The 56,466-nt window shown below is 59.4% G+C and carries 56 protein-coding genes and 3 tRNA genes (2 of these 59 running past the window's edge); 23 read left to right on the forward strand and 36 right to left on the reverse strand.

Going from position 1 to position 56,466, the window contains the following annotated elements; all coding sequences use genetic code 11:
• The 4 genes from ACE1BR_RS00235 to ACE1BR_RS00250 form a co-directional block, all read left to right on the forward strand.
• On the forward strand, positions 1–621 hold the final stretch of the coding sequence (locus ACE1BR_RS00235) for an OmcA/MtrC family decaheme c-type cytochrome (RefSeq protein ID WP_374866530.1). It extends 1,557 nt beyond the left edge of the window; only the last 621 of its 2,178 coding nucleotides appear in the window; its start codon lies beyond the left edge, outside the window; it ends in the stop codon at positions 619–621.
• Between the two features lie 54 nt (positions 622–675).
• The gene (locus ACE1BR_RS00240) at positions 676–1,650 is read left to right on the forward strand and encodes a DmsE family decaheme c-type cytochrome (RefSeq protein ID WP_374866532.1); all 975 of its coding nucleotides are present in this window, start codon (positions 676–678) and stop codon (positions 1,648–1,650) included.
• Between the two features lie 11 nt (positions 1,651–1,661).
• Positions 1,662–3,647 carry an MtrB/PioB family decaheme-associated outer membrane protein gene (locus ACE1BR_RS00245; RefSeq protein WP_374866534.1) on the forward strand — a complete coding sequence of 662 codons (1,986 nt, stop codon included), beginning with the start codon at positions 1,662–1,664 and terminating at the stop codon, positions 3,645–3,647.
• Between the two features lie 402 nt (positions 3,648–4,049).
• Positions 4,050–4,226, forward strand: coding sequence for a DUF3606 domain-containing protein (locus ACE1BR_RS00250; protein WP_021229425.1), 177 nt, complete (start codon positions 4,050–4,052; stop codon positions 4,224–4,226).
• A gap of 157 nt (positions 4,227–4,383) precedes the next feature.
• On the opposite strand, the gene ACE1BR_RS00255 is transcribed toward ACE1BR_RS00250, so the two are convergent.
• Positions 4,384–5,736 carry a sensor histidine kinase gene (locus tag ACE1BR_RS00255; protein ID WP_374866537.1) on the reverse strand — a complete coding sequence of 451 codons (1,353 nt, stop codon included), beginning with the start codon at positions 5,734–5,736 and terminating at the stop codon, positions 4,384–4,386.
• Positions 5,737–5,779: 43 nt separating this feature from the next.
• Entirely contained in the window at positions 5,780–6,454 is a 675-nt protein-coding gene (gene tctD / locus ACE1BR_RS00260; RefSeq protein ID WP_374866539.1) for a transcriptional regulator TctD, read from the reverse strand.
• A gap of 222 nt (positions 6,455–6,676) precedes the next feature.
• Here tctD and ACE1BR_RS00265 point away from each other — a divergent pair, with 222 nt between their 5' ends.
• Genes ACE1BR_RS00265 through ACE1BR_RS00275 form a run of 3 tightly spaced genes read left to right on the forward strand, consistent with a single transcriptional unit; the run spans position 6,677 to position 9,648 of the window.
• Positions 6,677–7,663, forward strand: coding sequence for a Bug family tripartite tricarboxylate transporter substrate binding protein (locus tag ACE1BR_RS00265; RefSeq protein ID WP_374866541.1), 987 nt, complete (start codon positions 6,677–6,679; stop codon positions 7,661–7,663).
• Positions 7,664–7,674: 11 nt separating this feature from the next.
• A complete protein-coding gene (locus ACE1BR_RS00270) occupies positions 7,675–8,106 on the forward strand; it encodes a tripartite tricarboxylate transporter TctB family protein (protein WP_309508213.1) in 432 nt (143 codons plus the stop codon).
• 9 nt (positions 8,107–8,115) lie between these two features.
• Positions 8,116–9,648 (forward strand): tripartite tricarboxylate transporter permease, encoded by a 1,533-nt coding sequence (locus tag ACE1BR_RS00275; protein ID WP_374866543.1) that lies wholly within the window; start codon positions 8,116–8,118, stop codon positions 9,646–9,648.
• A 271-nt stretch (positions 9,649–9,919) separates the two neighbouring features.
• Here the strand turns inward: ACE1BR_RS00275 and ACE1BR_RS00280 are convergent.
• From ACE1BR_RS00280 to ACE1BR_RS00330, 11 genes are all read right to left on the reverse strand, one after another.
• Positions 9,920–10,006: transfer RNA gene (locus ACE1BR_RS00280), tRNA-Leu, on the reverse strand.
• Positions 10,007–10,047: 41 nt separating this feature from the next.
• Positions 10,048–10,121: transfer RNA gene (locus ACE1BR_RS00285), tRNA-Cys, on the reverse strand.
• A 35-nt stretch (positions 10,122–10,156) separates the two neighbouring features.
• Positions 10,157–10,232: transfer RNA gene (locus ACE1BR_RS00290), tRNA-Gly, on the reverse strand.
• Between the two features lie 181 nt (positions 10,233–10,413).
• Positions 10,414–10,968, reverse strand: coding sequence for a CDP-diacylglycerol--glycerol-3-phosphate 3-phosphatidyltransferase (pgsA, locus tag ACE1BR_RS00295; protein ID WP_041234310.1), 555 nt, complete (start codon positions 10,966–10,968; stop codon positions 10,414–10,416).
• 209 nt (positions 10,969–11,177) lie between these two features.
• On the reverse strand, positions 11,178–13,031 hold the full coding sequence (uvrC, locus tag ACE1BR_RS00300; protein ID WP_374866545.1) for an excinuclease ABC subunit UvrC: 1,854 nt from the start codon (positions 13,029–13,031) through the stop codon (positions 11,178–11,180).
• Between the two features lie 130 nt (positions 13,032–13,161).
• Positions 13,162–13,806 carry a UvrY/SirA/GacA family response regulator transcription factor gene (uvrY, locus tag ACE1BR_RS00305; protein ID WP_374866547.1) on the reverse strand — a complete coding sequence of 215 codons (645 nt, stop codon included), beginning with the start codon at positions 13,804–13,806 and terminating at the stop codon, positions 13,162–13,164.
• Between the two features lie 213 nt (positions 13,807–14,019).
• Positions 14,020–14,769: a 3-deoxy-manno-octulosonate cytidylyltransferase gene (gene kdsB, locus ACE1BR_RS00310; protein WP_374866549.1), complete on the reverse strand. Its 750-nt coding sequence runs from the start codon at positions 14,767–14,769 to the stop codon at positions 14,020–14,022.
• A complete protein-coding gene (locus ACE1BR_RS00315) occupies positions 14,766–14,954 on the reverse strand; it encodes a Trm112 family protein (RefSeq protein ID WP_362802241.1) in 189 nt (62 codons plus the stop codon). Before ACE1BR_RS00315 ends, kdsB begins: the two co-directional genes overlap by 4 nt.
• A gap of 121 nt (positions 14,955–15,075) precedes the next feature.
• Complete coding sequence (lpxK, locus tag ACE1BR_RS00320) at positions 15,076–16,071, reverse strand: tetraacyldisaccharide 4'-kinase (protein ID WP_374866551.1); 996 nt, start codon at positions 16,069–16,071, stop codon at positions 15,076–15,078.
• Positions 16,071–17,840, reverse strand: a complete 1,770-nt coding sequence (gene msbA, locus ACE1BR_RS00325; protein ID WP_374866553.1) for a lipid A ABC transporter ATP-binding protein/permease MsbA — start codon at positions 17,838–17,840, stop codon at positions 16,071–16,073. Before msbA ends, lpxK begins: the two co-directional genes overlap by 1 nt.
• Before the next feature lie 437 nt (positions 17,841–18,277).
• A complete protein-coding gene (locus ACE1BR_RS00330) occupies positions 18,278–20,494 on the reverse strand; it encodes a DNA internalization-related competence protein ComEC/Rec2 (RefSeq protein WP_374866555.1) in 2,217 nt (738 codons plus the stop codon).
• 27 nt (positions 20,495–20,521) lie between these two features.
• Here ACE1BR_RS00330 and ACE1BR_RS00335 point away from each other — a divergent pair, with 27 nt between their 5' ends.
• Together ACE1BR_RS00335 and ACE1BR_RS00340 are read left to right on the forward strand one after the other, a co-directional pair.
• Positions 20,522–21,040 carry a DUF2062 domain-containing protein gene (locus ACE1BR_RS00335; RefSeq protein ID WP_374866557.1) on the forward strand — a complete coding sequence of 173 codons (519 nt, stop codon included), beginning with the start codon at positions 20,522–20,524 and terminating at the stop codon, positions 21,038–21,040.
• Positions 21,034–21,531, forward strand: a complete 498-nt coding sequence (locus ACE1BR_RS00340; protein WP_374866559.1) for a DUF2062 domain-containing protein — start codon at positions 21,034–21,036, stop codon at positions 21,529–21,531. Before ACE1BR_RS00335 ends, ACE1BR_RS00340 begins: the two co-directional genes overlap by 7 nt.
• A gap of 78 nt (positions 21,532–21,609) precedes the next feature.
• Here the strand turns inward: ACE1BR_RS00340 and ACE1BR_RS00345 are convergent, their stop codons facing one another.
• From ACE1BR_RS00345 to glpT, 10 genes are all read right to left on the reverse strand, one after another.
• The gene (locus tag ACE1BR_RS00345; RefSeq protein ID WP_374866561.1) at positions 21,610–22,800 is read right to left on the reverse strand and encodes an amino acid aminotransferase; all 1,191 of its coding nucleotides are present in this window, start codon (positions 22,798–22,800) and stop codon (positions 21,610–21,612) included.
• Positions 22,801–22,945: 145 nt separating this feature from the next.
• Positions 22,946–23,887, reverse strand: coding sequence for a hypothetical protein (locus tag ACE1BR_RS00350; RefSeq protein ID WP_374866563.1), 942 nt, complete (start codon positions 23,885–23,887; stop codon positions 22,946–22,948).
• 172 nt (positions 23,888–24,059) lie between these two features.
• Positions 24,060–24,932 carry an HTH-type transcriptional regulator HdfR gene (gene hdfR, locus ACE1BR_RS00355; protein WP_374866565.1) on the reverse strand — a complete coding sequence of 291 codons (873 nt, stop codon included), beginning with the start codon at positions 24,930–24,932 and terminating at the stop codon, positions 24,060–24,062.
• A complete protein-coding gene (gene maoP, locus ACE1BR_RS00360; protein WP_374866567.1) occupies positions 24,932–25,303 on the reverse strand; it encodes a DUF413 domain-containing protein in 372 nt (123 codons plus the stop codon). Before maoP ends, hdfR begins: the two co-directional genes overlap by 1 nt.
• A 296-nt stretch (positions 25,304–25,599) precedes the next feature.
• Entirely contained in the window at positions 25,600–26,082 is a 483-nt protein-coding gene (gene eco, locus ACE1BR_RS00365) for a serine protease inhibitor ecotin (protein WP_374866569.1), read from the reverse strand.
• Positions 26,083–26,300: 218 nt separating this feature from the next.
• Positions 26,301–27,389 (reverse strand): glycerophosphodiester phosphodiesterase, encoded by a 1,089-nt coding sequence (gene glpQ / locus ACE1BR_RS00370; protein WP_374866571.1) that lies wholly within the window; start codon positions 27,387–27,389, stop codon positions 26,301–26,303.
• A 95-nt stretch (positions 27,390–27,484) separates the two neighbouring features.
• Entirely contained in the window at positions 27,485–28,972 is a 1,488-nt protein-coding gene (gene glpD, locus ACE1BR_RS00375; RefSeq protein WP_374866573.1) for a glycerol-3-phosphate dehydrogenase, read from the reverse strand.
• A gap of 589 nt (positions 28,973–29,561) precedes the next feature.
• Entirely contained in the window at positions 29,562–30,725 is a 1,164-nt protein-coding gene (locus ACE1BR_RS00380; protein ID WP_374866575.1) for a glycerophosphodiester phosphodiesterase family protein, read from the reverse strand.
• A 717-nt stretch (positions 30,726–31,442) separates the two neighbouring features.
• Positions 31,443–32,201: a DeoR/GlpR family transcriptional regulator gene (locus ACE1BR_RS00385; RefSeq protein ID WP_374866577.1), complete on the reverse strand. Its 759-nt coding sequence runs from the start codon at positions 32,199–32,201 to the stop codon at positions 31,443–31,445.
• Positions 32,202–32,301: 100 nt separating this feature from the next.
• A complete protein-coding gene (gene glpT / locus ACE1BR_RS00390) occupies positions 32,302–33,660 on the reverse strand; it encodes a glycerol-3-phosphate transporter (RefSeq protein ID WP_374866579.1) in 1,359 nt (452 codons plus the stop codon).
• A 492-nt stretch (positions 33,661–34,152) separates the two neighbouring features.
• Between glpT and ACE1BR_RS00395 the strand changes: the two genes are divergently transcribed.
• The 4 genes from ACE1BR_RS00395 (at position 34,153) to ACE1BR_RS00410 (ending at position 39,154) form a co-directional block, all read left to right on the forward strand.
• Positions 34,153–35,001: an MIP/aquaporin family protein gene (locus ACE1BR_RS00395; protein WP_374866581.1), complete on the forward strand. Its 849-nt coding sequence runs from the start codon at positions 34,153–34,155 to the stop codon at positions 34,999–35,001.
• A 53-nt stretch (positions 35,002–35,054) separates the two neighbouring features.
• Positions 35,055–36,557 (forward strand): glycerol kinase GlpK, encoded by a 1,503-nt coding sequence (glpK, locus tag ACE1BR_RS00400; RefSeq protein WP_374866583.1) that lies wholly within the window; start codon positions 35,055–35,057, stop codon positions 36,555–36,557.
• Positions 36,558–36,750: 193 nt separating this feature from the next.
• A complete protein-coding gene (locus ACE1BR_RS00405; protein ID WP_374866585.1) occupies positions 36,751–38,727 on the forward strand; it encodes a methyl-accepting chemotaxis protein in 1,977 nt (658 codons plus the stop codon).
• 193 nt (positions 38,728–38,920) lie between these two features.
• Positions 38,921–39,154 (forward strand): hypothetical protein, encoded by a 234-nt coding sequence (locus ACE1BR_RS00410; protein ID WP_374866586.1) that lies wholly within the window; start codon positions 38,921–38,923, stop codon positions 39,152–39,154.
• Positions 39,155–39,322: 168 nt separating this feature from the next.
• Here ACE1BR_RS00410 and ACE1BR_RS00415 read toward each other — a convergent pair whose 3' ends face one another.
• Positions 39,323–40,225, reverse strand: coding sequence for a LysR substrate-binding domain-containing protein (locus ACE1BR_RS00415; protein WP_374866588.1), 903 nt, complete (start codon positions 40,223–40,225; stop codon positions 39,323–39,325).
• Positions 40,226–40,415: 190 nt separating this feature from the next.
• On the opposite strand from ACE1BR_RS00415, the gene ACE1BR_RS00420 reads away from it, so the two are divergent.
• From ACE1BR_RS00420 to ACE1BR_RS00435, 4 genes are all read left to right on the forward strand, one after another.
• A complete protein-coding gene (locus tag ACE1BR_RS00420) occupies positions 40,416–40,808 on the forward strand; it encodes a DUF6404 family protein (RefSeq protein ID WP_374866590.1) in 393 nt (130 codons plus the stop codon).
• A gap of 71 nt (positions 40,809–40,879) precedes the next feature.
• Positions 40,880–41,080: a hypothetical protein gene (locus ACE1BR_RS00425; protein ID WP_275056455.1), complete on the forward strand. Its 201-nt coding sequence runs from the start codon at positions 40,880–40,882 to the stop codon at positions 41,078–41,080.
• Positions 41,081–41,173: 93 nt separating this feature from the next.
• Positions 41,174–41,527: a VOC family protein gene (locus tag ACE1BR_RS00430; protein WP_374866592.1), complete on the forward strand. Its 354-nt coding sequence runs from the start codon at positions 41,174–41,176 to the stop codon at positions 41,525–41,527.
• A 64-nt stretch (positions 41,528–41,591) separates the two neighbouring features.
• Entirely contained in the window at positions 41,592–41,795 is a 204-nt protein-coding gene (locus ACE1BR_RS00435; RefSeq protein WP_374866594.1) for a DUF1737 domain-containing protein, read from the forward strand.
• A 201-nt stretch (positions 41,796–41,996) separates the two neighbouring features.
• Here the strand turns inward: ACE1BR_RS00435 and ACE1BR_RS00440 are convergent, their stop codons facing one another.
• Positions 41,997–43,004 carry an HAD family hydrolase gene (locus tag ACE1BR_RS00440; protein ID WP_374866596.1) on the reverse strand — a complete coding sequence of 336 codons (1,008 nt, stop codon included), beginning with the start codon at positions 43,002–43,004 and terminating at the stop codon, positions 41,997–41,999.
• 332 nt (positions 43,005–43,336) lie between these two features.
• On the opposite strand from ACE1BR_RS00440, the gene ACE1BR_RS00445 reads away from it, so the two are divergent.
• Entirely contained in the window at positions 43,337–44,515 is a 1,179-nt protein-coding gene (locus ACE1BR_RS00445; protein WP_374866598.1) for an MFS transporter, read from the forward strand.
• A gap of 98 nt (positions 44,516–44,613) precedes the next feature.
• On the opposite strand, the gene ACE1BR_RS00450 is transcribed toward ACE1BR_RS00445, so the two are convergent.
• The 8 genes from ACE1BR_RS00450 to ACE1BR_RS00485 all read right to left on the reverse strand — a co-directional run bounded on the left by ACE1BR_RS00450 (position 44,614) and on the right by ACE1BR_RS00485 (position 51,117).
• Positions 44,614–45,222, reverse strand: a complete 609-nt coding sequence (locus ACE1BR_RS00450; RefSeq protein ID WP_374866600.1) for a DoxX family protein — start codon at positions 45,220–45,222, stop codon at positions 44,614–44,616.
• A 38-nt stretch (positions 45,223–45,260) separates the two neighbouring features.
• The gene (locus tag ACE1BR_RS00455) at positions 45,261–46,025 is read right to left on the reverse strand and encodes a putative DNA-binding domain-containing protein (RefSeq protein ID WP_374866602.1); all 765 of its coding nucleotides are present in this window, start codon (positions 46,023–46,025) and stop codon (positions 45,261–45,263) included.
• Positions 46,018–46,875 carry a DUF692 domain-containing protein gene (locus ACE1BR_RS00460; protein ID WP_374866604.1) on the reverse strand — a complete coding sequence of 286 codons (858 nt, stop codon included), beginning with the start codon at positions 46,873–46,875 and terminating at the stop codon, positions 46,018–46,020. Before ACE1BR_RS00460 ends, ACE1BR_RS00455 begins: the two co-directional genes overlap by 8 nt.
• Positions 46,863–47,198 carry a hypothetical protein gene (locus tag ACE1BR_RS00465; RefSeq protein WP_069526692.1) on the reverse strand — a complete coding sequence of 112 codons (336 nt, stop codon included), beginning with the start codon at positions 47,196–47,198 and terminating at the stop codon, positions 46,863–46,865. The genes ACE1BR_RS00460 and ACE1BR_RS00465 overlap by 13 nt, the downstream gene beginning before the upstream one ends.
• On the reverse strand, positions 47,191–48,150 hold the full coding sequence (locus tag ACE1BR_RS00470) for an MBL fold metallo-hydrolase (protein WP_374866606.1): 960 nt from the start codon (positions 48,148–48,150) through the stop codon (positions 47,191–47,193). Before ACE1BR_RS00470 ends, ACE1BR_RS00465 begins: the two co-directional genes overlap by 8 nt.
• A 129-nt stretch (positions 48,151–48,279) precedes the next feature.
• Positions 48,280–48,390, reverse strand: coding sequence for a cytochrome bd-I oxidase subunit CydX (gene cydX, locus ACE1BR_RS00475; protein WP_139409446.1), 111 nt, complete (start codon positions 48,388–48,390; stop codon positions 48,280–48,282).
• A 16-nt stretch (positions 48,391–48,406) separates the two neighbouring features.
• On the reverse strand, positions 48,407–49,546 hold the full coding sequence (gene cydB, locus ACE1BR_RS00480; RefSeq protein ID WP_374866609.1) for a cytochrome d ubiquinol oxidase subunit II: 1,140 nt from the start codon (positions 49,544–49,546) through the stop codon (positions 48,407–48,409).
• The gene (locus tag ACE1BR_RS00485; RefSeq protein WP_374866611.1) at positions 49,546–51,117 is read right to left on the reverse strand and encodes a cytochrome ubiquinol oxidase subunit I; all 1,572 of its coding nucleotides are present in this window, start codon (positions 51,115–51,117) and stop codon (positions 49,546–49,548) included. Before ACE1BR_RS00485 ends, cydB begins: the two co-directional genes overlap by 1 nt.
• A 122-nt stretch (positions 51,118–51,239) precedes the next feature.
• On the opposite strand from ACE1BR_RS00485, the gene ACE1BR_RS00490 reads away from it, so the two are divergent.
• Positions 51,240–52,655: a PLP-dependent aminotransferase family protein gene (locus ACE1BR_RS00490; RefSeq protein WP_374866613.1), complete on the forward strand. Its 1,416-nt coding sequence runs from the start codon at positions 51,240–51,242 to the stop codon at positions 52,653–52,655.
• Between the two features lie 107 nt (positions 52,656–52,762).
• On the opposite strand, the gene ACE1BR_RS00495 is transcribed toward ACE1BR_RS00490, so the two are convergent.
• Positions 52,763–53,221 carry a GNAT family N-acetyltransferase gene (locus tag ACE1BR_RS00495; protein ID WP_374866615.1) on the reverse strand — a complete coding sequence of 153 codons (459 nt, stop codon included), beginning with the start codon at positions 53,219–53,221 and terminating at the stop codon, positions 52,763–52,765.
• Positions 53,222–53,374: 153 nt separating this feature from the next.
• Positions 53,375–54,013 carry a tellurite resistance TerB family protein gene (locus ACE1BR_RS00500; protein ID WP_374866617.1) on the reverse strand — a complete coding sequence of 213 codons (639 nt, stop codon included), beginning with the start codon at positions 54,011–54,013 and terminating at the stop codon, positions 53,375–53,377.
• A 148-nt stretch (positions 54,014–54,161) separates the two neighbouring features.
• Here ACE1BR_RS00500 and ACE1BR_RS00505 point away from each other — a divergent pair, with 148 nt between their 5' ends.
• On the forward strand, positions 54,162–54,629 hold the full coding sequence (locus ACE1BR_RS00505; protein WP_374866619.1) for an acyl-CoA thioesterase: 468 nt from the start codon (positions 54,162–54,164) through the stop codon (positions 54,627–54,629).
• Between the two features lie 92 nt (positions 54,630–54,721).
• Positions 54,722–54,877 carry a pleiotropic regulatory protein RsmS gene (rsmS, locus tag ACE1BR_RS00510; protein WP_080768580.1) on the forward strand — a complete coding sequence of 52 codons (156 nt, stop codon included), beginning with the start codon at positions 54,722–54,724 and terminating at the stop codon, positions 54,875–54,877.
• Positions 54,878–54,953: 76 nt separating this feature from the next.
• Here the strand turns inward: rsmS and ACE1BR_RS00515 are convergent, their stop codons facing one another.
• Positions 54,954–55,796, reverse strand: a complete 843-nt coding sequence (locus ACE1BR_RS00515; RefSeq protein ID WP_374866621.1) for a LysR family transcriptional regulator — start codon at positions 55,794–55,796, stop codon at positions 54,954–54,956.
• 109 nt (positions 55,797–55,905) lie between these two features.
• Here ACE1BR_RS00515 and ACE1BR_RS00520 point away from each other — a divergent pair, with 109 nt between their 5' ends.
• Both ACE1BR_RS00520 and ACE1BR_RS00525 read left to right on the forward strand, forming a co-directional pair.
• On the forward strand, positions 55,906–56,436 hold the full coding sequence (locus tag ACE1BR_RS00520) for a nucleoside deaminase (RefSeq protein ID WP_374866623.1): 531 nt from the start codon (positions 55,906–55,908) through the stop codon (positions 56,434–56,436).
• Positions 56,429–56,466 carry the 5' portion of a cyanate transporter gene (locus ACE1BR_RS00525; protein WP_374866625.1) on the forward strand. The gene runs 1,237 nt beyond the window's last position, so only the first 38 of its 1,275 coding nucleotides appear in the window; the start codon lies at positions 56,429–56,431; its stop codon lies off the right edge, out of view. The genes ACE1BR_RS00520 and ACE1BR_RS00525 overlap by 8 nt, the downstream gene beginning before the upstream one ends.

A 56,466-nucleotide genomic window follows, 5' to 3' on the forward strand; every position in this document is an offset into this window, starting at 1 on the left:
CGTGCCGAAGGGGGCATCGACAGCAACTATGTGCTCAAATCCGGTTCCGATATGGCTGCCTGCAATAGCTGCCACAAGGACCTGACGGCTCACCTTACTGTGCATCCAACCAAGGATATGAGTCAGTGCACCAGTTGCCATAATGCAACTCGCACAGCGTTCAACCCAGGAGTGCCGGGGGACCTGAAGTACCATGTGCACTCTTACCATCAGGTCGGCTCCGAGCATGGTGGCACACCCAGTAAGCCCTTCATTAGCCACTTCCCAGGCAAAGGCAACAACTGTGAATCCTGCCATACCAAGGCGCAATACAATCTGCCCAACCAGCAGAATGCCCGCCCCTCGCTGGCCGCGACGACCACAGACAACAAGCTACCCAAGTACTTCAGCCCGACCCTGGTGGTCTGCTCCAGCTGCCACCTCAAATCGCCATTGGGCCTGGTCAAGCCGGATAGTCCGGTTGCAGGTGATGAGTGGGCCACCCATATGAAGAATAACGGCGCTGTCTTTGGTGCAGAGACGAGTGAAGCCGCCACCGGTGTTGAACAGTGCGCATCCTGCCATGCCGTGGGCATGGATCAGGGTGTCGACAAGGTTCACAAGGTCTACGACTTCCGTTGATGAAACCACATGGCCAGGGGATCCCCCTGGCCCTTTGCCGTTGAAGGGAAAAAAATGAAAAAAACCATTCCACAGTGGTTGTTGGCAGGCGCACTGGCTCTGAGCTGCCTGCCAGTCTGGGCCAAGAGCGACACCTCGCAACCCGCTGGCGACACAGACCCGCGTCTGCAAGTCGAGACCGCCCTCGACAAGAAATTCGAGCAGGGGAAATACTCCCCGAAAGGAGCCGATACCTGCCTCAAGTGCCACGATGCCGAGTCGCGCAAACCCGCGACCGGCATTTTCCACAATGTGCACGGCAATCTGGGTAATCAGAACGGGCCGATGACCGATCGGCAGTGCGAAGCCTGCCATGGCCCCGCCGGCAACCACCCGCGCAATCCGCGTAAAGGCCAACCGCGGGAACCGATGATCACCTTCGGCCCCGACTCGCCGGTACCGGTCGAGAAGCAGAACAGTGTCTGCCTCTCCTGCCACACCGATAGCAAAATGATGGGCTGGCATGCCAGCGTCCACGCGTCAGAAGATCTCTCCTGCACCAGTTGCCATACCTTGCATCAGGCCAAGGATCCGGTGATGGACAGCAAGAAACAGGTCGAGACCTGTACCAGCTGTCACCCTGCCGAGAAGTCTGATCTGCACAAGCGCACCAGCCATCCCATCCTGAATGGCGAAATGCCCTGCTCCAGCTGCCATAACCCGCACCAGTCACAAAATGAGGCCAGCCTCAAGCGGCCGACTGTCAACGAGAGCTGCTATGAATGCCATGCCGAGAAGCGGGGCCCCTTCCTGTGGGAGCACGAGCCGGTGACCGAGGATTGCTCCTTGTGCCACACCCCTCACGGCTCCATCAACCAGGCGCTGCTCAACAAACGGGTGCCGCAACTGTGTCAGGAGTGCCATAGCACCCCCCATGCCAACGTGGCGATCCCCGAGGGAGACCTCAAAGTGCGTGGCGGTAGCTGCCTGAACTGTCACAACCAGATCCACGGGACCAACCATCCAAATGGACAATCCCTGAGACGTTAAGGAGAAAAGTCATGAAATATTCAACACTGTGGCTCTCCTTGCTGGCAATCTGCTCGGCCCATGCGGCCGAGGAGTCGCTGGCGGTCGGGGATTATGCCCTGCAATCGGCCAAGGAGGCCAAAACCGGACGCTGGCAGTGCAAGTCATGTGAAAGCGAACTCGGCTGGTTTGGTGATGTGAGTCTGGGAGCGGGCTACATCAATGATGATGGCGCCACCCGTTTTCGTAACTGGGTGCCCGCTGGCAACGATACCGGCATGCTGGGGATCTTTAACGCCGACCTGCAATATCGGGGAGAAGGCTCCCGTTATGGCTCTCTGGAGGCCAAAGATCTCGGGATGCGCCGCTTCAGCCTGGCGCTGGAGCAGGGCTACTACGATGGCGCACGCGCCAAAATTGGCTACTCTGAATCCCCCTTCTACTGGAACAGCCACGGCAAGAGCGTCTATCGCCCTGACGACCAGCCGATGACGGCAGGCACTCTGGCCGAGTTTGACAAGGAGGTGATACGCAAGAAGCTGACCGCAGGACTGGCCTATACCCCCAAGAGCCCATGGCGCCCCTATGCCGATTTCTCTTATGAAAAAAAAGAGGCAACCCTGGCTAGTTACCTCTCCACCATACCGGGAATTGGCAGCGTACCGGGCTTTCTGCCCAAGCCGGTCGATGGCACCACCACCACTTTGGTCAAGAGTGGCGTCAGCTACCTTGGCGAAGGGTGGCTGGTTGATCTCGCCTATAACGGTTCACTCTATCGCAACGACGATACCGCGCTCTATTTCGGCTCGGCCAGCGACCCTTATGCCAATGAGCGAGCCTACGAACCTGACAACAGCTTCCATCAGGTCAGCTTGTCCGGTCAGTACAACTGGGACAGACAGAGCCTGACAGGACGCGTGCTCAGCAGCCACGCAACGTCAGATGGCAACCTGACCGCATTCAGACAGGCGCCCATCACCCAGAACGAATTCCACGGCGAGATCGACACCTTCCAGACTGATGCCAAGTGGGTAGGCCGCTTTGGCCGGGATCTCACCCTGCGCGCCGGTGGTGAATATCGGGATCGGCAGGACAACTCCGATAAGCTGGTGGTCATTGGCAAACAGCGTCAACCGGGTGACCGCTCCCACCGCAAGGGCAATCTGGAAGCGGATTACCGCCTGAGCCGTTCGGTCAAAGTCACCGGTGGCTACCAGTACCGCGCCGATGAACGGGAGTATGCAGACCGTCGCAAGACCGATGAACAGACCCTGTTCCTCAAGAGCCGCTACCGCCCGGTGGGCGATCTGCAACTCGGAGGCAAAGTCTCGTGGAGTACCCGCAATGGTTCGGAGTGGCAAAATAACAACACCAATGTCAGCCCGACCCTGCGCCAGTTCTATCTGGCCGATCGGGACCGGCTCGAACTGCGCGGCGATCTGCAATATGCCTTCAGCGAGCAGTTAAGCTCTTCGCTGGAAGGGTGGTGGGCCAAGGCTGACTATCAGGAACCCAACATTGGGCTCAGTGAAGGGGAAGATTATGGTATCGACCTGACCCTCAACCAGCAGTTTGATGAGAACCTGAGTGGCCATCTCTTTGGCAACCGGCAGTGGCTCAGTTCAAACCAGAACCATGCCTATACCGGAGCGCCGGACTGGGATCCCTACTCAACCCAAGTGCGCGACGAGATCACTACCCTGGGCCTGGGTCTGACCCAGAATAAGGCGTTTGATCTGGCACTGGAGCTGGGGCTGGATTACAGCTTCTCTTATGGCCGTGGCCAGACCGAAGCCAGCAAGGGCTATGACTACCCGGATCTGACCAGCAAGCAGCACCGCCTGGAAGGGTACGCCCTCTATCAGCTCGACGAGAAGCAGTCGCTGCGCTGGGATATGCGCTACGAGTTCTATCATGATGTGGACTACCTCTTCACCGGCGAGGAGTACAACATGGGCCATGTGAACCAGAACTATAACGGTTACTTCACCGCTATCTCCTGGCTCTACAAGTTCTAATCCCGCAAACATCACAAGGGGAGCCTGGCTCCCCTTTTTCATGCCCGGCGATTTTTCTCTCTTCCCTACCCAGCCGCGTTAGCAGCGATCGTGCTCCGCCCCATCAGGCTACACAGTCAGGTCAATCAACCATCGGTTGGGAGCGACACCATACTACCGTGGATTTCTGACACCATAGCACCCCATATGAACCCAGTGACTGCTAGCGATCAGAGACGGCATCAACATACTCCTCATGAAGAGCACGGCTGTTGGCGGTCAGATAAGTTGCTGCAACACGTTATTTCGAGCAGGGCAGAGGTTGTGTGAACCCCATCACCCCATGTCTGACCGATTAAGAGGATGATGTCGCTCAGGCAGAAACGTCTTTCTCGCCAATTATTTCAATAAGTTGAGGTTTATATGCCTGACAGCAATGCGGTTGCTCACCCGTTCGATGCCAAGAAGATCAATGTCAACGATCCCTATGAGATGAAGCAGTGGGTCAAAATGTTCGAGTGCACCGAAGTCCAACTGAAGCGGGCGGTGAAAGCAGTCGGTACCTCAGGCAAGGCGATCAGAAAACACCTCAAGAAGTGAGGACACCCTCCCGCCACTGATCAGGCCCCGCTCGCGGGGCTGTTGCCATGTTGGCCGGTCTCACTCCCCAACGCGGCCGCCACCATTTCCCCTGAAAACCAGTGACCATGTAGGCATAGGCACCGCGAGGGGCCCTCTGCTGTTGGTATCAACGTCTCTATTTTGCCAACGGAAAGATCAGCCTGACCAGCAAGCCCCCCAATTGCGGGGCAGGCAGCAGCACCACCTCGCCGTGGTGGTAGTGGGCGATGTCGCGCACCAGCGCCAGACCCAGCCCTGCCCCCGGCTGCTCACTGCCCTGCTCGAGGCGTTGAAACGGCTGCCAGACCCGCTCCGCCAACTCGGGGGCGATGCCGGGGCCGCTATCCTCTACCTCCAGCCAGATCTGCCCGTTGCTTCGCACCACCCGCGCCGTCACGGTGCCGTGGGGCGGGGTGTATTTGATGGCGTTGTCGAGCAGGTTGGCACAGAGCTCCCCGAGCAGCAGCGGCTCCCCCGCCACCATGATGGCGGACTCCTCCCCCTCGTAACCGAGATCGATCACCTTGCTGCGGGCCTGCGCCAACCGTGACAGACAGGCCTGCTGCACCAGCGCCGTCAACTCGATGGGCTCCCGCTGGCGGAGCCCCGAGCACTCGTCCGATTTGAGCCGGGCCAGCAGCAGGAGCCGCTCGGTCAGGGCGATGGTGTGATCGAGCCGCGCAGCCATGGCATCGAGGCTCTCGCTCATCAGGGCGGGATCGCCGCTGCCGCGCGCCACCTCAACCTGGGTTTTCAGGATGGTGAGCGGGGTGCGCAGCTGATGAGCGGCATCGGCGCTGAAGCGCTCCTGCCGGGCCACCAGCTGGCGCAAGCGGGCCAGCTGGCGGTTAAACGCCTGCACCAGCGGCCGAGTCTCCTGCCAGGGGAGCAAATCCGGCAAAGGGGCAAGATTGGCGGCATCGCGGCGCAGGATCTCTCGCGACAGGCGGCGCATCGGGGTCAGCAGCCGCTTGAGCAACAGATAAGCGAGCAGCAGGGTGAGCACTACCAGCGCGCCTTGAGTCAGCACGGCCGACCAGAGCAGCTGCTGCGCCAGTTGCTGGCGACCAAGCAGGGTCTCCGCCACCGTGATGCGGGCCATGCCGTTGACGCCCCCCTCACCCACCGGCTGCAGCAGCATCACAGCGCGGATCGGCGCCTCCTGATAAATCTCGTCGTAGAAGTAGGCGAGCGCCGGATAGCGGTCGGTGAGCGGCGTACCGTCCGGCATGGGGGGCAAGTCGTCAAAGCCGGAGATGACCCGATCGTCGATGCCGCGCACCTGATAGAAGAGGCGATCGCGCATGTTGCGCTCGAAGCTGTCGAGCACCACATAGGGCACATCCACCTTGAGAACTCCATCGCTTGCCGTCAGCCGCTCGGCGACGGTGCGGGCCGAGGCGAGCAGGGTGCGATCATAAGCCGAGGTGGCCGCCGCCAACGCGCCGTAGTAGCTGTACCAGGCCGAGGCGGCCCAGAGGATCAGCAAAGGGCCCCCCAGAAACAGCAGCAGTTGATGGAGCAGGGAGCGACTAATGGGAGGCCTCCGGCGCCGCTTCCAGCAGATAGCCGAGACCGCGCAGAGTGGTGATCACCACCCCGCTGCCCACCAGCTTTTTGCGCAGCCGGTGGATATAGAGATCGATGCTGTCGAGCCCTACCTCGTCATCGAGGTTGAACACCTGCTCGAACAGTTGCCCTTTGGCGACGGGGCGTCCGTGGCGGTACATCAGCGCGGTCAGCAGCGCCTGCTCCCGCGGAGTCAGGGCCAAGCGGGTATCCGCCAACAGAAAATAGCCGTCGGAGTGCAGGGTCAAGCGTCCCAGCCGCAGCTCGGCACCACTGCTTTCGCTGCGCCGCAGCAGGGCCCGCAGCCGCGCATCCAGCTCCCCCAGATCGAACGGCTTGGCCAGATAGTCATCGGCTCCGGCATTGAGGCCGCAGATCCGCTCCTCCACCGCACCGCGGGCGGTGAGCAGCAGCACCGGCACCCCCTGCCCCCGGCTGCGCAACTGGCCGAGTACCGCCAGCCCGTCGAGTTTGGGCATCTCGATATCGAGTACCGCCAGCGCGTACTGTTCGTGGCGCAACAGGTGGTCAGCCTGGGCGCCGTCAGCCACCCAATCCACCGCGAAACCGGCGCTGGTGAGTGCCCGCGACAGCCAGTGGGCCAGTTCGTGATTATCTTCTGCCAACAGCAAGCGCATCCCTTTCCCCTTGTTCTTAACCACAGCATTCAACCGCAGTGCTTCAACTGCATCCCTTCGTCACAGCAAGTGCGGGACAAGGTGCGATCACGGTCACACTCCTGCCAATTGGTCGGCGATTGAAAGGTGAATGAAAGGTTGATGTTTTAACAATTTCGCATCACCCCGTCCAGCGACGGGGTCACACCTGGAAAAAACAACGACAAGATGGAGCACACAACCATGAAGCAACGCACACGTCATGCCCTCGCCCTGCTGACCCTGCTCGGCGCCCTGCCGCTGCAGGCAGCCGAGAGTGTCACCGCCCCGAGCCGTACCGAATGTATCGCACCGGCCAAACCGGGCGGTGGTTTCGATCTCACCTGCAAACTGCTGCAGGTGAGCCTGCAGGAGACCGGCACCATCGAAAAGCCGATGCGGGTCACCTATATGCCGGGGGGGGTCGGTGCCGTGGCCTACAACGCCATCGTGGCGCAACGTCCCGCCGAGGCGGGGACCGTGGTCGCCTTCTCCGGCGGCTCCCTGCTCAACCTCTCCCAGGGAAAATTTGGCCGTTACGGAGTGGACGATGTGCGCTGGCTGGCGGCGGTGGGCACCGATTACGGCATGATCGCGGTGCGCCACGATGCCCCCTATCAGAACCTCAAGGAGCTGGTGAGCGCCATGAAGCGCGACCCCAACAGCGTGGTCATTGGGGCGGGGGCCTCCATCGGCAGTCAGGACTGGATGAAGACGGCACTGCTGGCCAAACAGGCTGGCGTTGACCCCCACAAGATGCGCTACGTCGCCTTTGAAGGGGGTGGCGAGCCGGTCACCGCGCTGCTGGGCAACCATGTGCAGGCGGTTTCAGGCGATTTGAGCGAGATGGTGCCCTATATCGGCGGCGACAAGCTGCGGGTGCTGGCGGTGTTCGCCAAAGAGCGGCTGCCCGGCAAACTGGCCACCATTCCCACCGCCAGGGAGCAGGGTTATGACCTGGAGTGGCCAGTGATCCGCGGCTTCTATGTCGGCCCCAAGGTGAGCGACAGCGAATACCAGTGGTGGAAGCAGACCTTCGATCAGCTGGTGAAGACCGACACCTTCAAGGCGCAGCGGGATCTGCGCGGCCTGTTCGAGTTTGACCTGACCGGCGAGGCGCTCGACAGCTACGTCAAGGAGCAGGTGGCGCAATATCGCGAACAGGCCAAAGCCTTCGGTCTGGCCAAATAGGAGCCGCAACCATGAGCGATCGCATCTTCGCCGCCATCTGGCTGCTGCTCTGTCTGGCGGGGGCCTCCCTCGCCTGGCAGTACCAGAGCGAATACAGCTATGAGCCGCTGGGGCCGCGCCCCTTCCCGCTCGGCATCATCGGCCTGATGGCGCTGTGCGCCCTGTTGCTGCTGCGCCGCCAGCCGGACACCGTCAGCTGGCCGCCGCTGCGTACCCTGCGCCACCTCGCCATCATGGTGGTGGCGCTGGCCGGTTACGGCGCCAGCTTCGAGTGGCTGGGCTTTCCGCTGGCGACCGCCCTGCTCACCTTTGTGCTGGGGCGCCTGTTTGGCGCCTCGGCCAAAGCCGCCCTGCTCTCCGGCATCGTCGGCGGGCTGGTGCTCTATTTCGCCTTTGACCGGCTGCTGGATGTCACCCTGCCCCTCGGCGTCTGGTTCTCTTAAGGAGTTAATATGGATACCTGGATGTACCTCTCCCAGGGCTTTGCGGTGGCACTCACCCCGGAGAATCTGGTGATTGCCCTGATCGGCTGCTTTGTCGGCACCGTGGTCGGCCTGCTGCCGGGCCTTGGCCCCATCAACGGGGTCGCCATCCTGTTGCCGCTGGCCTTTGCCCTCAAGCTGCCCCCCGAATCGGCGCTCATTCTGCTCGCCACCGTCTACATAGGTTGCGAATATGGCGGGCGGATCTCCTCGATCCTGCTCAACGTGCCGGGCGATGCCGCCGCCATCATGACCGCGCTGGATGGCTACCCCATGGCCCAGCAGGGCAAGGCGGGAGTGGCCCTCTCCATCTCGGCGGTCAGCTCCTTTGTCGGCTCCATGCTCGCCATCGGGGGGATCATTCTGTTCGCCCCGGCGCTGGCGCGCTGGTCACTGGCCTTCGGCCCGGCGGAGTATTTCGCCCTGATGGTGTTCGCCATCGCCTGCCTTGGCAGCATGATGAGCCAGAACCCGCTCAAGTCCTTTATGGCGGCGCTGATTGGGCTGGGGCTCGCCACCGTCGGGGTGGATGCCAATACCGGCGTCTATCGCTTCACCTTCGACAGCGTTCACCTCTCGGACGGGGTGCAGTTTATCGTAGTGGTGATCGGCCTCTTCTCGGTGAGCGAGATCCTGCTGATGCTGGAGCACACCAGCGGAGGCGGCAAGCTGGTGCGCACCACCGGACGGATGCTGTTCAACTTCAAGGAGCTGGTCCATTGCACCGGCACCATGTTGCGCTCATCCACCATCGGCTTCTTTGTCGGCATCCTGCCCGGCGCCGGTGCCACCATCGCCAGTGCCATCACCTATATGACCGAAAAGCGCCTGGCGGGGCCGAATGCCAAATTCGGCGAAGGGGACATTCGCGGCGTGGCCGCGCCAGAGGCGGCCAACAATGCCTCAGCCTGTGGCTCCTTTATCCCCATGCTGACCCTGGGGGTGCCGGGGTCGGGCACCACGGCGGTGATGATGGGGGCTCTGACCCTCTACAACATCACCCCGGGCCCCACCATGTTTACCGAACAGCCCGATGTGGTGTGGGGATTGATCGCCGCCCTCTTGCTGGCCAACGTCATGCTGCTGGTGATGAACATCCCCATGGTGGGGCTGTTTACCCGCATGCTCTCCATCCCGCTCTGGTTTTTGGTGCCCGCCATCGCCAGCGTCTCAGCAGTGGGGGTCTATGCGGTGCACAGCACCACCTTCGATCTGCTGCTGATGGTGGGTCTCGGGGTCTTTGGCTACCTGCTGCGCAAGATGCACTTCCCCATGTCACCACTCATTCTGGGCTTCGTGCTGGGTGAAATGCTGGAGCAGAACCTGCGCCGCGCCCTCTCCATCAGCAATGGCGACACCGCCATCCTGTGGAGCAGCAGCATCAGCCAGACTCTGCTGGTGCTGGCCATCGTGGTGATCACCCTACCCCCACTGGTACGCCTGCTGCGCCGCCGCAAAGCAGTCGTGGCTGCCACGGATGCCAGCGCAGAGCAAAGCTCCTGATAAGCGGGGTATTCTGCGCGCATAAACAAGAAGGGCCCCACAATGTGGGGCCCTTCTTGTTCCGCCTGACAGCGCACCGAGACTTGGCCAGAGAAAGATGCCGCATCAATAACTCGATCAGGCCGAGTGGCATAACAGAAGATGACCGTGTCACTCCCGATTACCGGACGGGATGAATAGGTCAAAGAAACGCAGGCGCCACTTTGTGGCCATTTAGACAAAATAAAAAGGCCACTATTGCTAGTGGCCTTTCGTAACTCTTTGATTTTAATGGTGCCCGAGGCCGGAATCGAACCGGCACGACGCGAACGTCGAGGGATTTTAAATCCCTTGTGTCTACCGATTTCACCACTCGGGCACCGCAATCGGTATCAAGCTCGCGTGGCGGGCTTGTCAATATGGAGGCACGTTCCGGAGTCGAACCGGACTAAACGGATTTGCAATCCGCTGCATAACCGCTTTGCTAACGCGCCATGCAAAAGAGAGTTGGCTCTCTATTGTCTGAATTTGGAGCGGGAAACGAGACTCGAACTCGCGACCCCGACCTTGGCAAGGTCGTGCTCTACCAACTGAGCTATTCCCGCATTGGTCTGGCTGACTGCCTGACTACGAGGACGCATTCTAGCGATGTTCCTCGCCCAGTCAACCAGAAATATTTAATTAGCTGATCGTTCGGGCATTTTTTGCCCTTTTTGAACAATTTTAACGCCTTTGGCCGTTTCCGGCCTCAAATCACCAGAAACATCACCTTGCGGCGCGGGTGACTCACAGGTTGGCGTGGTGAGTCAGATCGCCCCAGGCAGCCTTCATGTACTGGAACATCGACCAGAAGGTCAGCACGGTGGCGACATAGAGCAACACATAGGCCAGCCACACCATCCAGACGTTGTATTGCCAGATAAGACCGGTGAGCGACACCATCTGGATCATGGTCTTCCACTTGCCAATCCAGCTGACCGCCACCGAGGAGCGTTTGCCAAGCTCCGCCATCCATTCACGCAGGGCGGAGATGATGATCTCGCGGCCAATCATGGTCATGGCTGGGATAGTGACCCAGATGGTGTTGTAGTGTTCAACGATGACCACCAGTGCAGCGGCGACCATGATCTTGTCGGCAACCGGGTCGAGAAATGCGCCAAAAGCGGTGGACTGATTGAGCTTGCGAGCCAGATAGCCATCAAACCAGTCGGTGGCAGCGGCCAGGATAAAGATGATGGCCGCAGCCAGATAGGACCATTGATAAGGAAGATAAAACAGGATGACGAAGACGGGAATGAGCAAAATCCGGAAAAACGTCAACAGGTTAGGTATGTTTGTCATTATTTTCAGCCACTTCTTGTACGTCGCAACATAGTGCGCCAAAGCCGATCTGCGATGCAACCGCACTGGCGCCCGTCTTGGTCTTTTTAATCCATCAATGTTCTCAAGATGCGGGGCCATTATGGCATTTACGGCCCCCCCGCGTCACGGCTCTTGTGCATCAAGGGGTTAGCGATTTTGCATGGCTGCCGCCACCGCTGAAAACCTGCTCAGGCACTGTGCAATCCATCATGGATGGTCTGGGCCAGCTCCTGGCTGATGCCGGGCACCTTGGCCAGTTCATCCACACTCGCCTTTTTCACCTCCTGCAGGCCGCCCAGATACTTGAGCAGTGCCTGACGCCGCTTCGGCCCCACCCCCGGAATATCCTCCAGACTGCTGCTGGTGCGAGCCTTGGCACGCCGCGCCCGGTGGCCGGTAATGGCAAAACGGTGAGATTCATCGCGAATATGCTGAATAAGGTGCAAAGCGGGCATATCTGCCGGCAAATGCAACTCTTCGTGGCTCTCCCCCATGATCAGGGTCTCCAGCCCCGCCTTGCGGGTGACCCCCTTGGCAATCCCCACCAGCAGCGGATATTTACCGCCGAGAAACTCCAGCTGACGGGCCAGGATCTCTTCGGCACGGCGCAACTGGCCGAGGCCGCCATCGATGAACAGCACATCCGGTACCTTGTCCGGCTCCTGCTGCTTGCCAAAGCGGCGCTCCAGCGCCTGCTCCATCGCCGCATAGTCATCGCCGCCGGTGATGCCGTCAATGTTGAAACGCCGATATTCCGATGAGAGCGGCCCCTCCCGGTTGAACACCACGCAAGAAGCCACCGTGCGCTCCCCCATGGTGTGGGAGATATCGAAACACTCCATGCGGGCGATCGGGCGCTCCAGCTCCAGCAGCTCTTCGAGCTGATCGTAGCGGGCGGTCATGGTGCTCTTGTGGGCGAGCCGCGAGCGCAGTGCCGTCTCGGCATTGATGGAGGCAAGCTTGATAAAACGGGCCCGTTCAGCACGGGTACGGCTCACCACCCGCACCTTGTAGCCCGCAGTCTGGCTCAGGGTCTCGGCGATAACGCTTTCGTCCTCGAGGGCCACATCGAGCAGCACCTCGCTCGGGATCTGTCTTCCCCCCTGCCCCGACAGGTAGAACTGCAGCAGGAAGGATTGCACCACCTCGTCGAGCTGGGTATCGGCCGGTACTTTCGGGAAGTAGCTGCGCGAACCCAGCACCTTGCCCTGACGGATAAAGAGCACGTGGATGCAGGCAGCCCCCTGCTCGAAGGCCACCCCCACCACGTCGAGTTCATCCAGCACGTTGCCACTCACCGACTGCTGTTCGGTGACCCGGCGCAGCGCCAGGATCTGGTCCCGATAGCGGGCCGCCTCTTCAAAGCGCAGATCGCCGCTGGCAGACTCCATCTTGCCGACCAGCTCGCCAATCACCTGCTGGTTTTTGCCCGCCAGAAACAGCTTGGCCAGCTCCACCTGCTGGGCATACTCGGCCTCGCTCACCAGTCCGGCTACGCAAGGGCCCGCGCAGCGTTTGAGCTGATAGAGCAAGCACGGGCGAGTGCGGTTGGCATAGACCGCATCCTCGCACTGGCGCACCGGGAAGATCTTCTGCATCAGGTGCAGACTCTCGCGCACCGCGCCGCCAGATGGGTATGGGCCGAAGTACTCCCCCTTGATCTTGCGGGCACCGCGATGCACGCCGATACGCGGATGCTGGTGTGCGGTGATGATGATCCAGGGGTAGGACTTGTCGTCCCGTAGCAACACGTTATAGCGCGGCTGATACTGCTTGATGAGGTTGTGCTCGAGGATCAAGGCCTCGGTCTCGGTATGAGTCACCGTGACCTGGATATCGGCGATCTGGCGCACCAGAGTGCGGGTCTTGATGCTGTCGACGTTGGTCCGAAAATAGGAGGCGAGCCGCTTTTTCAGATCCTTGGCTTTGCCGACATAGATCACGGTGCCACCGCTGTCATACATCCGGTAGACGCCGCTCTGATGGGTCACTGCACTGAGAAACGCTTTACTGTCGAAGAGGGGTTCGGGAGAGAGGGTCATCAGCTACTCGGCTCGGCAGATAGGTGCAAAAAGACGGGAAGAGCATACTGCGCCCGCCGCCTGAAAAGCAAAGGGGGCTGAAAAGCAAAAAGGCGGCATCTGCCGCCTTTATGACCACATACCACCCGGTTTACAGGGTATCGGCATCCAGCATGCCGTAGCGAATGGCCAGATGGGTCAGCTCCACATCACCATTGATGTCCAACTTGCTGAACAGGCGATAGCGGTAACTGTTGACCGTCTTCGGGCTCAGGTTGAGCTGCTCGGAGATATCGGTCACCTTCTGCCCCTTGGTGATCATCATCATGATCTGCAGCTCCCGTTCGGAGAGGGACTTGAAGGGGTTCTCGTCCGCCGAGGCAAACTGGCTCAGGGCCATCTGCTGGGCGATCTCCGGAGAGATGTAACGCTGACCGGAGTGCACCAGCCGGATCGCCTGGATCATCTCGTCAGGCCCTGCCCCCTTGGTCAGGTAACCGGCAGCACCCGCCTGCATCACTTTGGTGGGGAATGGATTTTCTGAATGAATGGTCAGCACTATGATGCGCACATCGGGACGGATCCGCAGAATTTTGCGGGTCGCCTCCAGACCACCAATACCCGGCATATTCATGTCCATCAGGATCACGTCCGGATGGTGTTGACGACAGAAAGTAACGGCGGCTTCACCGCTCTGTGCCTCACCCACCACCTTGATCCCGCGCACATCTTCCAGAATGCGTCTTATCCCTGTACGCACCAGCTCATGATCATCGACAAGGAATACATTTATCACCCAAACACCCCGTTTTTATCTCGTCTTAGCCACCCTGTTAGGGTTAACAGGGCGTCTTGCATCATAACCAAACTCGCCGCTTTGGCAAACCATGTGCGCCGAAAGTTTGAGAAAACCCGGTTATGACGTTTAAAATCAAATAATTATATAAACTTTCAAAACAAAAAACGGTGTCTTGCGACACCGTTTTTACTGACGTTCATTGTACTGGCTTCACATGGCCAACAACGCACGCACCTTCTCCAGATCAGCCTGGGTATCTACCCCGACCGGTGGCGCTTCCAACGCCTGGGCGACGTGGATCTTCTCCCCGTACCAGAGCACCCGCAACTGCTCCAGCGCTTCGACCTGCTCCAGCACGCTCGGCGCCCAGTCCACATAACGCTGGATGAAACCGGCGCGATAGGCATAGATACCGATGTGACGCTGATAGTGGTCGCCAATCTGCTCGTGACTCTTGGCAAAGCGATCCCGATCCCAGGGAATGGTGGCGCGACTGAAGTAGAGGGCGTAACCATCCTTGTCAGTCACCACCTTCACCGCATTGGGGTTGAATGCCTCTTCGGCATCTTGAATTGGGACAGACAAGGTTGCCATCGGCGCCGTGGCAGCGGCCAGGTTGTCGGCCACCTGACGAATGATGGCGGGCGGAATGAGCGGCTCATCCCCCTGCACGTTAACCACGATAGTATCGGCCGCAAATCCGTAGTGACGGCACACCTCAGCCAGCCGCTCGGTGCCGGACTGGTGATCCGGTGAAGTCATGCACACCTCGACGCCGGTGCTCTGCAGCGCCTGCTGCACCCGGGCATCATCGGTGGCGACAATCACCCGGTCGGCACCGGATTGCAGCGCCTTTTCCACTACGTGCTGCACCATGGGCTTGCCATGGATATCCGCCAGCGGCTTGCCCGGCAAACGGGTTGACGCATAGCGGGCCGGAATGACGACGACGAAACTCATGACGGCAGCTCGTCGCTATTGAGCGGACGGGCGCGGTTCTCCAGCAGCACCGGGATCCCCTCTTCCAGCGGATAGGCCAGCTTGTCGAAACGGCAGACCAGCTCATGAACTGCTTTGCTGTAGTGCAGCTTACCCTTGCAGACAGGGCAGGCAATGATGTCGAGCAACTTGATGTCCAAAGCCAAAACGATACTCCTTCAACGATGTCGCGCTGGCGGTTGCATCACGCCAGCGATGGATGTCGAGCAACCAGATATTCCATGCGGGGCATTCTACGCCCCTTCTCCCCCGGCCACGCGGGAGATATTAATCATGTGCCCTGGCCGCGCCCTTCGCCTGCGTCCCCAGCTTGTGCAGCAGGGTATCGAGCAGGGAGGCGGGCAACTCGGCACTGACCGGCAGATACCACCAGTTATCGAGGGCAAACGCGCGGCACTTGACTGCGTCCTTCTCGGTCATCAGCAGCGGTTTGCCAGCAAAACGGCCTACCAGCTCATCCCGATCGAAGGGGTGGTGATCGCCGTAGGCGACCTGCTGATCCAGCTGATAACCGAGCCCCTCGAGGGTGGCAAAGAAACGGGGCGGATGACCAATCCCCGCCAGCGCATCGACTGGCCCTGCGAGAGGAGCAGCCAGCGGTGCATCATCGCATACCCGGCGCGGCTGATCGGCCACCAGCGCCATGGGATACTCTCCCCGGCCCGGCTCGCCGCCGTTGCAGATGATGGCGTCCACCCGTTTGAGGCGGGTGACCGGCTCGCGCAGCGGCCCCATGGGCAGCAGGCAGGCGTTGCCGAAACGGCGCGCACCGTCCACCACCACCAGCTCGATGTCGCGGGCCAGCGCATAGTGCTGCAGACCGTCGTCGGTGATGATGATATCCACCTCGCCGCTCTGCTCCAGCAACCGCACCGCATCAGCCCGTTTCGGGGCGACCACCACCGGGCAGCCGCAGCGCCGGGCAATCAGCACCGGCTCATCCCCCGCCTGCGCCGTGGTGCTGGCGGCGTCGAGCCGATAGGGATAATGGGGCGCCTTGCCGCCATAACCGCGACTCACTACCCCGGGACGATAGCCACGGGCTTGCAACTGCTCCACCAGCCAGACCACTACCGGGGTCTTGCCGTTGCCGCCCACCGAGATGTTGCCTACTACGATGACCGGCAAGGAGGCGCGATCCCCCTTTAGCCAGCCGTGGCGATAGGCGTAGCGGCGGGTGCCACTGATGATGGCAAACAGCAGGGCAAAGGGGGCCAGCAACCAGCGCCAGCCACTTTTACCGTACCAGAGTTGCTCCAGCATCAGCCTTTGTTACCCGTGGCAGTATTACCAAACTGAATGGCACGCAGTTGGGCATAAGTACCGTGCATATCCATCAAGGTGTGATGGTTGCCACGCTCGACAATATGGCCCTCGTCGATCACCAGGATCTCGTCCGCCTTCTCGATGGTGGAGAGACGGTGAGCGATCACCAGCGAGGTACGCGCCTTGCACAGCTCGTCGATAGCCGCCTGAATGTGGCGCTCGGACTCGGTATCGAGGGCCGAGGTAGCCTCATCCAGCAGCAGCACCGGCGCATCGCGCAGCAAGGCGCGGGCGATGGCGACCCGCTGGCGCTGACCACCAGACAGAGAAGCACCATTCTCGCCAACCACGGTGTCGTACCCCAGCGGCATCTTGCTGACGAACTCGTCGGCATGAGCGATGCGAGCGGCCTGCACGATCTGGTCGCGGCTGTATTTCTCTTCTGCCGCATAGGCAATGTTGTTGGCCACCGAGTCATTGAACAGGTGGACATGCTGGGAGACCAGGGCGTACTGCTTGCGCAGCTCACTCAACTTGTATTCGCGGATGTTGACGCCGTCCAACAGGATCTCGCCCTGATCGATGTCGTAAAAGCGAGTCAGCAGGCTGGCAATGGTACTCTTGCCGGAGCCGGAACGGCCCACCAGCGCCACCGATTTACCCGCTTCCACCTTGAAGCTGACGTTGTGCAGCGCCGGGGTATCTTTGGTCGGGTAGGTAAAGGTAACGTTGCGAAACTCGATCTCGCCACGGGCACGCTCCAGAGTGAGAGTACCGGTATCCTGCTCCGGCTCGCTGTCGAGCAGGCCAAACAGGCTGTGGCAAGCGGTGATGGCACGCTGGAACTGGTTGTTGACGTCGGTCAGGCTTTTCAGCGGCTTGAGCAGCATCATCATGGAGGTGATCATGACGGTAAACGTACCGGCAGTCAGGGTTGATTTGACGCTGTCAATGGTCGCGACGTAGAGGAACGCCGCCAGTGCGATGGAGGCAACCATCTGCACCACCGGGCTGCCGATGGCATCGGCGGCGACCATCTTCATGGTCTGCTGGCGCATGTTGTTGCTGACCTGGAAGAAGCGCTTCTCTTCCACCTTCTGGCCACCAAACATCAGCACCTCTTTGTGCCCTTTGAGCATCTGCTCGGTGGAAGTGGTGATATCCCCTACTGCCTGCTGGATGTGACGGCTGATCTGGCGGAAACGGCGGCTGATAAGGCCGATGATGATGCCCACCAGCGGGCCAACCACCAGGAAGATCACCGACAGCTGCCAGGAGTGCCAGAACATCAGGCCGAGCAAGCCGACCACGGTCGCCCCTTCCCGCACCAAGGTTACTAGCGTGGTACTGGCGGCCGAGGAGACCTGACTGGCGTCATAGGTCACCTTGGAGAGCAGATGACCGGTATTCTGGCGGTCGAAGAAGCTCATCGGCATCGCCACCATGTGATTGAACACCTGCTGTTGCAGACGCATCACCACGTGGTTGCCAACCCAGGCCATGCAGTAGTTGGAGAGGAAGTTGGCGACGCCGCGCAGGGCCACGATGCCGAGGACGAAGAAAGGCATCCATTTCAATACGGTGCTGTCGTTGCCATTAATGCCCTGATCGATCAGCGGCTTGATGGAGTAAACGAAGGTGGTATCGACAGCGGCATAACCCAGCATGCCGATGATGCCGCCGATCAGGCCCAGCTTGCGGTCACGGACATAACCGAGCAGGCGCCGGAATACAGGCCAGCTACCTTGTGAAGTTTCTTGTTGCATGAATAGCCGTTGGTAATGGAAATGACGGGCTATTCTAGCCAAACAGTAGACATCCACCAAGCGCCACCATACAGATAGCAAGGATCCGGCCCCCAAATCAGGGGTGAGACCCCTTAACTACGCCCTGATTATCCCGCATATTCGCCCTTTCATGGGGCGGGCGACCATGGTGCCAACGGGTTGGGTTGCCCCCAATCCGGTTCCATCACCGACCTCTACAACTCATCTCGCACACAAACAGGTGCCCACCATCGGCACAACTTGCGTGGCTAATCGGCCACCCTGGATTGCTTGCCCTGGCTTGCAAGGCTCGACTTGCTGCGCCCTGATTGTTTCACCAGTAAGACTGCTTCCTATTTTTAGCGTAGAAATTTGCAACAATGTGGCAGGTGCAACATGGTGTCAGCGGGAAAAACGAGTGGCAGACACAGCTCCGCTCAAGGTGATGGGTCTGGCCGATCTCCCCATACTGTCGGCTGCCACCAGTTGCCGGTTTGCCGGTACCAGGGGCCATGGTCCCGCTCGGCTTCGACCCGCAGACCATCTGTTACCGGCGCGATCACCACCTCCCCGCGCAGACCGGTCACCCACTGGGTCGCCCCCTGATAACGAGCCACTACCTCGGGACGGGGAAAGCCCCACTGGTTCATAAAACCGGCGCTGTGCACCACATAACGGGGAGCCACGGCGGCGACAAAAGGCGGGGTGGAGGAGGTGCGACTGCCGTGGTGCGGACTCACCAGCAGGGTGCTGGCAAGACCGGCCCCCTCGAGCGCCACCAGCCGCTGCTCCGCCTGCCGCTCGATATCGGCGCTCAGCAGCACGCTGCGCTCGCCATCGCTGATGCGTACCACGCAGCCATCGTTGTTGTGCCCTCCACCGCCCTGTTCAGGCCAGAGCACGCGAAACTGCAGCCCTTGCCATGACCACGTCTGACCGCGCTGGCAGAGGGTGGTGGACGGGGTGAAAGGATAGGAGGAGAGCTCGCTGCGCACCGTCAGGGCGCTGAGCAGGCGCTTGCGATTGCCCGCATGATCCCGATCCTTGTGGCTGATGATGAGGCGATCGATGACCCGGATGCCAAGCTGGCTCAGCTCGGGCAAGATCACCGCATCCGCCATGTTGTAGCCGCCGGGATAGCGATCACCGGTGTCATAGAGGATGGCGCGCTCCCCCTTGCTGATCAGCACCGCCAGCCCCTGCCCCACGTCAAGCACCCGCACTTGCCAGCGCGGATCGGCAGGCCAAAGGGAGAGTGACAAGGCGAGCAGCCCCGGCAACCAGAGCCAGCGTGCCGCTCGCCACTGCCAGCAGAACCAGAGCAACAACAAGAGCGTGCTCACCGGCAGCCACCAGCCGGGCAGTGGCCACCAGAGCTGGACTCGGGAGGCGAGCATATTGAGCAGGGTGAGTACCCACTCAAGGCTCAGATCTGCCAGCCAGAACAACCCGTAGGCAAGCGAGCTGGAAAGTGGCGCCAGCAGCACGCCGATCAGCGCCAGCGGGATAATGACGATGCAAAAAAGCGGCACCGCCAGCAAGTTGATCACCATGGCGAGCGGCGCGATGCCGTCGAATAGCGCCAGTTGCAGTGGCAACAGGCCAAGCAGCATCCAGAGCTGGATCTGCCAAAGCGTCGGCTTCTCGTAGAGGTAGCCCACCAGCAGCAAGATGGCGACCGCCAGAAACGAGAGCCAGAACCCGGCTGAATACAGAGCAAAGGGGTCCCAAATAGTCAGCACCACAAAGGCCCACAGCCAGATGCGGTAGACTGGCCACTCCCGCCGTCGCCAGCGCAGTAGGCTCCACACCAGCACCATGATAAGAGCCCGCTCGGTGGCAACGGCAAACCCCGCCAGCGCACTATAGATGGCGGCAAACAGCAGCGAGGTCACGATGGCACCACGCAGGCCGAACAGGCGCCCCAACCACCACCCGAGCACCGCCACCAATGCAATGTGCTGACCGGAAATGGCGATGATATGGGTCAGGCCGCTACCGCGAAACAGCTCCCACTGCCGATCGGTGATGCCACCCTGCTCACCAAAAGTGAGGGCTGCCAGCAAGGGGGCATGGGTAAGCGAGCGCCAACCCTCGCTCGCCGCCGCCAGCCAACGCTCGCGCAATCCTGGCGCAACCGGCGCGATATCAATGATCCGGCGCAGATTGCCGGTCGCGGAGATCCCCTTGCCCAGCAGCAAGCGACGACCATCCATCCCCGCCTCGTTGGCAAGGCCGTGGGCAGGCTTGAGGGTGCTCACCAGTGTGATCCGGCTACCCACCGTAATGGGGGGCAATGACTGGTAGGCGTTGATCCGCACCAACGGTTCCGGTACCACGGCCCGCTCGTCCAGCGACTCAACCCGCAGCAGTAGCCGGACAAATTTATCCCCCTCGGATTCGGTACTTTGCAACTGTGCGGTTATCATGTGGCTCGTTTGCTCTCCCAACTGGCTCAGCCAGGCCAGTCGGCAGGCGAGATTGGCCTGCATCCAGAGGATACCGAGCAGGAGAAACAGCAGCCGCCAGGCGCGGCAACAGGCAAGGGGAACCAGCAGGGACAGCAACAGACCCCCCCATGCAAGTGAAGGTAACCATGGCCAAAGCAGTGAGGAGCTTGCCCCCAGGGCAAACGACAACAGACGCAGATCCATGGAGCAAGTATTTAGCAAGGTTTCAATATGCCCAAACGACTCATCAAACGCTGGATGCCAGACCCGCAAACCCTGAAAGAACACAAGCACTTGCGACTGTTCGGCAAACTGCTGCTCGATGCCAATCTCTGGCATCTCAACCGCCGATCGGCCGCTGGCGCCTTCGCCGTGGGGCTCTTTATGATCTGGGTGCCACTCCCCTGCCAGATGCTGCTGGCCGCCGGACTTGCCATCGCCTGCCGGGTCAATCTGCCGCTCTCGGTGGCACTGGTCTGGCTCTCCAACCCGCTGACCATTCCCCCGATGTTTTACGGTGCCTATCTGGTGGGTTGCCAACTGCTGGGACAGACCTCGCAGCAGATCGATATCCAGTTCACCTGGGCATGGCTGGTTTCGGTACTCGGCACCATTGCCCCGCCGCTCTTGCTGGGATCGCTGGTACTGGCGCTACTGAGTTCGCTCATCGGGTACGCCCTGATCCGCACCTTCTGGCGCATCAGCACGGTACGTCAGTGGCAAAAACGCAAGGTGGCACGCGCATGCTGAACCGCTGGTTTGCCCGTTTCAAAATCGATCCCGATACCTTGCGCAAGCAGAAGTGGTTTGCCCTGTTTGGTGAGCGACTACTCGCCCCCGCCCTCTGGCAAGGGGGGACGCGCGCTCTGAGCGGCGCGGTAGCGGCCGGGATCTTCGCCTGCTGGTTCCCCATCCCGATGCATTCGCTGATCGCGGTCGGACTGGCGCTGGCGTTCAGCCTCAACCTGCCACTGGCACTGCTGGCGGTCTGGTTCAACAACCCGCTCACCCTCCCCTTCATGTACCTCTATGCCTATCGCACTGGCTGTCTGGTGCTGCACAAAACGCCGGAGCCCTTCCACCTCAGCTGGACCCTGCACTGGCTGGAGCAGGAGGCGGCAACCCTTGTTCCCCCCTTCCTGCTCGGCAGCATGCTGCTGGCGGTGCTCACCGCACTGCTTGGGGGTGCCCTCACCTTGCTGGTGCTTCAGCTGCGCCACCGGTTGCTGGGCACCCGCTGACTCGGGCAACCCAGCAGGATCAAAAAAGCCCGTCACTGCTGTGACGGGCTTTTTGATTACTGCGGTTAACGGCAGGCGTTACAGCACCTTGGCAATAGCATCGCAGAGCGGATCGATATTGGCGCGGGTAATACCGGCCACGCTGATCCGGCCAGAGCCGACGATATAGATGGCAAACTCGCTCTTGAGGCGCTCAACCTGATCCTTGGAGAGGCCGGAGAAGGAGAACATGCCGTTCTGCTCGCGGATAAAGCTGAAATCCTGGCTCACGCCGAGGGCGGCCAGCTTCTCTACCAGCAGCTCACGCATTTCACGAATACGCACCCGCATGGCCGCGACCTCTTCCACCCACTCGGCATAGAGCACCGGATCGCTCACCACGGCGGTGACGACGGCAGCACCGTGTGACGGCGGGTTGGAGTAGTTGGCACGAATGACGGTCTTGACCTGGGTGAAAGCCACGTCGGCGATCTCCTTGGTCGCACTGACCAGAGTGAAAGCGCCGACCCGCTCGTTGTAGAGGCCGAAGTTCTTGGAGAAGGAGCTCGCCACCAGCAGCTCGTCGTGGCACTCGGCGAAGATGCGCAGACCTTCGGCATCCTCTTCGATACCGCGGGCAAAGCCCTGATAGGCGAAGTCAAACAGCGGCAGCCAACCAGCGGCCGCACTCTGCTTGGCCAGCGCACGCCACTGATCAGCTGTGGGGTCGATACCGGTCGGGTTGTGGCAGCAGCCGTGCAGCAGCACCAGATCCCCTGCCTGTGCTTCAGCCAGAGAGGCCTGCATGGCGGCAAAGTCGAGCCCCTTGGTCGCCGCATCGTAGTACTTGTACCACTTGACGGTCAGACCCGCAGCCTGGAATACGCTGACGTGGTTGGCCCAGGTGGGATCAGAGATCCAGATGGTCTTGGCCAGAGCGTTGCGTGCCACGAACTCAGCGGCGATGCGCAGAGCACCGGTACCACCGGGAGCCTGAGCGGTTTTGGCGCGGCCACTGGCAACCAGCGCAGAGTCACGACCAAACAACAGTTGCTGCACGATGCGGCCATACTCGATATTGCCTTCAATACCGAGGTAATTCTTGGTCTTCTCGTCGGTCAGGAGCTTCTGCTCGGCTTTCTTGACGCAGTGAAGAATGGGGGTGGCACCGGTCTCATCCTTGTAGATCCCGACGCCCAGATTGATTTTGTGGCTGCGAGAGTCAGCACGGAAGGCTTCGGTCAAGCCCAGGATCGGATCCGCTGGGGCGGCAACAACCTTTTCAAACATGGTATTCCCTGTATTCCGTTGAGTTCATTGGGTGGCAAAGCGGCGTGATAAACAAAAGCGCTCATCTGGCGAGCGCTTCGTCAACTCTTTATATCACCGCGTTCAATGGGGGAAAACCGCTTTTTCGCCCGCTTTCAGGCCATTTTCAACCGACCGCATGCCATGCAGGTGCCAATGCGCACACCTCTGCCGACAAGCCACCATCGGACTCAACCAAAGAGCTACAAACCGCTAACAACCCTTTGGGCATTCGGCTCGGCTCCCAAGGGCGAGGATCCGCCAGCGGCTGGGCATAGGCATTGATAATGGGGGCCAGCTCCCGGGGCAACCACCAGCTGGCCGGACGCCCCAGCCGCTGGGACAAGGCCAGCGTTCTATCCAGCCCGACGGGATCGAGAGAGGTCAGGTGGCTCCACTGCACATTGGGGGGCAGCGCTGCGATCACCTGTTGCAGTGCCAGCGGGGCAGTTGCTGGCGCCCACACCAGCAGAGTTCCGGCAGACAACGGTAACTCGGCAAAAGCACCGATGCTGTCGGTGCTGACGACCCGCTCGAGCTCCCCCTCTCCCCACAGGATCTTGCCTAGCGTGGTCAGGGTACGCTCGGGCAACGCCACCTCGCCGAGCACCCGCAACCAGGGCGCCGCATCGATCAGGGTACCACCGCTGAAAAAGAGGCTGAACGGCTGGGTTGCCCGCAGGCGCAACAGCTGATCGGCACAGAGTCGGATGCCCTTGTCTTCGAAATCGATCTGCTCGTTGGGGGTGAAGTTCACCTCGCTCTTGCGATAGAGCGCAGCCAGCACCTGATCGTTAACCCGCTCTCCCAACTGCCAGCCTTGACCGTGCAACCACTCTTCTGGATCGGGGGGCGCCGTAGCGATCGCGGCCAACATCAGCTCGCGGGTCAGGTAACGACGTCCGGCTGGCGTCAGCTCATAGCTGTGGTTGCCGTGGGCCAGCAGCAGCTGGTTATCCTTGAGCAGGCTCACCAGCGGTTGCCACTGGCGGCCACGGATCACCACTGGCGAGTGACCCAACAACTGCTGCGCCAGCGCCCGCCATTCGGGGTGACTAAAGTCGATCAATTGCAATCCATCCCTGTAAACACTCAATCGGATAAACAGCCTGAAAAGGTACCGTTACACACCGATGGCGCCAAGCCCGCGGCGCCAATTACGTGACCTTGCTCCCTGCAATTTGCCCCAAACAGAAGAGCCCACCATGGGGTGGGCTCTTCCTTCAGTAACGCGGTGGCGATTACTCGATGTTGAGTCGCAACTCGGCGTCGTGCCAACCCAGCGGCAGTGTCAGTAGCTGATCGATCAGCTCCCGGCGATCGGATTTCTCCAGATAGGCGAGATAGAGCGGACGACTGAGCGGCTGTCCACCCTCTACCAGATGGAGCGCCCCCTGCTCGAGGAACGGGCTGACCATCCGTCGCGGCAGATAGGCGGCACCACCATTGGCCAGCACAAATTGCAGCGCCATGCTGGCAGAGCTGGAGTGCAGCACCGGGGTCTTTTGCAGGCTCTGCAGCCGACTCGGCTGTGGCTCGAAGCTGGTGCCCCAATCGAGATGGATGTGGGGCATCTGCATCAGATTGTCGGCATTGGCCGCCGGATCCCGGCTCACCAGCTCGAACACCAGCTCGCCGATGGGATGCAGGGCGATCTCGTCGATCTTGGTCGGCTCGGAGAGCAGGGCCAGATCGAGGGAGCGCTCCAGCAGCTGGCGGCAAAGATGTTCCCGCGATGCAGTCTCGAGGCGCACCGCCAACCCGGGCGCCAGCGCATAGATGTGGTTGAGCCAGTCGTTGAAATCGAGTTCCCAGAACACCGCAGGTGCACCGATGGCCAACTGCTGACTGAAACCGGGCGAGAGCGCCACATCCTGCTTGGCACGACCGAGGGTATGCAAGATGGCGTCTGCATAGGGCAGCAGACGCTCACCAGAGGCGGTCAAACGGATGTTGTTGCGATGACGGGCAAACAGACTGACCCCGAGTTGCTGTTCAAGCTGGCGGATCCTGAAGCTCACCGCCGACTGGGTCAGATAGAGATTTTCAGCAGCCCGACCAAAGTGGCGAGTCTTGCTGACCTCGATAAAGGTTCGCAGCAGCTCGGTATCCATTAATCGATGGACTCGTCACTGCCACCGCCGTTACCGCCGCCGACATCAAAGCTGCCACCACCGCTGCTCTCTTCGCTGGCGCCGCCAACAACGGTGCAGAGGCGATGAACGCGCTTGGGACCGATCACCTTGAGGTACTTGAACCATACCTTGGCGTGGGGGTTGGCACCGGCCGCTCCGGATTTCACCTGCTCGATAAAGGCAGCCTCGACATCGTCACGGGGGACAAGGGTACCCTGATAGAGAGCCAGCATGGCGGTGCCATATTTTTCCAGACTGTCCGCTTCGGCCACAGTGAATTCACCACTGCGACGCAGGCCACGGGGAAAATGTTTGAAGTCGTTGAAACGCTTGTCTGATTCGAAGCTCATAGTGCTCTTTTTCTGGTTAGTTTGACCTTTGCGGGCAAGTATCATCAGGCCATCGCAGAGTGCAAAATCAATTTTCTCACTATATTAATAAATAATTTTTATCGAAGTCAGTTTGCCCCATAGCTGACGCGGTTTTTGTGGCTTAAGACACAAAAACGTTGATAAATAATAAACTTATGTAAACGGACATCTCGCTTGTGGATTATTTTTCGGAACACGCAAGCAAAAATAAAGCGCCATACGGCGCTTTATTTATCACATAAGCTGAACCAGCTGAACCCTTGGTTCAAACATGCTTACTCAATCATGGCCGGTTGAGCCAGGTTATCGGCACGCCACAAGCGGTAGCGCACTTCATACTCCTGCGGCACATAGATCACGAAGGGCAGTTTGGAGTTGTAGTTCACAAAGAAGCCCTGACCGTAAATCTGGACGAAGGTCTCTTTTTGCTGGGCATCCGGGCAAGCCATCAGGGTGCTGATAGGATCGGAGACCTTGCCGAGTTGCAGATAGTTGTAGCCCCAGCCTTTGACGCTGTGCTGTTCCAGGTTGCCTGCAAAACGCGGTACGTTGCAATCAACCATCATCTTCTTACCGACCTGCAGCTCGACCATCATGTCGGCTTCTTTCTCGACTTCAGGCAGGCGGATCACCACACGTTCCTGATTCACGTCAGCGGCTGGGAACATGCTGATATCAAATTTTTTCGGCTCGGCGGCGAAGGCATGGCCACCCAGCAACAAGGCGCCCAGCAGGCTAAAACGCAATACGGTTTTCATCTGTACCTCATGGGGTTGGTTCAACGCCGCTAGACTAACCGCTCTGCCGATTTCATGCCAGCGATCTGCTACGTAAAAACTGCGTAAAATGATGAGGATCCGGCACACAATGACGTAATCTGACTATTTTCTGACACGGCGCACACTCCTGTTGCAGGCACGTCAGACAAAAAGCGAGGCCAATTGGCCTCGCTTTGCATTCAAATGGTGCCTGATGGCTATTTCGCCGTCCCCTCATGGGCCTTGATGACAGCAACCGCCTTGTCGGGGAAGTCGCTGAACACACCGTCCACATCGGCCTGATAGAGGAAGATGTTAAGGAGATCGGTGAAATCTTTCGCATAGGCAGGGATCTGGCCCTCATCCTGCCGGAAGGTATAGGGGTGAACTTTCAGACCCGCTGCGTGAGCCTCTTTCACCATGCCGGTGAAGGTCGGTTTGCCCAGGGTACCCGGCTCCGGCACGATCATCGGCTTCCACGGGCCGATCCCTTCGGCGTAGCTGGCGATCTCCTTCATGGCACCCGGCTTGAACATCCAGTCATAGCTGTAGGGCGTCGCCTTGCCCTTGGCATCATAAACCATGGTTTCGTTCCAGTCGGTCTCGGCCATCAGCTGCACCAGCTTGAGATCCATGCCCATGGCGGGCATCAGCTCGCTGTTGATACGCTTAAGCTCGTTGGCATCGAAACACTGCAGATAGACCTTGTCATCTTTGCTGGTGTAACCGTACTCCTTGAGAACCTTGAGCACCGCCTTGGAGATGTCCTTGCCCTCGTGACGGAATAGCCAGGGTGCTTTTATCTCCGGGTAGATACCGATCTGCTTGCCGGTACTCTTGTTGAGCCCCTGGATCATCTCGATCTCTTCCTGGAAGGTGTGGATCTTGAAACTGGACTTCCACAGCGGGAAGCGGGCCGGATAGACAGGTACCTGCTTGCCATCCACCAGCTGGAACGGCTCGGTCATGCGCAGGGAGCGCACCTCGGCGAGGGTAAAATCCACTACATAGTAGCGGCCATCCGGGCGAGCCCGGCCGGGGAAGCGCTCAGCCACATCAGTGATGCCATCGAGGAAGTGATCGTGCATCACCACCAGTTGGTCATCCTTGGTCATCACCAGATCCTGCTCGAGATAGTCGGCCCCCATGCCAAAGGCCAATGCTTTGGACTCCAGGGTGTGCTCGGGCAGGTAGCCGGAGGCGCCCCGGTGAGCGATCACTATCTTGCCTTCGTCGGCGGCCAGAACAGGTAATGAGAGGGATGCCCCAAGGCTCAAGGCGATGAGGGAAATAGCAAATTTATTCATAGATAATGCTCTTTATTATTGTGTGTAGGTAGTTGTTATATCAGAGGTTTATTGCAGTTATAGAAAGGGCGGCATACGGCCGCCCCGATGAGGGTTCAGCTCGCCTTGCGCAGCGCCTGGTGATGATAATCAAGCCATTCACCCAGTTGCTGCTGCTCGGCTTCGGACAGACGCAGCCCCAGTTTGCTGCGACGCCAGAGAATATCTTCCAGCGAACAGGCCCACTCCCGTTCGATGAGGTAGCGCACCTCGGCTTCGTATAGTCCGGCACCAAAGTGCTCGCCACGGGGCTCCTTGAGCCAGAGACGGGCATGGGCGCCATAGGCTTCGGCAATGCGCAAGGCGCTGCGATCGTCGAGCCAGTCAAATTCCAGCGCAAAGGCACGGGCCAGTTCGCGTACCGTGCAGTCAAACTCGCCACCGGGCAGCCGGCTGGTTGCGGTCCAGTCCTCCCCCATCTGACTGAACCAGGGCTTGAGCTTGTTGCAGGCGGCCTGGGCCAGCTTGCGATAGGTGGTGAGCTTGCCGCCAAACACCGAGAGCAGCGGCGCACCGTCGGATTCGCCGGAGAGTTCGAGGGTGTAGTCGCGGGTCACCGCCTGCGGCAAGTCTGACTCGTCATCACACAGCGGACGCACCCCGGCATAGGTCCAGATCACATCTTTCGGGGCAATTTGACGGGTGAAATGGGCATTGACCACTTGGCACAGGTAGTCGATCTCGGTATCGCTGATCTTCGCCTCGCGCGGGCTGCCCTTGTGCTCTACGTCAGTGGTGCCGATCAGGGAGTAATCCTGCTGGTAAGGGATGACGAAAACGATGCGATTGTCCTCGTTTTGCAGAATATAGGCCTCTTCGCGCTCATGGATGCGGGGCACTATCATGTGGCTGCCTTTGATGAGACGAATACCGCGTGGGGATTTCTCGTGCAGGCTCTCGTCATAGAAGGTCTTGACCCAGGGACCGGCCGCATTGACCAGACCGCGGCAGGAGACGGTGAACTGCTCACCACCTTCTCGCTCCAGGGTCAGCGTCCAGTGTTTGGAGCCGCGCACAGCCTTGACGCAACGGGTACGGGTCTGCACATCGGCCCCCTTGTCACGGGCCATCATGGCGTTGAGCACCACCAACCGGGCGTCATCAACCCAGGCATCAGAGTATTCAAATCCCTTGTTGATCCCTGCGGTCAAGCCATCTTGCGGCAGGAAGCGCACGCCACAACTGCCCTTGAGCTTGTCGCGTTTGGCCAGATTGTCATAAAGGAAGAGGCCAGCGCGGATCATCCAGGCCGGACGCAGATGCGGGCGGTGGGGCAAACGAAAACGCATCGGGCGAGCGATATGGGGCGCCATGCCAAGCAGCACCTCCCGCTCCGCCAGCGCCTCTTTCACCAGCCGGAATTCGTAATGTTCGAGATAGCGCAAGCCACCGTGGATCAGCTTGCTGGAGTTGGACGAAGTAGCAGAGGCGAGATCGCGAGCCTCGAACAGGGCAACCTTCAGACCCCGTCCTGCCGCATCGGCTGCAATGCCAACCCCGTTGATGCCGCCACCAACGACGACCAGATCATAATGTTCGCTCATGTTCACCTACTTTCATTTTTATGATTGCTATAACAGCAATGTTTGATTTCGCTCATTTTAGAACATGAAAATGCAACAAACGAACATTTTATGGTGAAAGTGTGATCGCAACATCTTGTCAGAGATGGCAAGGGGAGCAGGTCAGGAGTGAGGGGAAAATAGACAAATGCATAGCCAGAAAACCCAGATAAAACAGTGGTTTTGGCAATACCCCTAAAGGGATGATATCTGAGGAAAAAGGCCGCCAGTGCAGGCGGCCAATCCGGTCGGGACAGCTTGCTCGTTATGGAGGGCTATCGCCTTTATCCGGTTGATTCCGGTAAAGCCGTAGCCCTGTCAGCACCAAAGAGTATCGCCACTGGCGACAGTAACTGAGGTGAATGATCGGCCACAGCCTCAATCGACAAGCCAGGATGACCCATTGAGCGCGTCTTCCCTGCACTGAACTGACTTATTCAGGTATTGTCATGGCTGGCATGCTGATATCTGGCCTATCAGTGAACCATTCTTCTGCCCTGCCACTACAGCCAAGCTCCCCATGTCACCCCTATGTGCTAGCTGCGCATGGCAAAAAACGCCCAGCAACCCGCTATTCCACGTCAAAGCGCTCTGGCACTTTATAGCCTCTGGCCGCCAGCAGGGAGATCAGCTGACCGGGATCATCAGTGATGATACCGTCAACGCCCCAGTCAATCAGGCGCGCAACAACAACCGGGTCAAGCACGGTGCCACTGTGTTCCGGCCATGTCCAAACCACCACTTTCAAGCCAAGGCGATGCGCTTCATCAAGACTTGCTTTCGTCAACTCAACATCTTCTGGCTCCCAGTTGGTGCCACCCAATGCTTTGATCATTTGCGGAATCGAATTGTTGTAATCTTTGACCAGCTTGCCGCCAGTCCATGCCCCCGCCAGCTTGGGATCTTTGTTATAGAAACTGGTCGCATACTCGGGGATCTTGGGATCAGTGACTTCATTATCCCATTCGGTCAAATATGCCGTTCTGATGTTTTTATCAAGTTTTTGCAGCTCATACAGGCAACGCCAGTCAAATGCCTGAATTTCAGCATTATCGATGATGCCTTCCTCTTTCATCACTTTATATAGTGCAACAGCAAATTCAGCGGGTGAATAACTCCAATCCTCATGACCAGGATCGTTTTTCATCTCGATCTGAAACCCGACTTTTCCACCGGTCACTTTATTATGATAACGAATAGCCTCGCGCAGAGTCGGCATATAGGTGCCGTCCACAGATGATTGATTCGGGAAAAATTTTGCATAGGGTGTACCCGGGTTCAATTTACCCACATCATATTTCTGTACTTCCGCTACCGTTTTGTTTTTTACCATATACGGTTGCAAAAACTCTGTCAGTTTATCTTGCGGTACATCTTTGATCAGGTCGGCTTTGCTGGCGGCCAAAAACTTCCCATGAGGATCCCTGACAAGGTCAGGGTTGAGCCATAGATCATGGGAAACGACGATTTCACCTTCCTTTGTCATGACGACATCGCCATCCATCCAATGGCTTCCGATCCGCAGTGCGGTCTTGTAACCCGGCATACTGTTTTCCGGTGCAAAGCTGCGGGCCCCGCGGTGCGCATATACTTCCACAACCTTGTCACCATCACGCATTTTGTAAATAGGAGCAGGACCAGAATCTGCAGCCCATGCTGCCGTCGCCGAGCAACAGATCAGACTCGCGGTCAACACCCCGACACGCCCAAAAGAGAGGTTCATTATTTTTGTCATGGTTTATCCCTTGTGTATATTATTTTTAATATTAAACAACCGTTTCCATTTGCTGATGAAATATATCAAAACCATTCTAAATGCCCATAAAAACAACATTACCAAACTGATTTTTATTTTAAATGGTGATGCAATTCACACAATATTAATCTGGTATGAAAAAGCCACCGCCCAGATAATTTAATCGAAGATCAATTATTTAATTAATAACAATTAACGTGGTAACGCCAACGCAGTGACTTAAATATCAGGAATGCCATTGCCTGTCGAAATAATAGAAATTACAGCTTGCTAAAAATGCATGCATCTTATTGCCAAGAAAAATACCCCATCAGGAGCGACATGGCATACATAAGGTGATATCCGATAACATGCAATCTGCTCATTGTTCTATATTTGAGTCAACTTTATATTGGCACCATCCGTAACTGGACGTTATTTTTGTATTGCATGATGCGGCTGATCACTTGGCTGGATGAGTGCAGGAAATGCCTGCTCACTCATGGTGACTGATGGTTGGTTTTCCCGGTGCAGGCCGATTCTTGTCACTGGCTGATCACCATGGGTGATCATGGTGATCGTGTTGGTTCAGTCGATAATGAGCGAGTAAGGTTCATACTCGCTCACGGATATTGAGACCGCATTGAGATGGAATGGTCATATGGCTGGTGACGTTGGCATTGTCCCCTCCAATCACCAGACGTCAAATGACAACCTTTAGCAGATGTGGCAGGCGATCTGGTGTTGCGCCATCAATCGCGTCAGCTTTTCCGGTGGCTCCTGATCGGTAAAAAGAGCGTGGATCTGATTGAGGTTACCCAGGTTAACCATGGCATTGCGACCAAACTTGGTGTGGTCGGCAGCCAGAAACACCTGACGGGAGTGGGCGATGATCGCTTGAGCGATTTTCACCTCGTGGTAGTCGAAATCGAGCAGGGAACCGTCGTTATCGATCCCCGAAATACCGATCACCCCATAGTCCATACGGAACTGACCAATAAAGTCGCGAGTCGCCTCCCCCACGATACCGCCATCCCGGTTGCGGATCTCGCCACCGGCGATGATGACGGTGAAATCATCCTTGGCAGTCAGGATGCTGGCCACGTTGAGGTTGTTGGTCACCACGCGCAACTCACGGTGATCGAGCAGTGCACGAGCAATCGCCTCGGTAGTAGTACCAATATCGATAAAGAGCGATGCCCCATCGGGAATATGGGAAGCGACCGCTTGCGCGATCCGTTCTTTCTCCTTGAGTTGCATCACCTTGCGGGCGCTGTAGGCGGTATTGACGGTACTCGAATGCAGGGAGGCACCACCGTGATGACGCCGGATCTTGTTCTGCTCGGCGAGATCGTTCAGATCCCGGCGAATGGTCTGGGGACTGACGTCAAAGTGGGTCACCAGATCTTCGGTCGAGACAAATCCCTGCTGAGTCAGGACGTCCAGGATCTCCAGATGTCGTTTGGTTTGCTTCACGCTTGCACTCCGATGCTGAGACGAAAAAGGCCCCGGCAGATGCGGGGCCTTTTGGCAGTTTACCCTATCCCTTTCGGGAGCGATAAGCAGATGATCACGTTTATGCCTTATGGGCAGCCGCTTTCTTGGCTGCGACGGCAATGTTTTCGTGCTTGAGGGTCATCGCCAGCAGAATGATGGAGACCACACAAGAGGCAGTCAGCACCATAAACCCGCCATCCCAGCCGAAGTGGTCAACGGTGTAGCCCAACATGGCGTTGGCAGCCACGGCACCACCCAGATAACCGAACAGTCCGGTGAAGCCTGCCGCAGTACCGGCTGCTTTTTTCGGTGCCAGCTCAAGGGCATAGAGACCGATCAACATTACTGGGCCATAGATCAGGAAGCCGATTGCCACCAGCGCCATCATGTCGATAGACGGGTTGCCAGCCGGGTTGAACCAGTAGACCAATACAGCCAGAGTCACCAGCACCATGAACAGGATACCGGCCGGAGCACGGCGACCCTGGAACAGCTTGTCAGAGATCCAGCCGCACAGCAGGGTACCCGGGATGCCCGCCCACTCATAAAGGAAGTAAGCCCAGGAGGAGTTGTCAACGGTGAAGTGTTTGGCCTCTTTCAGGTAAGTTGGCGCCCAGTCCAACACACCGTAACGAATGAGGTAAACGAAGGCGTTGGCAATCGCGATGTACCACAGCAGTTTGTTGTGCAGCACATACTTGACGAAGATCTCCTTGGCGGAAAATTCCTGCTCGTGGCTCGCGTTGTAATCTTTCGGATAGTCGTCTTTGTACTCTTCGATCGGTGGCAGACCGACAGATTGCGGGGTATCACGCATGACGAAGAAGGCGATCACCGCTACCGCTGCTGCTGCTGCTGCTGGCACATAGAAAGCACTGCGCCAGTCATTGAACCAGCCCATCCCCAGAATGAACAGCGGACCAATCATGCCGCCACCCACGTTGTGAGCCACGTTCCAGACCGACACGACACTGCCGCGCTCTTTTTGCGACCACCAGTGCACCATGGTGCGTCCGCAGGGCGGCCAGCCCATGCCCTGTGCCCAACCGTTGATAAACAACAGCACGAACATGATAGCCACACTGGACGTCGCCCAGTGCATGGTACCCATACAGAACATCACCGCTGCCGACAATAACAGACCGGCCGAGAGGAAGTAGCGGGCGTTGGAACGGTCAGAGACGTTCCCCATCAGAAACTTGGACAAGCCGTAAGCGATGGACACCCCGGAGAGTGCCAGACCCAGATCGCCACGGGAGAAGCCCTGATCGACCAGATAAGGCATCGCCAGGCTGAAGTTTTTCCGTACCAGATAATAACCGGCATAACCGAAGAAGATCCCGAAAAACACCTGCCAGCGCATGCGTTTATAGAAGGGGTCGACCTTGTCAGCCGGGAGCCTGTCGATGTGCGCCGCAGGCTTGAAGAGACTAAGCATGTTCTGCTTCCTTATTGTTGTTGTGGGCGGTTGAGGATGCCCTGACCATCAAAACGAACCATTCGAGTCCACTGGTTCGTAAGCGAGCCCATTGTGCTCATATGCGCTCATTAGTTCTGTGATGCATGCTCAAATATTTCATTTTCATTACAAATAAAAGCTCCAAATGAGCAATTCATCATTAACCGCCAACCCTTGTGTGGTAAGGAATAGGGGGTACCTCCTAAGTGGTATCTTGCTGTTATCGGGTTGCTTTACGTCACATTTTTTTAGCAATGAGTGGGATCTTGTCCACATTTCCCATGGCAGGGGGATGGTGAAATCAGCAGGAAGGTATATTTTCTTTCACGTCCGATAACGAGCGAAAACGAACATAACGTTTGCGTGAGACACAAAAACAATAAAGAAACGTTTTCGGGCGCAATGGATAGGCAAAAAAAGATAAAACGGAACATCAAACCTCTCTTATGGGTGGATATAAGGAATAAAGATATGAGCATACAAAGACCCAATACCCTGCTTGGCGAATGTATCGCCGAGTTTATCGGAACCGGCCTGCTGATATTTTTCGGCGTCGGATGTGTAGCCGCACTGGTGTTGGCAGGCGCCAACTTCGGGCAGTGGGAAATTTCCATTACCTGGGGCCTGGGCGTTGCCATCGCCATTTATGTTAGCGGCGGTATTTCCGGCGCACACCTCAACCCTGCTGTAACTCTGGCGCTGATGACCTTCGCCGGTTTCGACAAGCGCAAGGTGGTGCCCTACATCATCGCCCAGATGGCCGGAGCCTTCTGCTTCGCGGCTCTTGTCTACTTCCTTTATGGCAACCTGTTCACCCAGTGGGAAGTGACCCATAACGTGGTGCGCGGCAGCGTCGAGAGCCTCGGCACCGCCGGGATCTTCTCCACCTACCCCAATGCCCTGCTGAGCAACATGCAAGCTTTTGCAGTTGAGCTGGTGATCACCGCAGTCCTGATGCTGGGCATCATGGCGCTGGGTGACAACAACAACGGCGCCCCCAAAGGATTCGCTGCCGCCCTGCTGATTGGTATCCTGATCGCGGTGATCGGTGCTTCCCTCGGCCCGTTAACCGGTTTCGCCATGAACCCGGCCCGTGACTTTGGTCCGAAACTGTTCGCGTTCTTTGCTGGCTGGGGTGATGTTGCCCTGACTGGTGGTCGTGACAACCCCTACTTCTGGGTTCCGATCCTTGGCCCCATCGTTGGCGCCCAGATCGGTACTGCTCTGTATGTCAAAGTGCTGGCTCCCTGCGTACCGGGCAACCGTGTTGCTACCGCCGAGCAAGCTGCCCAAACCGCTAAAGAAGAGGCTGCCGCATAAGACGGCCCCCTCCAACGTGTAACAACGTGAAAAATAGAAACGTGGAGAACATCATGTCTGCTGAAAAGAAATATGTCGTCGCACTGGACCAGGGTACTACCTCCTCCCGCGCCATCGTGTTTGATCAGGACGCCAATATCGTCGGCACCTCCCAGCGCGAATTCACCCAGCACTACCCGAAAGCGGGCTGGGTAGAGCACGACCCGATGGAGATCTGGGCAACCCAATCCTCCGTCTTTACCGAAGTACTGGCCAAAACCGGCCTGCGCAGCGAAGAGATCGCAGCCATCGGTATCACCAACCAGCGTGAAACCACAGTGGTATGGGAAAAAGCCACCGGCAAGCCCATCTACAACGCCATCGTCTGGCAGTGCCGCCGCACCGCGGCCATCTGCGAAGAGCTCAAAGCGCGCGGTCTGGAAGAGTACGTGCGTGACAATACCGGTCTGGTGCTGGACGCCTACTTCTCCGGGACCAAGGTGAAGTGGATCCTCGACAACGTCGAAGGGGCCCGCGAAAAAGCGATGAACGGCGAGCTGCTGTTCGGCACCATCGACACCTGGCTGGTCTGGAAGATGACCAACGGCGAAGTGCATGTCACCGACCCGACCAACGCCTCCCGTACCATGCTCTACAACATTCGCGATCTGAAGTGGGACGAGAAGATGCTGGACGAGCTGGGCATCCCCATGTCCATGCTGCCGGAAGTGAAACCCTCTTCCGAGGTCTACGGCTACACCACCCGTGGCGGTGGCTCCCGCATCCCCATCGCCGGTATCGCCGGTGACCAGCAGTCTGCCCTGTTCGGTCAGCTCTGCTTTGAAAAAGGGATGGCCAAGAACACCTACGGCACTGGCTGCTTCCTGTTGATGAACACCGGCACCTCGCCGGTCCGCTCCAGCAACGGCCTGCTGACCACCGTCGCCATCGGTCCGAAAGGCGAAGTAAACTACGCGCTGGAAGGTGCGGTGTTCATGGGCGGCGCCACCATCCAGTGGCTGCGTGACGAGCTAAAACTCATTCACGATGCCCGCGATACCGACTACTTTGCCTCCAAAGTAGGCGACACCAACGGCGTCTATCTGGTACCGGCCTTCGTTGGTCTGGGCGCCCCCTACTGGGATCCGTACGCTCGCGGCACCATGGTCGGTCTGACCCGTGGCGCCAACCGCAACCACATCATCCGTGCCGCGCTGGAATCCATCGCCTATCAGAGCCGCGATGTGCTGGATGCGATGCAGCAGGACTCCGGCATCAAGCTGGCAGCTCTGAAAGTGGACGGCGGCGCCGTGGCCAACGACTTCCTGATGCAGTTCCAGGCTGACATGATGCACACCCCGGTGGTACGTCCGACACGCATCGAGACCACCGCCATGGGCGCCGCCTTCCTGGCGGGTCTGGCAGTCGGCTTCTGGAAGAGCTCCGACGAGCTGGAAGACAAGTTCAGCGTGGACCGCGAGTTCATCCCGCAGATGGACAGAGAAGATCGCGCCAAACGTTACAGCGGCTGGCAGAAAGCGGTCGAGCGTTCACGCCGTTGGGCTGAAGAGGAGTGATCGGATAACCGCTCCCCTTTGACCTGAAAAACAGCGAGGCCGACAGCGATGTCGGCCTCTTTTTTATCTCTATATACCCTCCCCATGCCCCGTCGATATTCACTGCTGCACTCAGAACAACTCAATTGAGTTGTTTATCTATAATTTGCTTCTGGGTCGCATCTGCGACCTGTTTTTTACAGGAGCTAGGGATATGGATAGAGCGATAAACCGATTTTCACTTCACTCACGCTGGTCGGGACTGGGGATAAGAACCCGCATTCTCTCCGGCGTGGCAATCCTGATGGCCATCGCCATCAGTTGTATCACCCTGATCCTGGAACAGATCTCCCACACTCAGGCGCAGCAGCGGGTCGAGCGTTATGAGTTGCCAAGCAGCGTGGATCGCATCGCCAACCAGCTCACTGCCGAGCTGACTCACCACCTGACCGAAGCACAGGCGCTGGCCAGCAACAGCTTTGTCATCGACTGGCTGGCTCAGGGAATGCCCGCCGCAGAGTGGCCCAGGATGGAGCACTACTTTCAGGCGCTGCAGCAACGCATTGGCGGCAATGTCTTTATCGCCCCCCTCCAGACCAATACCCTGCTCAACTTCAGCGGTGGCCCTACCGGCCAAAAACAACTGCACGAGTCAGACCTGAAAGATGACTGGTTTTACGGCTTTCTCAAACGCAACCACCCCTATGAGCTGAACCTCGATATCTCTGATTTTGACAAGCACGCCTCCCTCTACATCAATACCGCCGTCACCGCCGAGGGCAAGACGCTGGCTGTGGCAGGCACCTCCATCAATATGAATTCGCTACGCAAGCTCATCAGCAGCTACCGGATCGGCAAGAGCGGCCAGGTCTATCTCGCCGACATCAACGGCAAGATCGAAATCCATCCTGATGATGAACAAGAAGGGGCTGCGCACCATCAGACTGCATTTCTCGATACTGTCAAACAGCTCATTCCCGACGCGCATGAACAGGTTGCGGTAAAAGCGCTGACCCAGGAAGGAAACACCTACCTGATCGCGGTGCGTTACATACCTGCGCTCAACCGCGTACTTATCGGCGAGATCAACGGCGCTGAACTGGAAGAGGGACTTCATGAATCACGCCAGCTCATCATCATGGTCTCGCTCGCCATCGGCACCCTGGCCATGCTGGCCTCGGCCTGGCTCGCCCACTCCATCAGCCGCCCCATTCGCCAGGCCGCAGACGGCATGCACCACATCACCGCAGATCGGGATCTGGCGACCCGGCTCGACTTCTCGGACGAGTCTGAACTGGGTTTGATGGCCCAGAGCTTCAACCGACTGATCCAGAGCCTGAACCAGAGTTTCTCCCGCTTCCAGCAATCGGGCAGCGCCCTCTCTGCCCAGTCCTCACAATCACTCCATCAAGCGCAGGCACTGGCAGGGGAAGCGAGCCAGCAGGCCCAGAGCATTCAGGAGCTGACCAATGTGGTCGCTACCATCGGCAGTAATGCCGAGCAGATCGCCAGTCGCTCTGAAGGGGTCAACGACGTGACCCGGCGCATTGCCAACCATATGCTCAGCATCGAACAGGATGTGACCCAGAGCGCCGCGCAACTCGACAGCTTGCGCAGCAGTATCGGCAGCTCCTCTGCCCTGCTCGATGAGGTGGTGAAAGACAGCAACAACATCACCCAGATCATGAACCTCATTCGCGATGTCTCGAACCAAACCAACCTGTTGGCCCTCAACGCAGCCATCGAAGCGGCCCGGGCAGGAGACATGGGGCGCGGCTTTGCGGTCGTCGCCGACGAGGTGCGCCAGCTGGCGGTACGCACCCAGACCGCCACCAAGGATGTGCAGGATCTTATCTTGCGCCTGCAGGAGGGGACACGGCAGGCCAGCAGCTCGATGGTAGACTCCCGCACCCTGAGCGAAGAGGGATACAACCGGATGAATCAGGCCAGGGAGGTGCTGGTTGATGCCACCAGCCAGATCAACCAGACCGCCTTGGAGATCAACGAGATCAGCGCACTGGCCCAGTCCCAGAATCAGCAGATGGGGCAAGCCAGAACGGCGCTCGATGAGCTGGCCATGGTGGCCGAGCACCAGCGGGAACACGCGCAGGAGAGCAATGCCGCCAGCCGTGAATTGTTCGAACTGGCCAAGGCCATCGACGAACAGATCCGCCAATACCGGATTGGCTAGGCCCGGCTCTTCCCGCTCTCCCTCTCAATAACCAACACGCCACCTTGCGGTGGCGTTTTCATTTTGCAAATCATTTTGCCTGCACTCTCGAAACGGGAATGACAAGCAGGAGCACAAAGCATTGATAATTAACGTGAAAAAACATGGAATGGCTATTGCTTAGTGATATCAAACTCAACAGAGGGATATCGCCATGAAACCGACCACCACTCAAGCGCCCGTAACCCACGTCGCAGCTCAAAAAGAGACTTTGACCCCCCGCGAAGGCACCTTCCTGATGATGGCGGCCCAACTGGTGGTACTCACCTGCATCGTACTGGCGGCCACCGTCGGCGGCCTCTCCTGGCAGTGGACCCTGCTGCTGGCCATTCCGCCGGTGATCGGCGGCGCCCTGCTCAGCCGGGTCTGGGGCAAATTGCCCCGATAACTCCACCTCATCTCGCATACCTTCCCGAACCGGCGGCCGACCCTCAAATCGGCCGTCTGTTTATCAGCCGCTTGGCTGCTTATTGGCTGCGACGAATGAGCGGCTTGTTCGTCGCTTAGCAAACTGCATCAACTAACCACACAAGCAAACCACTCAAACCAACCTGCGCTACAGGGTATGGCTGCCCAGCTGTTCTTTAAGAAAATCGAGCCAGACCCGCAGCCGGATATCGCGCTGGGCATCAGAGTAGAAGACCGCATTGATGGGGCGCGAGGCGCCGCTGTTGCTGCGGGCCAGCACCTCCACCAGTGCTCCGCTCGCCCGGTCTTCCCCGGTCATAAAATCCGACAGGCAGACAATCCCCTGCCCCCGCAGCGCCAGCTGGCGCAAGGTTTCACCGCTGCTGGCACGCAGGCTGGGGGTAATGGGGAAGCGGTCACCCTGCTCTTCGCTGAGCAGCGGCCAGTGGTTGAGGTGATCGGGATGCAAAAAGCCGAGCAGCTCGTGACCGCTCAGCAGATCCGCCGGTTGGCGCGGGGTACCACGCTCGCGCAAATAGGCGGGAGAGGCCAGCAGCCGCAACCGCGAACGACCCAGCGGCAAGGCACGCAAGGAGGAGTCGGTCAGCTCGCCGATACGGATGGCCATGTCCACCCGCCGCTCCATCAGATTGATAAAGCCCTCCGAGCTGTGCAGCTGCAGCTCGATGGCGGGGTAACGGCGCCGAAACTCGCCGATAATGGGCACCAGCCGATGGAGGATAAAAGGCGTGGCGGCATCGACCCGCAATATCCCTTCCGGCTGTTCGCGGCGCATCAGCAGCAACCCCTCTGCCTCGCTCATCTCGGTCAGGATCTTCACTGCCCGCTGATAGAACCAGCTCCCCTCCTCGGTCAGGCTGACCCGGCGGGTGGTGCGATTGAGCAGCACGGTGGCAAGCTTCTCCTCCAGCCGCTTGATGCCACGGCTCACCACCGAGTTGTCCATACCGAGGTTCTCTGCCGCCTGGCGAAAACTGCCCGCCTCCACCACCGCCACAAACAGGGTCAGTTCATCAGAATGGGTCTTCATTGCTGTTATCCGGACAAGAGTAATGGGTCTTTATAGGCGTGGCCGCTGTGGATTGGCAAGTGTCGACTGATATGGCACCGCCGTCACGGCAAAGAGATAACGTGATGGTTAGCTCAAACTCTGCTCGGGGTTTGCCAGTAAAATGCGTCAAAAGGCAGCAAATGACACTGAGCCAGCAAGGACAAATACCATGACATTTGAAGAGCAACTGACCGCAGCCCATCAGGAGCTGGCTGACAAGGGAATCAAGGAGTTCGACTACAACCCGTGGTTATTCAAATTGCTGCGAAAACTCGGCTGCGCCGTCAAACCGCCTTATTACGCGGGCTGGTTTGTCAATTTTATCTGTGCCGGACTCACGATTGCACCAATTTGGGGTCTGATTATGTGGATTGTCGTCTGGCGCCCAGAGGGGAAAGATCCAATATCAGCCCTGTTCAACACAGCCGTATTCGCTGGCATATTTGGCCTCTTCACCTTAATCAGGCTCTGGCTGAGACGCCGACAGCTTGGATTGACCTCATGGGAGCAGTTAGGGCAGATACCTGAGCAACTCTCACACGAGCAACATGAGGGGAAATAAATCTCTATACGGGTCTACACACCCCGCAAACACGCCCGTAAAATCCAGCTTTACCTGAATGGAGTCTTCACTTGCTGGAATCTGTCGTTATTTTTATTTTGATGGTTTTCATCCAGAGTTTACTGGTCAGCTATCGAATAGTGCGCCATCACAGCCGAAGCTGGCGCACCTATCAGCGCAGCAAGGATCCGGTTCCGCTTATTTTTTATCTTCCCGTCAGCACGTCCGCAGCCTTGTTGCTCAAGCCTCATATCATGGCGGCACTCTCTTGAGCAACACACCAGCAAAAACGTGAGAAGTGTCAGTAGGCTGACGCAACTATCTCTGCCATCATGACCCATCCATCAGCAAGGATGCATCACAACATGAAAGCCCGTGAAAAACTGAACTATGTAGAGTTTGCGGCCAGGGATCTCGCCGCGACCAAGGCCTTCTTTCAGACTGTATTTGGCTGGCAGTTTGTCGATTATGGTCCCGACTACTGCGCCTTTGCCGATGAGGGGCTGGATGGCGGTTTCTATAAAGCGGACCTGTGCAGCAACACAGCTCAGGGCGGCGCCCTACTGGTGTTCTACAGCGCGGATATTGCAGCAACCCAGAGCAAGGTGGTCAGCGCCGGGGGCTCAATAGTTCGACCCCTGTTCGATTTTCCCGGTGGCCGCCGTTTCCACTTTACCGAACCCAGTGGCAACGAATTTGCGGTCTGGTCAGAAGAGTAAAACCCGGGCTGTCGAGCTGGCATGACAGGAAAATCAATTTTTAAACTAATAGATCAAGGAGTTAGTGTTGAAGCTATATCGATTCATTAGTGGCCCTGATGATAAGGATTTTTGCATGCGGATTACTGACCTCATAAACAAGGGGTGGGAGCTTCATCATGGTCCAACACTGACATTCAATGGTACTTCTTGCATCGTAGGACAAGCCCTTACGAAAGAGGTTGTCAACGAGACCTATTCAACCCCCATTGATCTGACGAAATACTAATTGCTGGGATTACCTTAATAGTGTTTCTGGGCAAACCCTGACATTACCCCCACGCGGCACTGACTCTGCGGGAATACAGGATCTTCCAGCCAGATAAAACAGGGAGAGCATCATGCTCTCCCTGTCTCTTTTCTTGCCTCACGCGTTGCCGCGCTTGCCGAACGTCCAGCCAACCTGTAGACGCCAGCTGCAGCCCCGCAATCAGGGCGCGTTCTGGCAAAGGGCGGGATCGAACACCTGCTTCCAGTCTGATTTCATATCGACCACCACCCAGCCCCGCGCTTTTGCCTGCGCCAGCCCGTCGATCAGCTTGCCGCTGGCTGGCGGATGGCTGTCGTAGGCGTATTCGCGCTTGGCATCGGTGTGGTGCACCAGCAGGCCAAATGTGTGGTAATCCGGGTTGGTCGAGGTGTATTGCAGCATGGGCACATCGCCATCGCTGTTGCCAAAGGCCGCCACAGGGCGCTGTCCCATAAAGAGGTGGATGGCAGCCGGTTTCGCCTTGCCGTCATCAAAGAAAGCGCCATTCATGGTCTTGCGGATCTCGCTGCCTTCCCCGTTCAGGGCAAACTCGCCGAGGGTGAAGGAGCCAATCACCTGCTGGGGCGGGATGCCATACATCTGCTCGGACATCACCCGCATAAAATCGACGCCGCCGCCGGAGACAATCCAGGTCTGGAAGCCATTGTCCCGCAGATACCCCAGCAGTTGCTTCATCGGCAGATAACCGAGCTGATCGTAGTGGCAGCCAAAACGGGGATCCTTGCTGCTGTTGACCCAGCGGCTGACCCGCTCGGCAAACTCGGTGGTGGTCATGCCGCTGTGTGTCAGCCCCACCAGCTTGGCGAGCCCCTTCTCCCCCGATTTGGCCACGGCCTTGAGGTCATTGTTCAGCACTGCCGCGACAATGGGGTCGGCCTTCCACTCCGGGTGTTCAGGTGCCAGGCGCTTGATCTCGTCCATCGCAAACTGCAGCTGATAGGTCATGGGTGCTTCCGGCCAGAGGGTGCCGTCATTGTCAAACACCACATGGCGCTTCTCTGGCGGAATAAAAGTGGGCTGCTGCTGATCGGTGGCATTGGTCACCCAGCGGGTGATCGCCTGCTTGGCTGTAGTGTCATTCCAGGCAGAGAGGGGATCGCTCTGGCCAGCCTGTACCGCAAAGGCGCCGCACAGCAGCAAAAAAGATGAGAGTCGGTTCAATGTCATCATGTTACCTGTCAGCTGGATATTGCCTGTAGATGAAAGCGCGCGGCCATCACACCACCGGCGCGCATGGATTCAACACACACGGGTTTAACAGGGACAACCCTATGGCGGCCAGCTTGTACTGGAGCTTAAGCAAGCTCAGAAAAAGAGCAGCGCTTATCCCGTTCTGCGAGGTAGATCACTGCGTTGCGGGCAACGCAATCCCCTCCCACTCAGCGTTATTGCTGCTGATTTGGCAAAAGTAATTTGATGTTGCCGTCATTTTTGCCAACAAAACGCATCGGCATACTGGCGCCATTCTCCCGTCGGGAGTCCCTAACCAAGGAGTTGTTATGCCACTGGCGTTATTTGCCCTTACCCTGAGTGCCTTTGCGATCGGCACCACTGAATTTGTGATCGTGGGGCTTATCCCGACCATCGCCGAGCAACTCAATGTCTCGCTCCCCTCGGCGGGCCTGTTGGTCAGCCTCTATGCCCTTGGGGTGGCTATCGGTGCCCCCGTGCTCACGGCACTCACCGGCAAGGTGCCGCGCAAGTGGCTGCTGGTGGGGCTGATGGCGCTCTTTACCGCCGGCAATCTGCTCGCCTGGCAGGCCCCCGGTTACGAGAGCCTGATTGTGGCCCGCATCCTGACCGGACTGGCGCACGGGGTCTTCTTCTCGGTGGGCAGCACCATCGCCACGGGTCTTGTAGCCAAAGAGAAGGCGGCGAGCGCCATCGCCATCATGTTCAGCGGCCTCACCGTGGCGCTGGTGACCGGCGTACCGCTTGGTACCTGGATTGGTCAGGTGTTTGGCTGGCGTGAAACTTTTCTGGTGGTCAGCCTGCTCGGCCTCGTCGCCATGGTGGGTAGCCTGCTGCTGATCCCGAGCAACCTGCCCAAAGGGGCGGCCTCGACCATCCGCGAACAGCTCTCTGTACTGACCAAAAAGCCGCTGCTGCTGGTCTACGCCAAGACGGCGCTGGGTTACGGTGGCGCCTTCACGGCCTTCACCTTCCTCGCCCCCATCCTGCAGCAGGTAAGCGGCTTTAGCGCCGGTGCGGTGAGTCTGATCCTGCTGGTCTACGGTGTATCGGTTGCCATCGGCAATATCTGGGGTGGCAAGCTGGCCGACAAGATGGGCCCCCTGCCCGCGCTGAAGCTGCTGTTTGCCGGTCTGGCGCTGGTGCTGCTGGTGCTCACCTTCACTGCACCCCATCCGGTGCTGGCGGTACTGACCGTGCTGGTGTGGGGCGCCTTTGCCTTCGGCAATGTGCCGGGTCTGCAGGTACTGGTGGTCAAGCAGGCCGAGCTGCACACCCCCAAGGCGGTGGATGTGGCATCGGGCCTCAATATCGCCGCCTTCAACGTCGGTATTGCGCTGGGGTCGATCGTCGGTGGTTTGGTGGTGGAGCACCTCGGCCTGATGCACACCCCCTGGATCGGCGCCCTTATCGTGCTGCTGGCCTACGGGCTGACCCATGTCAGCGAGCGCCGCGAAGCCGTCCGGCTCGCCGCCTGTCAGGCATAAGCTGCGCCAGCAGGTCGCACTGTCTCTTCCTTCATCAAATAAAAACGAGCGGCTTCTGCCGCTCGTCTCTTTTCACGCTCTGTTATTTTTGTGAGTTGTTATGCCGTGCGGGAAACCACTGCCCCCTTGTTCACCGCCCGCTTGAGCCAGTAGTCGAGGCTGACGTAGCGGCCACCACCGTAAACCAGCAGAACCAGCAGCATCACGAAGTAGGTAGCGGCAAACTCCATCCCGTTGTTGAGCATCACGGGATCCCCGAGCTCGGTAATGTAGTTGTAGCGACCGGGGAAGTTGGCGGCCAGCCACTCGATAAAGCTGTTGAGGCGCACAGTGGCCTCCATGCTGCCGGTGGCGATGGCATCCCAGCCGTGCTTCCAGTGCACCATGGCGCTCGCCACGCTCATCAGGAAGATGGTGGGAATGGCCATGATGCGGGTAAAGAGGCCAAGGGCGATGCAGATGCAGCCCAGCACCTCGGTGCCCGCCGCCAGAAAGGCGAGCAGGGTCGGGAACGGCAGGTTGAGCCCCCCTTCCGAGACCGGCGCGCCAAACCAGGCGACCGTGCCGGCAAAGCCCACCACCTTGGAGTGGGCTCCCACATAGATGACCGGAATGAGATAGAGGCGAATGGCCAGCAGGGCCAGAAAATCGAGCCGCTTGCACTGGGCTACCGCCCGCTCGTACCACTGGATCAGGGTGTTGTTCATGGGAATTCTCCTTGGTGTTTGCTAAATGAGGGCCTAAGTCAGGGCAAGGGGGCGCCGGGCTGGCGCTCACCAACGGGCAGGGTAAGCAGACCCAACCGGTGAAAATGGCGAGCCCACTCGCTCAGATCAAAATCACTGCGAACCTGTTGCACCTGTTGCTGGAACGCGGCTTGGGTGATCCCCGGTTGCTGTTGCAGCAACTGGATCAGCGCCACATCCCATTCGCGCAACCGCTGGGTCACCACCTGATGATCCGGGCTGCGAAACAGGCCATAGAAGTCGTTGCCCTGCCGGGTCGGCACCACGCCGCTGCGACGAATGGCAAAGGGGAGCTCAAGCAGTTGCAGGGTAGGATTGAGCACAAATGGACTCTCCGCCGTCACCTCCGCCCCCGCCATAACTTGCGGCACCACCCCTTGGTCAATCTCGACACAGAGGCAGGCCCACTCATACTCCAGCAGCGCCAGCCGCTGCTTTGGCCAGTTGAGGGAGCCCTCACCGTGGCGATGCTGCACATAGCGGACAAACTCGGTGGCTATATGGTGAAACTCGGGGGCCTCGGCGCCGTGCGCGATGACAAAGCCCTCCACCAGTTGCGCTCTGTCCAGCGGCGCCCAGTGAGCGTGGGTGAGCGGAAAGGCGCTCTCCAGCACCGACTCCACATTGGCGCGCACGCTGCGGGCATAGTGGCTGGCGATGCCATCCTGCGGCAGCCGTACCCGGCTCGCCAGCCAGGCGGTCTGCTGCTGCATCCGCTGCGGCGCCGTTTTGGGCGCGGTGATCAGAGATAACCGTCTATCCATAACGCACCTCCCGCACCTGACTGTCGATCGCCTCGCAACAGGCGCTGTGCACCCGCGCCAGCTCGGCCTCCAGCTCTGCCAGCGGTGGTAGATGGTGATCCCGCTCCAGCAGCAGGGGGCGCAGGCCATGGGTCTGCACCGTATAACGGGCCAGCGCCACCACCGCCTCGCACACCGGTTTGCCGTGGGTATCTAATAAAGTGCCATCCGCCTCTTCCAGATGACCTGCGATATGGAAATAGCGGATCGCACTGCCCGGCAGCCCGGCGATCATCCGCTTGGGGCAGTAACCGTGGTTGCGGCTGTTCACAAAGACGTTGTTGATATCGAGCAGCAGTTCGCAACCGCTGCGCGCCACCAGCTCGGCGAGAAAATCCTCCTCCGGCATCTCGTGGTCATAGCCGTGGTAGTAGGAGATATTTTCCAGCACCAGCGGGCGGGCCAGCGCCTCCTGCACCTGCTCGATCCGCTCGGCCAGATAGGGGATGTTCTCCCACTGGCGCGGCACCGGTAAGAGCTCGTAGAGATAACCCTGCTGGTCGCGGGAAAAGCTCAGGTGCTCGCTGTAGATCCCGATGCCGAACTCATCCAGAAAGGTGCGGATCTGGCTGAGCAGAGTGAGATTGAGCGGCTGGCAATCGCCGAGGGAGAGGCTGAGCCCGTGGGCCACCAGCGGGTAACGCTCGGCCAGTTGATGCAGCTGCACCCGCTTGGCGCCGCCGATAGCCATCCAGTTCTCCGGCGCCAGCTCGAGAAAGTCGATGCCGGGGCGGACGGGGCCGGCGCAGAGCGCATCCAGATGCTCCTGACGCAGCCCGATCCCCCGACTGCGGGAGTTTATTGGCCGCATACCCCCTCCGTCATCTTGCTGCCGTTGTTGGAACCGGATCTGTCGCCATCAATCCCCTCGCCCGCCACGCCACACTTGCCATCGCGGGCGCGCACCAGCCGCCCCTGCGGATCACTGTCGAGGGCTTGCTTTTCAAAGCGCTTCTCGGTGCCGCACTTGCCCGCCGCGCACTTGCCGCCGTGCTGTTCGCTGGGGGCGGCCTTGACTGGGGCATCGCTCGGGGTGGCCGCCAGCGCCAGCCCCGGGGTCAGGGCAATCAGGCTTGTCATGGCGATGGAGAGGGTCAGTTTGCCGGTGGTTTTGTTGCTGCTTGAGTTACTCATGAGCGGACTCCTTGACGGATGAAACGGGGTAGCTGGAGAGATCGCGGGCGGCCACGATCTGGCCGTGGAATTGCTGTTTGACGATGGCCATCGCCTCTTTCTTGTGATTGAGGCCGACCCCCATCCAGTGGTTGAGCACCAGCAGCTTGGGGTTCACCTCGGCAGCGATTTTGGCCACTACCGACGGCTTGGCGTGGAGCGAGGCGGAGACCGGGTCGGCCCCTTCGTGGATGGCGAGCGGCATTACCAGAATGTCGGCCCCCTTGGCAAACGGCACAAAGGCCGAGTTGCTGCCGTTCTGATCTGCCGAAATGACGATGGTCCCCTCGGCGCTCTCGATGCGATAGGCCAGACAGGGCACGTCACCGTGAGGGATGCCGAGCGCCGTGATAGTCAACCCATCCTGCTGATAGACGGTGTGTGGCTGCGGGCTCTGGTAGGGCACATCGTGCAAGGTGATGGGGAAGAGGCCATCGGTGCCATCCTTGAAACCACTCAGGTAGGCATAGGCGCCCTTCTCCTTGTCGAAGAGGGCATCAAAGTAGCCGCTCATGCTGGGGAAGGCTGAACCGGCTTGCGGCCCCGCCAGATCCAGCGGATCGCTGCGCTCGAAGAAATAGGCCCCCTTGAGCAGAGCGGGCAGGTCGGTCACATGATCGGTGTGAAAGTGGGTGATGCCGATAAAATCGACCTCTTCGAGCTTGGCCCCTGCCTGACCGAAGCGCAGGTAGACGCCGCCACCGGCATCGATCAGGATGCGCGATTTCCCCTTCCACCAGATCACCTCGCTGGAGGAGGCACGCAGATCGTCGGAGATGGGGCCACCACTGCCGAGCACCTGCAGGGTGAAGGTTTTATCCAGTGGCGTCAGTTGTACCGGTTCGGCACAGGCCGGGGCGACGGCGAGCGCGCACCCGATGGCCAGCGCCACCGCTTTCAATCTCTGTTTCATCACAATTACCTGTCGGTTGGTTGTCGGTTGAAAGTGTGTCGTTTGTGTCGTTTTAAGAGGGGATGGAGGGGCCGATGGCGACGTGTGAACGCCAGCCACCGGCCGTGTCGGGGCGCGAGCCCCCCGCCGTCAGTTGTCGTCCCGTTCGGCCGCCTGCCAGCGCGCTTCCAGCCAGAGCAGATTGCACAGGCCCAGCAGCAGGGCGAATCCGAGGCCCAAAATCCAGGTGAAGTACCACATAGCAGATCCCTTGAGGTCAGTAGAGTTGATGGCTGTCGCGCTTGATGCGGGCACGGTCGAGCTTGCCCCGCACCACCCGATAGACCCAGCCGGTGTAGCCGAGGTTGACCGGCATCAGCACCAGCACGAGGCCGAACATGATGGCCAACGTCTTGTAGCTGGAGGTGCTGTCCCACAGGGTCAGGCTGCTGACCGCATCAAGGGATGAAGGCAGCACGAAGGGGAACAGGGCGATGGCCACCGAGCAGAGCATGGCGGCGCAGGCCATGGCGCTGGCCAGCAGCGCCATCCGGCCCCGCTCCAGCCAGGCGGCAATCCCGCTCACCAGCGGCGCCAACGCCCCGATGATCGGCACCAGCCACAGCAGCGGCTGCTCGTGGTAGTTGTGCAGCCAGCCAGCAACGTGCGGGGTCACCCCCTTCATCAACGGGCTGATGGCGGCATTCGGGTCAAAGGGTTGTGTGCCCACACCGGTCAGCTGAAACCCTTGCAGATCCACCAGATGCCAACCGGCCAGCAGGTAGCAGAGGGTCACCAGCGGGGCCAGCAGGATGGCGATCCCCCGTGCGCGCAGTGCAGGGGTGCCCGTCACCTTGGCCTGCAAGAAGCTGGCGCCGTGCAGCAGCAACAGGCTGATAGCGGTAGCCAGTACCGAGAGCAGCCAGCCCCAGTGGAAGTCGAACGCGCCGTAGTGCAGACGCAGCGCCGTGTCGAAGCGAAACGGCAAGCCCTGCATCACCAGACCGATGGCGGCGCCAAGGATCAGGGTCGGTATCAGGCCCCCCGCCACCAGCGCCCGATCCCACCAGCGACGCCACACCGGATCAGCCAGCTTGCTGCGGTAGTCAAAGCCGACCGGGCGCAGAAAGAGGCCGAGCAGCAGCACCACCATGGGGATGTAGAGCACCGAGAAGGCGGCGGCATAGACCAGCGGCCAGGCGGCGAACAGGGCGCCGGCACCGGCGATGAGCCACACCTGATTGCCCTCCCACACCGGCCCCACGCTGTTGATCACCAGCCGCCGGTCGTCGTCATCCTGCGAGACCACCGGCAGCAGCATGGCGATGCCGAGATCGAAGCCATCCATCACGATAAAACCAACCATCATGAAGAGCAGCAGCGCCCACCAGATGAGTTTCAGGGTTGCGTAATCCATCAGGCGATCCTCGCAAGTTCGGGTTGTTCACCGCTGTAGCGGCCGGTATGGAGAATGGCGGGCCCCTTGCGGATCACCCGGCGCAGCAGGAACAGCTCCACCACCAGCAGCAGGGTGTAGATGGAGCAGATGGCGATGAGACTGAACCAGAGCTGGCCCGGGGTGAGCAGGGAGACCGAGGCCGACACCGGCAGCACGTCGCTGATGGTCCAGGGCTGGCGACCAAACTCGGCCACCAGCCAGCCCGCCTCGATGGCGATCCAGGGCAGCGGAATGCTCCAGAGCAGGGTCTTGAGCAGCCGCGGCGAGTCTTGCAGCCGGTTGCGGCAGAGCTGGACAAAGCTCACCACCATCAGCCCCAGCATCGCGACGCCGAGCCCCACCATCAGGCGAAAACCGAAGAAGAGCGGCGCCACTGGCGGGATGGAGTCCTCCACCGCCTTGGCGATCTCTGCCTCACCAGCCTTGGCGATATTGCTGGCATAGGGGGTGAGCAGCAGACCATAGCCGAGATCCTTGCCATGCTGCTCGAAGCGGGCGCGGGTGGCCGGGCTGTCATCGCCCTGCCGGATCTGGTCGAGGGCTTCGGCCGCCACCATGCCGCTGCGGATGCGCGCCTCGTTTTGCACCTTGATATCCTTGAGGCCGGTCACCGCCTCATCGATGGATCGGGTGGCTATGATCCCCATCAGATACGGGATCTTGATGGCAGCGTGAGTGGCTTCCGCCTGCTGATCCGGGAAGCCGAACAGGGTGAATGACGCAGGGGCCGGCTCGGTCTCCCACTCCGCCTCGATGGCAGCGAGCTTGACCTTCTGCACCTCGCCGGTGCGATAGCCAGACTCATCCCCCAGCACAATGACCGAGAGGATGGCCGCCAGCCCGAAACCGGAGGCAATAGCAAAGGAGCGCAGGGCAAACTGCACCTCGGTCTTGCGCAGCAGATACCAGCTGCTCACCCCCATCACGAACATGGAAGCAGCCACATAACCCGCCGCGACGGTGTGCACGAACTTCACCTGCGCCACCGGGTTGAACAGCACGGCGGCAATATCCACCAGCTCCATCCGCTGGGTCAACAGGTTGAACTCGGCCCCCACCGGGTTTTGCATCCAACCGTTGCCAATCAGGATCCAGAGTGCCGAGAGGTTGGAGCCGAGCGCCACCAGCATGGTCACCAGCAGGTGCTTGCCGCGAGAAAGCTTGTCCCAACCGAAGAAGAAGAGCCCCACCAGGGTCGATTCGAGGAAGAAGGCCATCAGCCCCTCAATGGCCAGCGGGGTACCGAAGATGTCCCCCACGTAGTGGGAGTAATAGGCCCAGTTGGTGCCGAACTGGAACTCCATGGTGATCCCCGTGGTGACCCCCATGACGAAGTTGATGCCAAACAGTTTGCCCCAGAAGCGGGTGATGTCCTGATAGATCACCTTGCCGGTCATCACATAGGCCGACTCGGCGATCACCAGGATCCAGGACAGCCCCAGGGTGAGGGGGACAAACAGGAAGTGGAACAGGGCCGTGGCGCCAAATTGCAGGCGCGACAGGCTGACCACGTCATCCGGATTGATCATGCGTCACTCTCTTTTGTTGTATTTGCCTTGCACGTTTCGTGCATGACAAGTACATCACGGAGCATGACACCTATAACAGATGCAGTTATATTGAATTACACCTATAACAGTTGATCCAGATCATGTCCCTTTACCAGCAGTTGGCCGACCGCCTGCAAAGCCAGATCGACGATGGCATCTGGCAACCGGGGGAGCGCATCCCCTCCATTCGCCAGAGCTGCAAGACCCACGGGCTCAGCCCCATGACGGTGTTGCAGGCCTATCAATTGCTGGAGAGTCAGGGGCGGATCCTCGCCCGCCCCCAGTCCGGCTACTACGTCAAAGCCGCCTCACCACAGGTCGTGCAGCACACGCCGAGCCAGACCCACTACAGCGGCTCGGTGGATATCAACGATCTGGTGTTCGAGGTGTTGCAGGCGAGCAAATCGCGGGATCTGGTGCCCCTTGGCATGTCGGTGGCCGACCCGACCCTGTTCCCCCATCCCCAGCTCGGGCGGGCGCTGGCCAGTTGCATGCGCAAGCTCGATCCCTTCAGCACGGTGGCCGACCTGCCCCCCGGCAACGAGGCGCTGCGTCGTGCCATCGCCCAGCGCTACGCCAGCGACGGAGTGGCGGTCAACCCACAGGAGATCATCATCACCACCGGTGCCATGGAGGCGCTCTCCCTCAGCCTGCAGGTGCTGACCGAGCCCGGTGACTGGGTGGTGGTGGAGTCCCCCACCTTCTATGGTGCCCTGCAGGCCATCGAGCGGTTGAAGCTCAAGGCGGTGGAGATCCCGGTGATCCCGGGGGTGGGTATCGATCTGGCGCTTTTGGAAGACGCCCTCACCCGTATTCCGGTCAAGGCGTGCTGGTTGATGGGCAATGTGCAGCACCCGCTCGGCCACACCATGCCGGATAGTCACAAAGCGCGGCTGATGGCGCTGCTCAACGCCCACAAGGTGCCGCTGGTGGAGGATGACGTCTATGCGGAGGTCTACTTCGGCCGCGAGCGCCCCAAGCCGATCCGCCACTGGGATCAGCGTGGCGACAGCCTGCTCTGCAGCTCCTTTTCCAAGTGTCTGGCGCCGGGCTTTCGGGTCGGCTGGGTGGTGGCCGGGCCCCATGCCGAGCGGGTGCAGCGGCTGCAACTGATGTCCACCCTCTCCACCAATGTACCGAGCCAGCTGGCGCTGGCCGAGATGCTGCGCCAAGGTGGGGTCGATGCCCACTTTCGCCGCCTGCGCCACACCTTGGTCCAGCGCCAGCAGCAGATGCGGGCCGCCCTGCTGCGGCTGTTACCGGGCGAGGTGCGGATCTCCTCCCCCGATGGCGGCTACTTCCTCTGGCTGGAGCTGCCTGCCCATTTCGACAGCCGCGCCCTGCACGCCCAGGCACTGGGCAGCGGTTTTTCAGTGGCCCCCGGCGCCCTCTTTTCCAGTCAGGGACAGCACAACCACTGCCTGCGCCTCAACAGCTCCCATCCCTGGAGCGAGCAGCTGGAGCAGGCCCTCACCCGGCTGGCCGCGCTGATTGCCGCGCAGCTCGGTGACAAGTAACGTGGCAAAGAGCCGCTGGTGAAACGAACAAAGGCCCGTAACGGGCCTTTGTTCAATGGGAAATTGGTTGTTGGCAGACTGGTTGTCAGGGAGATAGGTAACGCGGTTTATCTCGCCATGATCTGTGACTGCACCTTGAACCCCAGCGCCTCGTAGAGGGCTTGGGCGCGCTCGTTGAAGGCCATCACCTCCAACCGGATTTGCTGGGCATCCCGGGCCTTGGCCCAACTGTCACAGTGGGCGATCAGCGCCTTGCCAATCCCGCGGGAGCGGTGCTGCTCATCCACCACCACCGAGCCGATGCGGCAAATCGGCGCATTGGTGAGAAACGGCACGCTCTCATTGATGTCGATCCGCGCCGTCAAAAAGCCCACCACCATGCCATCCTGCTCGGCAACGCAGAACAGACGCCCTTCTGCGCCGATGGCACTCAGCAAAAACCCCCGCTCCTCTGGTGACGGCGGACAGAACACCTCGGGATAGTGCTGATGGTGGATCTCCCCTATCTGCCGGTTCAGCTCGACAATGGCGTCGATATCCAGTGCGGTTGCCTTGCGTATCTCCAACGGTTGCTCCTTGCATCATTGATGAGGGTTTGCGCCATCTTAGGGGATGTGCCCCGCAATCAGAAGCGTCTCGTCCGCATCCCTTCACCCACAGCAGAAACAACAACGCCCCTTGAGCGGGGCGTTATCGGCAATCCATGGCGGTGAGGGGTATCAAGCGGGTGCGTTGAGTTGAGCCACCTGCCGCTCGATGCTTCCTTTGAGGTTGTCATCGAGCTTGAGGGCGCGCGCCAGCTCGTCGAGATAACCGCGCTCCATAAAGTGATCCACCTCGATAGCAAGCAGGGAGGCAAGATAGACCTCGGTCGCCAGCTCCATGTCGGTCACTTCCCGCGCCAGCGCGTGAGGATCGAGGGGACGGGCCAGCTCGGCGTCAATCCAGCGGGCGGCATCGCTCTGGCCCTGTTCGGTCAGGTACTCCTGAATTTTCTGGCGCTCGGCGCCATCGATATGGCCGTCGGCCCGGGCTGCCGCCACCATGGCGCGCACCAAGAGCGCCGAGCGGGCGTCCAGCGCATTGCCTTCCAGGGTACTGACGGGATGAGTCGGCTGAGCCGGTGCCGCCTGCTGGGCCTGCCAATCCTGATAGAGCTTGAAGGCCAGCCCGCCAAGGGCTGCGGCACCACCCACGGCAGCGGCCTTGCCGCCATATTTGCGCACCTTCTTGTTGCCAAGCAGCAACCCCAGCGCACCACCAGCCAGCGCTCCCTGCATCTGCCCCTTGCGCTTGTCACCGCCTTCGTTGAGCCAGCCTTTGCCAGCCCCCAGCAACTGTTCCAGCATCTGTTTCATGATGTCACTCCTGCGGGTCAAAAAAGTAAAATCGGGATGAATAGAGCCAGATAGTGACCCCGCCCCCCTGAATCGGGGATGAACCCTTGACCGGGTCGCCCGATGGGGCAAAGCTCAGGGAAACTCTTCAGGCAATAAGGATGTGACTGTGCCCAATCGCGAACTGACCCTGCAATTTCTGGCCGAACCTTCCGACGTCAACTTCGGCGGCAAGGTACATGGCGGCATGGTGATGAAGTGGATCGATCAGGCGGGCTACGCCTGCGCCGCGGGTTGGTGCGGCGGCTATGCGGTGACCGTCTATGTGGGGGGGATCCGCTTTTTGCGCCCCATCCAGATTGGCCAGCTGGTGGAGGTGCACGCCCAGGTGATCCACACCGGCACCACCAGCATGCATCTGGCGGTGGATGTCTACAGCCGCCACCCCACCGACACCGAGCGCCACAAGACCACCCACTGCATCATCATCTTTGTGGCGATGGACGAGCAGGGCAAACCGACCCCGGTGCCCCAGTGGCAGCCGGTGAGCGAGAGCGATCTGCAGTTGCAGTTCTACGCCAAAAAGCTGATTGCCCTGCGCGAGGAGATCGACAAGGAGATGCGCCAGCACCTCTAACCTTCGCGACTCCCCCCGACACAGCGGGCGCTTTCGATCAACGGCGGCGCCCCTGTATAATCCCCCCTCTTCCCGCAACCGGAATCCTGCCCATGTCACTGGAAACTGCCCCGCCCGAGGTAAAACTCGCGGTGGATCTTATAGAACTGCTGGAAACCAATGAGCTGGCCCCCGAGCTGGTGCTGGCGGCGCTGGCTATCGTGAAACAGGATTACGAGCGCAAGCTGGCGGAGGGGAAGGATCACTGATCCCTCCCCTCACTTTTTCTGCCTTATCTTTCCGACGTCAGTTTTTCCCCACAGAAGTTTTTCCCCACATAGCCACTCACTGCGGCCCCATTACCTCGTCGCAGAGGGCGATCAGGGCCGAACTCAGGCGGCTGAGCGGCTCGCCCCCATCCTTTGCCGCATGGAGCGCCAGCTCCACCGATGCCACCTTGGGCCACTGGGTCAGGGCCAGCTGATCGGCGGGCATCAGCCGTTTGGGCAGCAAGCTCACGCCAATGCCTGCACTCACCGCACCCTGCAAACTGGCGAGACTGGCGCTGACATAGGCGATACGCCAGCGCCGACCCAGACCATCGAGCGCCTCGGTCATCTGCTGGCGATAGAGCCCTTCGCTCGGAAAGGCGACCAGCGGCAGCGGATCACGCCCCTTGGCTGGCCAGTCGCGACTATCGACCCACACCAGCGGCTCACTCCAACTGGCAAGCGGCGAGCCCTGTCCGCGCACCTGCTTGACCAGCGCCAGATCCAGCTCCCCCGCCGTAAAACGCTGCCAGATGTGGTGGCTCAGGCCGCTCTCCACCTCCAGCCGCACCTCGGGGTAGTCGCGGGCAAAGGCAGCCAGCACCGGGGTGATGGCTCCGGCAGCGAAATCCTCCGGCACCCCGAGGCTGAGGGACACACTCCCCTCGCTCACCTGTTCCTCGGCCTGTGCCAGCAGTGCCAGAATGCGGCGGGCCAGCCCCAGCAGCTGTTCCCCCTCGGCCGTCGCCACCACCTGCCGACCGGAGCGATCCAGCAGCGGGCAGCCGATCTGCTGTTCGAGCCTGCGCATCTGCTGGCTGATGGTGGATTGGGTCAGATGGACCCGTTCACCGGCCCGGGTGAAGCTGCCGGAGTCGATAATGGCGACAAAACTGCGCAGTAACAGGGGATCCAGCATGGGTTTCTCCATTTATAAAACCACTGGAACTCATTTTATCATTTAATTTCCAAATGGCTCGTTTCGCCGCTAGGCTGGCATTTCTTCTGTCAAATCAGGGTTTTTCATCATGTCTGTGCCCCTTGCTGCCTCTGCCGACACCCGCCCGATCCCCTCATCGACCTCCCTCCCGACTCATCAGCGCTGGCTGGAGCAGGCGGTGCAGCTGGCCAGAGCAAACCACCGGCAGGGTGGCCGTCCCTTTGCCGCCCTGCTGGTGCGCGATAGCCAGCTGGTGGCGAGCGCGGTCAACGGCATTCATCTGGATGGGGACCCGACCCGTCACGCCGAGTTGGAGGCGCTGCGCAAGGCAAGCCAGTGCGGGCCGCTCGCGGGTGCCACTGTCTATGCCAGCGGTCATCCCTGCCCCATGTGCCTCGGCGCGCTGGTGATGAACGGCATCGCAGCCATCTATTACGCCTTTGATAACGCAGATGCGGCTCCGTTCGGCTTTGACAGCACTGCCGCCTATCAAAAGCTGGGGCTGCCGCTGGCGCCGCCACCTCTGCCGCTGGTCAAACTGGCCGTAACCATGACGGCTGCGGATCTCTACGGCCCCCAGTTGCAACAAGCCACCCAAGCAGCGCCTGACCATGAATAAAGGGACAAGCGAACGCCCGGCAGAGGCGCG

Origin of the sequence: Aeromonas sp. MdU4, from assembly GCF_041929505.1 — a bacterium.
Taxonomy (GTDB): Bacteria; Pseudomonadota; Gammaproteobacteria; order Enterobacterales; family Aeromonadaceae; genus Aeromonas.

Bases quoted from the DNA above. Each gene is read 5' to 3' on its own strand.
- eco (WP_374866569.1), bottom strand. From the start codon at position 26,082: ATGAAAACCGTATTGCGTTTTAGCCTGCTGGGCGCCTTGTTGCTGGGT.
- ACE1BR_RS00455 (WP_374866602.1), bottom strand. From the start codon at position 46,025: ATGGATAGACGGTTATCTCTGATCACCGCGCCCAAAACGGCGCCGCAG.
- msbA (WP_374866553.1), bottom strand. From the start codon at position 17,840: ATGCAACAAGAAACTTCACAAGGTAGCTGGCCTGTATTCCGGCGCCTG.
- uvrC (WP_374866545.1), bottom strand. From the start codon at position 13,031: ATGACCCTCTCTCCCGAACCCCTCTTCGACAGTAAAGCGTTTCTCAGT.
- ACE1BR_RS00275 (WP_374866543.1), top strand. From the start codon at position 8,116: ATGGATACCTGGATGTACCTCTCCCAGGGCTTTGCGGTGGCACTCACC.
- glpQ (WP_374866571.1), bottom strand. From the start codon at position 27,389: ATGAATAAATTTGCTATTTCCCTCATCGCCTTGAGCCTTGGGGCATCC.
- ACE1BR_RS00520 (WP_374866623.1), top strand. From the start codon at position 55,906: ATGTCTGTGCCCCTTGCTGCCTCTGCCGACACCCGCCCGATCCCCTCA.
- ACE1BR_RS00460 (WP_374866604.1), bottom strand. From the start codon at position 46,875: ATGCGGCCAATAAACTCCCGCAGTCGGGGGATCGGGCTGCGTCAGGAG.
- ACE1BR_RS00500 (WP_374866617.1), bottom strand. From the start codon at position 54,013: ATGAAACAGATGCTGGAACAGTTGCTGGGGGCTGGCAAAGGCTGGCTC.
- kdsB (WP_374866549.1), bottom strand. From the start codon at position 14,769: ATGAGTTTCGTCGTCGTCATTCCGGCCCGCTATGCGTCAACCCGTTTG.
- cydB (WP_374866609.1), bottom strand. From the start codon at position 49,546: ATGGATTACGCAACCCTGAAACTCATCTGGTGGGCGCTGCTGCTCTTC.
- tctD (WP_374866539.1), bottom strand. From the start codon at position 6,454: ATGCGCTTGCTGTTGGCAGAAGATAATCACGAACTGGCCCACTGGCTG.
- ACE1BR_RS00515 (WP_374866621.1), bottom strand. From the start codon at position 55,796: ATGCTGGATCCCCTGTTACTGCGCAGTTTTGTCGCCATTATCGACTCC.
- ACE1BR_RS00265 (WP_374866541.1), top strand. From the start codon at position 6,677: ATGAAGCAACGCACACGTCATGCCCTCGCCCTGCTGACCCTGCTCGGC.
- glpT (WP_374866579.1), bottom strand. From the start codon at position 33,660: ATGCTTAGTCTCTTCAAGCCTGCGGCGCACATCGACAGGCTCCCGGCT.
- ACE1BR_RS00490 (WP_374866613.1), top strand. From the start codon at position 51,240: ATGTCCCTTTACCAGCAGTTGGCCGACCGCCTGCAAAGCCAGATCGAC.
- ACE1BR_RS00440 (WP_374866596.1), bottom strand. From the start codon at position 43,004: ATGACATTGAACCGACTCTCATCTTTTTTGCTGCTGTGCGGCGCCTTT.
- ACE1BR_RS00330 (WP_374866555.1), bottom strand. From the start codon at position 20,494: ATGGATCTGCGTCTGTTGTCGTTTGCCCTGGGGGCAAGCTCCTCACTG.
- ACE1BR_RS00465 (WP_069526692.1), bottom strand. From the start codon at position 47,198: ATGAGTAACTCAAGCAGCAACAAAACCACCGGCAAACTGACCCTCTCC.
- ACE1BR_RS00445 (WP_374866598.1), top strand. From the start codon at position 43,337: ATGCCACTGGCGTTATTTGCCCTTACCCTGAGTGCCTTTGCGATCGGC.
- ACE1BR_RS00450 (WP_374866600.1), bottom strand. From the start codon at position 45,222: ATGAACAACACCCTGATCCAGTGGTACGAGCGGGCGGTAGCCCAGTGC.
- ACE1BR_RS00420 (WP_374866590.1), top strand. From the start codon at position 40,416: ATGACATTTGAAGAGCAACTGACCGCAGCCCATCAGGAGCTGGCTGAC.
- glpK (WP_374866583.1), top strand. From the start codon at position 35,055: ATGTCTGCTGAAAAGAAATATGTCGTCGCACTGGACCAGGGTACTACC.
- lpxK (WP_374866551.1), bottom strand. From the start codon at position 16,071: ATGCTGGAGCAACTCTGGTACGGTAAAAGTGGCTGGCGCTGGTTGCTG.
- maoP (WP_374866567.1), bottom strand. From the start codon at position 25,303: ATGAGCTTCGAATCAGACAAGCGTTTCAACGACTTCAAACATTTTCCC.
- ACE1BR_RS00240 (WP_374866532.1), top strand. From the start codon at position 676: ATGAAAAAAACCATTCCACAGTGGTTGTTGGCAGGCGCACTGGCTCTG.
- glpD (WP_374866573.1), bottom strand. From the start codon at position 28,972: ATGAGCGAACATTATGATCTGGTCGTCGTTGGTGGCGGCATCAACGGG.
- ACE1BR_RS00410 (WP_374866586.1), top strand. From the start codon at position 38,921: ATGAAACCGACCACCACTCAAGCGCCCGTAACCCACGTCGCAGCTCAA.
- pgsA (WP_041234310.1), bottom strand. From the start codon at position 10,968: ATGACAAACATACCTAACCTGTTGACGTTTTTCCGGATTTTGCTCATT.
- ACE1BR_RS00470 (WP_374866606.1), bottom strand. From the start codon at position 48,150: ATGAAACAGAGATTGAAAGCGGTGGCGCTGGCCATCGGGTGCGCGCTC.
- ACE1BR_RS00380 (WP_374866575.1), bottom strand. From the start codon at position 30,725: ATGACAAAAATAATGAACCTCTCTTTTGGGCGTGTCGGGGTGTTGACC.
- ACE1BR_RS00395 (WP_374866581.1), top strand. From the start codon at position 34,153: ATGAGCATACAAAGACCCAATACCCTGCTTGGCGAATGTATCGCCGAG.
- ACE1BR_RS00405 (WP_374866585.1), top strand. From the start codon at position 36,751: ATGGATAGAGCGATAAACCGATTTTCACTTCACTCACGCTGGTCGGGA.
- ACE1BR_RS00345 (WP_374866561.1), bottom strand. From the start codon at position 22,800: ATGTTTGAAAAGGTTGTTGCCGCCCCAGCGGATCCGATCCTGGGCTTG.
- cydX (WP_139409446.1), bottom strand. From the start codon at position 48,390: ATGTGGTACTTCACCTGGATTTTGGGCCTCGGATTCGCCCTGCTGCTG.
- hdfR (WP_374866565.1), bottom strand. From the start codon at position 24,932: ATGGATACCGAGCTGCTGCGAACCTTTATCGAGGTCAGCAAGACTCGC.
- ACE1BR_RS00430 (WP_374866592.1), top strand. From the start codon at position 41,174: ATGAAAGCCCGTGAAAAACTGAACTATGTAGAGTTTGCGGCCAGGGAT.
- ACE1BR_RS00485 (WP_374866611.1), bottom strand. From the start codon at position 51,117: ATGATCAATCCGGATGACGTGGTCAGCCTGTCGCGCCTGCAATTTGGC.
- rsmS (WP_080768580.1), top strand. From the start codon at position 54,722: ATGTCACTGGAAACTGCCCCGCCCGAGGTAAAACTCGCGGTGGATCTT.
- ACE1BR_RS00335 (WP_374866557.1), top strand. From the start codon at position 20,522: ATGCCCAAACGACTCATCAAACGCTGGATGCCAGACCCGCAAACCCTG.
- ACE1BR_RS00340 (WP_374866559.1), top strand. From the start codon at position 21,034: ATGCTGAACCGCTGGTTTGCCCGTTTCAAAATCGATCCCGATACCTTG.
- ACE1BR_RS00250 (WP_021229425.1), top strand. From the start codon at position 4,050: ATGCCTGACAGCAATGCGGTTGCTCACCCGTTCGATGCCAAGAAGATC.
- ACE1BR_RS00270 (WP_309508213.1), top strand. From the start codon at position 7,675: ATGAGCGATCGCATCTTCGCCGCCATCTGGCTGCTGCTCTGTCTGGCG.
- ACE1BR_RS00245 (WP_374866534.1), top strand. From the start codon at position 1,662: ATGAAATATTCAACACTGTGGCTCTCCTTGCTGGCAATCTGCTCGGCC.
- ACE1BR_RS00415 (WP_374866588.1), bottom strand. From the start codon at position 40,225: ATGAAGACCCATTCTGATGAACTGACCCTGTTTGTGGCGGTGGTGGAG.